This window comes from Streptomyces sp. NPDC059002, assembly GCF_042740435.1.
GTDB lineage: Bacteria > Actinomycetota > Actinomycetes > Streptomycetales > Streptomycetaceae > Streptomyces.
Map to the genome: position 1 here is coordinate 1 of NZ_JBHYJI010000058.1, position 57671 is coordinate 57671.

The 57671-nt window shown below is 71.0% G+C and carries 43 protein-coding genes (1 of these 43 running past the window's edge); 18 read left to right on the forward strand and 25 right to left on the reverse strand.

Annotated elements, in window-relative coordinates; genetic code table 11:
- Positions 1-54 precede the first annotated feature (54 nt).
- From ACFWZ2_RS34850 to hemG, 3 genes are all read right to left on the reverse strand, one after another.
- Positions 55-429, reverse strand: a complete 375-nt coding sequence (locus tag ACFWZ2_RS34850; RefSeq protein WP_384552647.1) for an RNHCP domain-containing protein — start codon at positions 427-429, stop codon at positions 55-57.
- Between the two features lie 167 nt (positions 430-596).
- The gene (hemQ, locus tag ACFWZ2_RS34855; protein ID WP_384552649.1) at positions 597-1316 is read right to left on the reverse strand and encodes a hydrogen peroxide-dependent heme synthase; all 720 of its coding nucleotides are present in this window, start codon (positions 1314-1316) and stop codon (positions 597-599) included.
- 4 nt (positions 1317-1320) lie between these two features.
- Positions 1321-2838 (reverse strand): protoporphyrinogen oxidase, encoded by a 1518-nt coding sequence (gene hemG, locus ACFWZ2_RS34860; RefSeq protein ID WP_384552651.1) that lies wholly within the window; start codon positions 2836-2838, stop codon positions 1321-1323.
- Positions 2839-2974: 136 nt separating this feature from the next.
- Between hemG and ACFWZ2_RS34865 the strand changes: the two genes are divergently transcribed.
- The 3 genes from ACFWZ2_RS34865 to ACFWZ2_RS34875 all read left to right on the forward strand — a co-directional run bounded on the left by ACFWZ2_RS34865 (position 2975) and on the right by ACFWZ2_RS34875 (position 6838).
- Positions 2975-3952, forward strand: a complete 978-nt coding sequence (locus ACFWZ2_RS34865; protein WP_384552653.1) for a DUF4349 domain-containing protein — start codon at positions 2975-2977, stop codon at positions 3950-3952.
- Between the two features lie 33 nt (positions 3953-3985).
- A complete protein-coding gene (locus ACFWZ2_RS34870) occupies positions 3986-5374 on the forward strand; it encodes an FAD-dependent oxidoreductase (protein WP_384552655.1) in 1389 nt (462 codons plus the stop codon).
- Positions 5375-5938: 564 nt separating this feature from the next.
- Positions 5939-6838, forward strand: a complete 900-nt coding sequence (locus tag ACFWZ2_RS34875; RefSeq protein WP_384552657.1) for an NAD-dependent epimerase/dehydratase family protein — start codon at positions 5939-5941, stop codon at positions 6836-6838.
- Positions 6839-6908: 70 nt separating this feature from the next.
- On the opposite strand, the gene hemE is transcribed toward ACFWZ2_RS34875, so the two are convergent.
- The gene (gene hemE / locus ACFWZ2_RS34880; RefSeq protein ID WP_384552659.1) at positions 6909-7982 is read right to left on the reverse strand and encodes a uroporphyrinogen decarboxylase; all 1074 of its coding nucleotides are present in this window, start codon (positions 7980-7982) and stop codon (positions 6909-6911) included.
- Between the two features lie 85 nt (positions 7983-8067).
- Here hemE and ACFWZ2_RS34885 point away from each other — a divergent pair, with 85 nt between their 5' ends.
- The 5 genes from ACFWZ2_RS34885 to ACFWZ2_RS34905 all read left to right on the forward strand — a co-directional run bounded on the left by ACFWZ2_RS34885 (position 8068) and on the right by ACFWZ2_RS34905 (position 14705).
- Positions 8068-8727 (forward strand): DUF3000 domain-containing protein, encoded by a 660-nt coding sequence (locus ACFWZ2_RS34885; RefSeq protein ID WP_384552661.1) that lies wholly within the window; start codon positions 8068-8070, stop codon positions 8725-8727.
- A gap of 275 nt (positions 8728-9002) precedes the next feature.
- A complete protein-coding gene (locus ACFWZ2_RS34890; protein ID WP_030687574.1) occupies positions 9003-9665 on the forward strand; it encodes a response regulator transcription factor in 663 nt (220 codons plus the stop codon).
- Positions 9666-9743: 78 nt separating this feature from the next.
- Positions 9744-11021: an HRDC domain-containing protein gene (locus ACFWZ2_RS34895; protein WP_384552664.1), complete on the forward strand. Its 1278-nt coding sequence runs from the start codon at positions 9744-9746 to the stop codon at positions 11019-11021.
- A 328-nt stretch (positions 11022-11349) separates the two neighbouring features.
- Positions 11350-12576 (forward strand): thiolase family protein, encoded by a 1227-nt coding sequence (locus tag ACFWZ2_RS34900; RefSeq protein ID WP_384552666.1) that lies wholly within the window; start codon positions 11350-11352, stop codon positions 12574-12576.
- Positions 12573-14705: a 3-hydroxyacyl-CoA dehydrogenase NAD-binding domain-containing protein gene (locus ACFWZ2_RS34905; RefSeq protein WP_384552668.1), complete on the forward strand. Its 2133-nt coding sequence runs from the start codon at positions 12573-12575 to the stop codon at positions 14703-14705. The genes ACFWZ2_RS34900 and ACFWZ2_RS34905 overlap by 4 nt, the downstream gene beginning before the upstream one ends.
- 61 nt (positions 14706-14766) lie before the next feature.
- On the opposite strand, the gene ACFWZ2_RS34910 is transcribed toward ACFWZ2_RS34905, so the two are convergent.
- On the reverse strand, positions 14767-15903 hold the full coding sequence (locus ACFWZ2_RS34910; RefSeq protein ID WP_384552670.1) for a hypothetical protein: 1137 nt from the start codon (positions 15901-15903) through the stop codon (positions 14767-14769).
- A gap of 114 nt (positions 15904-16017) precedes the next feature.
- Here ACFWZ2_RS34910 and ACFWZ2_RS34915 point away from each other — a divergent pair, with 114 nt between their 5' ends.
- Positions 16018-16428, forward strand: a complete 411-nt coding sequence (locus tag ACFWZ2_RS34915) for an NTP pyrophosphohydrolase (RefSeq protein ID WP_384552672.1) — start codon at positions 16018-16020, stop codon at positions 16426-16428.
- Here the strand turns inward: ACFWZ2_RS34915 and ACFWZ2_RS34920 are convergent.
- From ACFWZ2_RS34920 to ACFWZ2_RS34950, 7 genes are all read right to left on the reverse strand, one after another.
- Positions 16398-17894 (reverse strand): ArnT family glycosyltransferase, encoded by a 1497-nt coding sequence (locus ACFWZ2_RS34920; protein ID WP_384552674.1) that lies wholly within the window; start codon positions 17892-17894, stop codon positions 16398-16400. The genes ACFWZ2_RS34915 and ACFWZ2_RS34920 overlap by 31 nt on opposite strands.
- 84 nt (positions 17895-17978) lie before the next feature.
- Positions 17979-19547, reverse strand: a complete 1569-nt coding sequence (locus tag ACFWZ2_RS34925; protein WP_384552676.1) for an amino acid permease — start codon at positions 19545-19547, stop codon at positions 17979-17981.
- Positions 19548-19619: 72 nt separating this feature from the next.
- Entirely contained in the window at positions 19620-21551 is a 1932-nt protein-coding gene (gene dxs, locus ACFWZ2_RS34930) for a 1-deoxy-D-xylulose-5-phosphate synthase (RefSeq protein WP_384552678.1), read from the reverse strand.
- Positions 21552-21826: 275 nt separating this feature from the next.
- Complete coding sequence (locus ACFWZ2_RS34935; protein ID WP_384552680.1) at positions 21827-23131, reverse strand: sugar ABC transporter permease; 1305 nt, start codon at positions 23129-23131, stop codon at positions 21827-21829.
- Positions 23128-23928 (reverse strand): ATP-binding cassette domain-containing protein, encoded by an 801-nt coding sequence (locus tag ACFWZ2_RS34940; RefSeq protein ID WP_384552682.1) that lies wholly within the window; start codon positions 23926-23928, stop codon positions 23128-23130. Before ACFWZ2_RS34940 ends, ACFWZ2_RS34935 begins: the two co-directional genes overlap by 4 nt.
- A 229-nt stretch (positions 23929-24157) precedes the next feature.
- Complete coding sequence (locus ACFWZ2_RS34945; RefSeq protein ID WP_384552684.1) at positions 24158-25255, reverse strand: substrate-binding domain-containing protein; 1098 nt, start codon at positions 25253-25255, stop codon at positions 24158-24160.
- 122 nt (positions 25256-25377) lie between these two features.
- Positions 25378-26577 (reverse strand): ROK family protein, encoded by a 1200-nt coding sequence (locus ACFWZ2_RS34950; RefSeq protein WP_384552686.1) that lies wholly within the window; start codon positions 26575-26577, stop codon positions 25378-25380.
- A gap of 261 nt (positions 26578-26838) precedes the next feature.
- Between ACFWZ2_RS34950 and ACFWZ2_RS34955 the strand changes: the two genes are divergently transcribed.
- Entirely contained in the window at positions 26839-28443 is a 1605-nt protein-coding gene (locus tag ACFWZ2_RS34955; RefSeq protein WP_384552688.1) for a protein kinase, read from the forward strand.
- Positions 28444-28460: 17 nt separating this feature from the next.
- On the opposite strand, the gene ACFWZ2_RS34960 is transcribed toward ACFWZ2_RS34955, so the two are convergent.
- The 8 genes from ACFWZ2_RS34960 to ngcE all read right to left on the reverse strand — a co-directional run bounded on the left by ACFWZ2_RS34960 (position 28461) and on the right by ngcE (position 39092).
- Entirely contained in the window at positions 28461-31847 is a 3387-nt protein-coding gene (locus tag ACFWZ2_RS34960; protein WP_384552690.1) for a CHAT domain-containing protein, read from the reverse strand.
- Between the two features lie 46 nt (positions 31848-31893).
- Positions 31894-32382, reverse strand: a complete 489-nt coding sequence (locus ACFWZ2_RS34965; RefSeq protein WP_384552692.1) for a hypothetical protein — start codon at positions 32380-32382, stop codon at positions 31894-31896.
- 3 nt (positions 32383-32385) lie between these two features.
- A complete protein-coding gene (locus ACFWZ2_RS34970) occupies positions 32386-33267 on the reverse strand; it encodes a carbohydrate ABC transporter permease (protein WP_384552694.1) in 882 nt (293 codons plus the stop codon).
- On the reverse strand, positions 33267-34214 hold the full coding sequence (locus ACFWZ2_RS34975; protein WP_384552696.1) for a carbohydrate ABC transporter permease: 948 nt from the start codon (positions 34212-34214) through the stop codon (positions 33267-33269). The genes ACFWZ2_RS34970 and ACFWZ2_RS34975 overlap by 1 nt, the downstream gene beginning before the upstream one ends.
- 42 nt (positions 34215-34256) lie before the next feature.
- The gene (locus ACFWZ2_RS34980) at positions 34257-35519 is read right to left on the reverse strand and encodes an extracellular solute-binding protein (RefSeq protein ID WP_384552698.1); all 1263 of its coding nucleotides are present in this window, start codon (positions 35517-35519) and stop codon (positions 34257-34259) included.
- Between the two features lie 146 nt (positions 35520-35665).
- A complete protein-coding gene (locus ACFWZ2_RS34985; protein WP_384552700.1) occupies positions 35666-36538 on the reverse strand; it encodes a carbohydrate ABC transporter permease in 873 nt (290 codons plus the stop codon).
- Positions 36539-36558: 20 nt separating this feature from the next.
- The gene (locus ACFWZ2_RS34990; protein WP_384552735.1) at positions 36559-37473 is read right to left on the reverse strand and encodes a carbohydrate ABC transporter permease; all 915 of its coding nucleotides are present in this window, start codon (positions 37471-37473) and stop codon (positions 36559-36561) included.
- Between the two features lie 188 nt (positions 37474-37661).
- Entirely contained in the window at positions 37662-39092 is a 1431-nt protein-coding gene (gene ngcE / locus ACFWZ2_RS34995) for an N-acetylglucosamine/diacetylchitobiose ABC transporter substrate-binding protein (protein WP_384552702.1), read from the reverse strand.
- A 1734-nt stretch (positions 39093-40826) separates the two neighbouring features.
- On the opposite strand from ngcE, the gene ACFWZ2_RS35000 reads away from it, so the two are divergent.
- From ACFWZ2_RS35000 to ACFWZ2_RS35010, 3 genes are all read left to right on the forward strand, one after another.
- The gene (locus ACFWZ2_RS35000) at positions 40827-44759 is read left to right on the forward strand and encodes a GH92 family glycosyl hydrolase (protein ID WP_384552704.1); all 3933 of its coding nucleotides are present in this window, start codon (positions 40827-40829) and stop codon (positions 44757-44759) included.
- A gap of 220 nt (positions 44760-44979) precedes the next feature.
- The gene (locus tag ACFWZ2_RS35005) at positions 44980-47367 is read left to right on the forward strand and encodes a hypothetical protein (RefSeq protein ID WP_384552706.1); all 2388 of its coding nucleotides are present in this window, start codon (positions 44980-44982) and stop codon (positions 47365-47367) included.
- A gap of 231 nt (positions 47368-47598) precedes the next feature.
- Entirely contained in the window at positions 47599-48321 is a 723-nt protein-coding gene (locus ACFWZ2_RS35010; RefSeq protein ID WP_384552708.1) for a hypothetical protein, read from the forward strand.
- Between the two features lie 97 nt (positions 48322-48418).
- Here the strand turns inward: ACFWZ2_RS35010 and ACFWZ2_RS35015 are convergent, their stop codons facing one another.
- A complete protein-coding gene (locus ACFWZ2_RS35015) occupies positions 48419-48904 on the reverse strand; it encodes a two-component system response regulator (protein ID WP_384552710.1) in 486 nt (161 codons plus the stop codon).
- 308 nt (positions 48905-49212) lie between these two features.
- On the opposite strand from ACFWZ2_RS35015, the gene ACFWZ2_RS35020 reads away from it, so the two are divergent.
- Positions 49213-50121 (forward strand): GNAT family N-acetyltransferase, encoded by a 909-nt coding sequence (locus ACFWZ2_RS35020; RefSeq protein WP_384552712.1) that lies wholly within the window; start codon positions 49213-49215, stop codon positions 50119-50121.
- A gap of 313 nt (positions 50122-50434) precedes the next feature.
- On the forward strand, positions 50435-51016 hold the full coding sequence (locus ACFWZ2_RS35025; RefSeq protein WP_384552714.1) for a TMEM165/GDT1 family protein: 582 nt from the start codon (positions 50435-50437) through the stop codon (positions 51014-51016).
- Between the two features lie 8 nt (positions 51017-51024).
- On the opposite strand, the gene ACFWZ2_RS35030 is transcribed toward ACFWZ2_RS35025, so the two are convergent.
- The 3 genes from ACFWZ2_RS35030 to ACFWZ2_RS35040 are packed head-to-tail and all read right to left on the reverse strand — an operon-like array spanning position 51025 to position 54542.
- The gene (locus tag ACFWZ2_RS35030) at positions 51025-51759 is read right to left on the reverse strand and encodes a nucleotidyltransferase domain-containing protein (RefSeq protein ID WP_384552716.1); all 735 of its coding nucleotides are present in this window, start codon (positions 51757-51759) and stop codon (positions 51025-51027) included.
- 6 nt (positions 51760-51765) lie between these two features.
- Entirely contained in the window at positions 51766-53334 is a 1569-nt protein-coding gene (locus ACFWZ2_RS35035) for a PH domain-containing protein (RefSeq protein WP_384552718.1), read from the reverse strand.
- 44 nt (positions 53335-53378) lie between these two features.
- The gene (locus ACFWZ2_RS35040) at positions 53379-54542 is read right to left on the reverse strand and encodes a S1 family peptidase (protein WP_384552720.1); all 1164 of its coding nucleotides are present in this window, start codon (positions 54540-54542) and stop codon (positions 53379-53381) included.
- A gap of 350 nt (positions 54543-54892) precedes the next feature.
- Here ACFWZ2_RS35040 and ACFWZ2_RS35045 point away from each other — a divergent pair, with 350 nt between their 5' ends.
- A complete protein-coding gene (locus ACFWZ2_RS35045) occupies positions 54893-55312 on the forward strand; it encodes a cysteine/serine endopeptidase inhibitor (protein WP_384552722.1) in 420 nt (139 codons plus the stop codon).
- 66 nt (positions 55313-55378) lie between these two features.
- On the opposite strand, the gene ACFWZ2_RS35050 is transcribed toward ACFWZ2_RS35045, so the two are convergent.
- Positions 55379-56809, reverse strand: a complete 1431-nt coding sequence (locus tag ACFWZ2_RS35050; protein WP_384552725.1) for an MFS transporter — start codon at positions 56807-56809, stop codon at positions 55379-55381.
- 144 nt (positions 56810-56953) lie between these two features.
- Between ACFWZ2_RS35050 and ACFWZ2_RS35055 the strand changes: the two genes are divergently transcribed.
- Together ACFWZ2_RS35055 and ACFWZ2_RS35060 are read left to right on the forward strand one after the other, a co-directional pair.
- Positions 56954-57280: an ArsR/SmtB family transcription factor gene (locus tag ACFWZ2_RS35055; RefSeq protein WP_384552727.1), complete on the forward strand. Its 327-nt coding sequence runs from the start codon at positions 56954-56956 to the stop codon at positions 57278-57280.
- Positions 57281-57496: 216 nt separating this feature from the next.
- On the forward strand, positions 57497-57671 hold the start of the coding sequence (locus ACFWZ2_RS35060) for an MFS transporter (RefSeq protein ID WP_384552728.1). It continues 1160 nt past the right edge of the window; 175 of the gene's 1335 nt are visible here — the first part of the coding sequence; it begins with the start codon at positions 57497-57499; its stop codon lies beyond the right edge, outside the window.

Sequence of the window (57671 nt, forward strand, 5' to 3'; positions counted from 1 at the left end):
CCTTACGGGGGCTCGGGCGTTGCGGAGTGCCCCGTAGGGGCGCGGGGAACGATCTCACAACGCCCCGAGCCGCTCCAGCGGAAAGGGCGGCTGCGCCAGCGGGCGTACGGCAAGCCGCGTCAGCGGCAGCGCATTGTCGTCGCCCGCCGTGCGATTCGCGTGCAGAACGTCGCAGTGAACGCACCGGTGGACGATGACCCACTCGCCGTCTCCGCGCACGGAGATGGCAAGTGGTTCCATCCGGGCACCACAGTCCGCGGCCCGGTCCCCGGGGGTGTCGTCCAGATGGCGGCTCCACAGACAGTTCGGGCAGTGGTTGCGGTGCCCCGTGCCGGGCGCGGTCATCGAGACGTCGAGACCGCACTGGAGGCAGCGGAAGGACTGGGCGCGTGCTTCAGTGCGCGCCCTCCTGGAAGTGTTGCGGGACATGACGGCAGTGACTCCTGAGCGATGCGGAATGGGGTGACGTCGAGAGATTCCGCAGGGCCCTGGGCATACAACACCGGCTTTCTGTCCACGCACGAGAGGCCGGGCCCCAGTTGGCCCGGCCTCTCGATGAAACCCGCACCGCGTGGGCGCGGCAAGCGAATTACCGGCTACGCGAGACCCGCCACGAGGTCCGCGACGGACTTGCGGCGGCCGGTGTAGAACGGCACCTCTTCACGGACGTGCATACGGGCCTCGGAGGCGCGCAGGTGACGCATCAGGTCGACGATGCGGTACAGCTCGTCGGCCTCGAAGGCGAGCAGCCACTCGTAGTCGCCGAGGGAGAACGAGGCGACCGTGTTGGCGCGCACGTCGGGGTAGCCGCGGGCCATCTTGCCGTGGTCGGCGAGCATGCGGCGGCGGTCCTCGTCGGGCAGCAGGTACCAGTCGTAGGAGCGCACGAAGGGGTAGACCGAGACGTAGTTGCGGGGCGTCTCGTCGGCCAGGAAGGCCGGGATGTGCGACTTGTTGAACTCGGCGGGGCGGTGCAGCGCCATGTTCGACCAGACAGGCTCCAGCGCGCGGCCCAGCTTGGTGCGGCGGAAGAGGTTGTAGGCCTCCTGCAGCTCGTCGGCGGTCTCGGCGTGCCACCAGATCATGACGTCGGCGTCGGCGCGCAGGCCGGAGACGTCGTAGGTGCCGCGGATCGTGATGTCCTTGGCGGCGAGCTGGTCGAACAGCTCCTGGACCTCTTCGGCGTAGCCGCCGCGGTCCTCGGGGAGCACGTCACGCAGCTTGAAGACGGACCACAGCGTGTAGCGGATGACCTCGTTGAGGTCCTTGGCCTTCTTGCCGGCGTTGGGGGTCTTGGCGGGGGCGTCGTCACTCATGCGGCTATTCTCCTCCGCCGCCGTGCAGGCTCTGCACCGGGTTCCGGGTGAGCTCCTGCACGCCCGCCCGTCGCCCGCCACCACCCTTATCCGAAGCGCTACGCGCAGCCCCCTCCGATTCAAGGTCGCCGGCCAGCTGGTCGACGGCGGCGTTGGCGCTCGCGATGCAGGCGGGGATGCCCACTCCGTCGTACGCCGCTCCGCAGACGGCGAGGCCGGGCAGCCGGGCGACGTGGGCGCGGATGCGGGCCACGCGCGCGTGGTGGCCCACCGGGTACTGCGGGAGGCCGTCGGTCCAGCGGGTGACGCGGGCGGCGACGGGGGCGGCGGTCAGTCCCGTGGCCTCGCGCAGGTCGTGCCGGGACACGTCGACGAGTTCGCCGTCCTCGCGGGCGAGGTCGGCCACGTCTCCGTAGCGGCCCACCGAGGTGCGCAGGACGAGCAGGTCCGGGTTCTGCGCGTCGATCCAGCCCCACTTGCGGCTGGCGAAGGTGGACGCCTTGATGGTGTGCCCGTCGACGGGCGGCACAAGAAAACCGCTGCCTTCGGGGAGGTCGGTTTCGGCGCGCCGGTAGGCGAGGGTGATCAGCGCCATGGAGGCGTACTCGACGGTGCGCAGCTCGGCGGCGGCCGCGGGCGACTCGGCGTCGAGGAGCTCGGCGGCAGCGGGTGCGGGGAGGGCGAGGACGACGGCGTCCGCTTCGTAGAGGCCGCTTTCGGTGACCACGCGCCAGCCGTCGGGGGTCCGCCGCAACTCCGTGACCGGCGTGTTCGTCAGGATCTCGGCGCCACGCGCGCGTACCGCGTCGGCGACGGCGAGCGGCAGTTCGCCGATGCCGCCGTCGATGCCCATGAACACGGGCCCGGTCTGCTGGTTCTGTGCGGCGCGCGCCTGGATGTCGCGGACGCCCTCCGTGAGGGAGGCGTGCGTGCGGGCGGCCTCGAAGAGCTGCGGGACGGCGGAGCGCATCGAGATGCGGTACGCGTCCCCTGCGTACACCCCGCCGAGCAGCGGCTCCACGAGGCGGTCGACGACCTCGCGGCCCAGGCGCTCGGCGACGTACGCGCCGACCGCGACGTCGTCGCCGACCTCGGTGGGCGGCAGCTCGCGGTCCCGCTCGATGCGGCGCAGGCCCTCGTCGGAGAGGACTCCGGAGAGCGCGGACGCGTCACCGGGGACGCCCATGACGTGGCCCTTGGGCATCGGGCGCAGGGCGCCGCGGGTCCAGATCGACGCGGTCGCGGTGGCGGGCGGCTGCAGGCGGTCGGCGAGGCCGACCTCGCGGGCGAGCGCGACGGCCTCGGGTCGGCGGGCCAGCATGGACTCGGCGCCGAGGTCGACGCGGACGCCCTCGATCTCACCGGCGTGCAGCTTCCCGCCGAGCCGGTCGGAGGCTTCGAGGACGGTCACGCGCGTGCCGGGGTCGGCGGCGAGCAGGCGGTGCGCGGCGGCAAGTCCGGCGATCCCGCCCCCGATGACGACGGCATGGCCGCTACCCGTACGTGTGTCCGTTTCGCGCATGCCTCCACTCTCTCAGACCGGCGAGTCCCGACCGTGACCGCATCGGGACCGGTCGGCAACCACCGTCCCGCCGCCTTCCGGCGTCGAAGGAGCAGCCAACGGAGCAACTCTCACCACGTCCCTCGGGGGTACGCCGATGCACGCGTCCAGCAGGCCGGACCACCGCACGTCCCGGCACCGCACAGCCCGGCACCGCACGATCCAGGTCCTTTCCGCCGTCCTTCTCGCGGTCGCGCTCGCGCTCACGGGGTGCTCCGCGGACGACTCCGCCGACAGCGGCGGGGACAAGGCGGCCGGTTCGGCCGCGCGCGACGAGGCGGGCCCGGCCGACGGCAAGGGCGCCGCGGGCTCCGGCGGCGGACAGGCCGACAAGTCCCGTGCCAAGAAGCCGATCAGGCCGTCCGGCACGCACATCATCCGCACCGCGAAGCTCACCGTCCGGGTCAAGGACGTGCCCGCGGCACTGGACCGGGCCCGCACGGCCGCGGAGGACGCGGGCGGCATCGTCGGCGACGAGAGCACGTCGCGCGACGACGAGGGACGCGAACGCTCCCGTGTCGTCCTGCGCGTCCCCCAGGACGCGTACGAGGCCGTGCTCACCGCGCTCGAAGGCACCGGCAAGCTGATCGACCGCGACGCCAAGGCGCAGGACGTCACGGACCAGGTCGTCGACGTGGAGAGCCGCATCGCGTCGCAGCGGGCGAGCGTGGCGCGGGTGCGGGAGCTGATGGACAAGGCGACGAAGCTGAGCGATGTGGTCACCCTGGAAGGGGAGTTGAGCACCCGTCAGGCCGACCTTGAGGCGCTGCTCGCCCAGCAGGAGTCGCTGAAGAACCGTACGACCATGGCGACGATCACCCTGTCGCTCACCGAGAACGCGGCGACGGCGGACGCCGAGGACGACGACACGACGCTCGCGAACGCCCTCTCGGGAGGCTGGGACGCGTTCGTGACGACGCTGCGGTGGATCGGCGTCGCGCTGGCCGCGGTGCTGCCGTTCGCGGCGGTGGCCGCGCTGCTCCTCGCGCTGTGGCTGCGGCTCGTACGCAACCGGCTGCGGCGCCACCCGGCGGCGGACCCGGCCACGGCACCCGAGCCCGACGGCGCCCCGTGAGAGGTGCGCACCACCGCGCCGTAGCGTGTCCGTATGAGCAGCACACGAGAGCGACTTGTGGTCATCGGGGGCGACGCGGCCGGCATGTCCGCCGCGTCGCAGGCACGCAGGCTCAAGGGGCAGGACGAGCTGGAGGTCGTCGCGTTCGAGCGCGGCCACTTCACCTCGTACTCCGCCTGCGGCATCCCCTACTGGGTGGGCGGCGACGTCGAGGAGCGCGACGACCTCATCGCGCGCACCCCTGAGCAGCACCGGGAACGGGGCATCGACCTGCGGATGCGTACGGAGGTGACGCGGATCGACGCGGCGGGCAGGCGCGTCCTGGCGCGCGACCTGGAATCGGGCGAGGAGTCCTGGACGGCGTACGACAAGCTCGTCATCGCCACCGGCGCGCGGCCGATCCGCCCCGCGCTGCCCGGCATCGACGCTCCGGGTGTGCACGGCGTGCAGACCCTCGACGACGGGCAGGCGCTGCTCGACACCCTGGCCAGGACGCCGGGCCGCAGGGCCGTGGTCATCGGCGCGGGCTACATCGGCGTCGAGATGGCCGAGGCGATGATCAACCGCGGCTATGAGGTGACGGTCGTCAACCGCGGCAAGGAGCCCATGTCGACGCTCGACCCGGACATGGGCCGCCTGGTGCACGACGCGATGACCGGCATGGGCATCGCGATGGTGAACGACGCCGAGGTCACCAAGATCCTCACGGGCGACGACGGACGGGTCAGGGCGGTGGCCACGGAGGACGCCGAGTACCCGGCCGACGTGGTGGTGCTCGGCATCGGCGTACGTCCCGAGACCGCGCTCGCCCGCGAGGCGGGGCTGCCGCTCGGCGAGCACGGCGGGCTCCTCACCGACCTGGCGATGCGGGTGCGTGGAGACACGGCGGGCGGGGCCGTGTGGGCGGGCGGCGACTGCGTGGAGGTCCTCGACCTGGTGTCGGGGCGCGAGCGGCACATCGCGCTCGGCACCCACGCCAACAAGCACGGGCAGATCATCGGCTCGAACGTGGGCGGCGGTTACGCGACGTTCCCCGGTGTCGTCGGCACGGCCGTCAGCAAGGTGTGCGACCTGGAGATCGCCCGCACCGGCCTGCGCGAGAAGGACGCGCGGGCGGCCGGGCTCCAGTTCGTGGCGGTGACCATCGAGTCGACGAGCAGGGCCGGTTACTACCCGGGCGCGGCCCTGATGACCGTGAAGATGCTCGCCGAGCGGCGCACGGGACGGCTCCTCGGGGTCCAGATCGTCGGCCGCGAGGGCGCGGGCAAGCGCGTCGACGTGGCGGCGGTCGCGCTGACGGCGCGGATGACGGTGGAGCAGATGACGGCGCTCGACCTCGGCTACGCCCCGCCGTTCTCCCCGGTGTGGGACCCGGTCCTGGTGGCGGCGCGCAAGGCGGTGACGGCGGTCCGGGCGGGCTGATCACGAGGGCGGGGCGGGAAGACGCCCTGATTCATGCCCCGCCCGGCACCGCAGAACGCGCTTGCCGTGCAGGTCAGAACGCGCTTTCTGACGAAGGGCCGCGCTGCCACCGCCCGTTCCACTTGGCTGATTCGGGCGGTTCGGCGCGCCCCGGATTCCCGCGCCGCGGGAGCGCGCCCACGCGCGGCACAGATGTCCGTCGCCCGCCCCGCGAGCACCCCCGGGCACCCCCTCTGAGCGGCCACGGCGCCCCGGAAGCCGCAGTTCCGGGGCGCATCACGCTGCCCGCACCACCCCTCTCGCGCCGCTAAGGGATCGCGATCTTTTTTTCCGCCAGGTTTCACAGAATCGGCACAGACCCCACAAGTGGACCGCACTATGTGACGCGTCAGAGCGGCACGGACACACACGGCGACGTGTGACCGTGCCGTTGGGGAGGGGGCGGGCCGTGCGGGGTGGGAAGACACCCCCACGGCCCGACCGTGGAGGGGACCACGCACCGGATGAATCACACCATCGCCCTTGGCACCGCAGCCCTGCCCCGCAAGGGAGCGTGACGCGGCCGTGCGCATTCTCCTCCTGGGCTCCACCGGCTACCTGGGCGGGCACATCACCGAGCGGCTGCGCGCCCTGCCGGGCGTGCGACTGGTCAGGGCCGGGCGCGCCCCCGTGGACGATCTGCGGATCGACCTCGCCACCGTCGCCCCCGCCGCGCTGGCCGACCAGCTGGTGCGGGCCGCGCCCGACGCCGTGGTCAACTGCGCGGGCGCGGTCGGCGGCAACGCGCTGGCCCTCGCCGAGATCAACTCCCGCGGCCCGGCCGTCCTGTGCGAGGCGATGCGGTACGCGACGCCCACCGCGCGCCTGGTGCACATCGGCTCGGTCGCCGAGTACGGGCCGAGCGCCGTCGGCGAGCGCACGACCGAGGACACCCCGGCCCGCCCGCTCGCCCCGTACGGCGCCACCAAGCTGGCCGGCACCCTCACCGTCCTGGACGCGGGGCTCGACGCGGTGGTCCTGCGCGTCACCACCCCGGTGGGCCCCGGGGCGCCGCCCGCCGGTCTGCCCGGCCGCCTCACCGCCGAACTGAGCCGCGCGGTGAGCCACTCCCGGCATCCCACGGTGCGGGTCGGCGATCTCTCCGCGCACCGGGACTTCGTCGACGTACGCGATGTCGCGGAGTCCGTGGCCCGCGCGCTCACCGTGCCGGGTCCCGTGTCGCGGGTCCTGAACATCGGCAGCGGCCGCGCCGTCCCCGCGCGCGAACTGGCCCACGGCCTGGTCCGCGCCGCGCGCTTCACGGGGCGCCTCGCGGAGACGCTCGGCACGGTGGGCCGCGCGGCACCGGCGCCCTGGCAGTGCGCCGATGTGGGCGCCGCGGAGCGGGAGTTGGGCTGGACCCCGACGTACTCCCTCAAGGAGTCCCTGGACGCGCTCTGGGCCGCGGACGGCACGCCGCGCTGAAGAGCCGGGCGCCACCGCACCGAAAAGGGTCCCCGCCGCTCCCGGCAGGGACCCTTTTTCAGACAAACTTTCAGACGGCGGTGCGCGTGTGCACGTACTCGACGAGCCTGGTCAGCGCCTCGGGGTCGGTGGACGGCAGCACGCCGTGGCCGAGGTTGAAGATGTGTCCCTCCAGGCCGTTCGCGGCGGCGAGCACCTCGTCCGTCTTGGCCTCGACGGCCTCGCGCGTCGAGAAGAGCACGGCCGGGTCGAGGTTGCCCTGCAGCGCCTTGCCGGGCCCGACGCGGCGCGCGGCCTCGTCCATCGGCACCCGCCAGTCGACGCCGACGACGTCCGCGCCCGCCTCACCCATGAGCCCGAGCAGCTCGCCCGTGCCGACACCGAAGTGGATCCGGGGCACGCCGTACCCGGCGACCGCGTCGAAGACCTTCACCGACGCGGGCATCACCGCGCGCCGGTAGTCGGCGGGCGACAGCGCGCCCACCCACGAGTCGAAGAGCTGCACGGCGCTCGCGCCCGCCTCGATCTGCACCTTCAGGAAGGCGCCGGTGATCTCCGCGAGCCGGTCGAGCAGATCGGCCCAGAGCTGCGGGTCCCCGTACATCAGGGCCTTGGTGTGCTCGTGGTTGCGGCTCGGCCCGCCCTCGACGAGATAGCTCGCGAGGGTGAAGGGCGCACCGGCGAACCCGATGAGCGGCGTCGACCCGAGCTCGGCGGTCAGCATGCCAATCGCCTCGGTGACGTAGTGGACGTCATCGGGCGTGAGGTCCCGCAGCTGCGCGAGGTCGGCGCGCGAACGGATCGGGTTGGCGACGACGGGGCCGACGCCGGGCTTGATGTCGAGGTCGATCCCGATCGCCTTCAGCGGTACGACGATGTCGCTGAAGTAGATCGCGGCGTCGACGCCGTGACGGCGCACCGGCTGCATCGTGATCTCGGTGACGAGGTCGGGCCGCATGCAGGACTCCAGCATGGCGGTGCCCTCACGGACCTTGCGGTACTCGGGAAGTGAGCGCCCCGCCTGCCGCATGAACCAGACCGGCGTGTGCGGCACGGCCTCACGCCTGCACGCCTTCATGAAGGGGGAGTCGTACGTCGCTGCGTTCTGCCGGCCCGCGGGGCTCTGGCTCTGGTTGGCACTCACGCGGAAAGTCTCGCACGTTGACCGGGAACCCCCTGACGGGTGTCTCTCCCTGCGCGAAGGCGCCGTTCCCCTTAACCTTCCCCGCATGGCTGCGGCTCAGGGACAACGGTCGGACGGCGCTGGCGAGATGGAGAGTTCGGAGGGGAAGGTGGCGGATTCGGCTCCGTTGCCCTTCCGCGCGGCGGTCGACGCGCTGCGGGGGGCACGGCTGCGGCCGGAGATCGAGATCGATCCGACGCGGCCGCCGCAGCGGCTCGCGCCGCACGCGTACGCGTTGGAAGCGGCGGTCGTGGACGGCGACGAGGACCTCGCGGACGGGCGGCTCGTACTGCTCCACGATCCGGCGGGACACGACGCATGGCAGGGCACCTTCCGCCTCGTCACGCTCGTACGGGCGGAACTGGAACCGGAAATGGCGGCGGATCCGCTCCTTCCGGAGGTCTGCTGGTCCTGGCTGACCGGGGCGCTGCACGCGCGCGGACTCTCGGCGGGGGAGGCGAGCGGCACGGTGACGCGCGCCGGATCCCACTACTTCGGGGGGCTCGCGTCGCGCCCGCCCGCCTCCCAGATCGAGATTCGCGCCTCGTGGACCCCGCGGGAGGGTGCGGGCGGGGTGCCCGACACCGCGGCGCATCTCGCCGCCTGGTGCGATCTGCTCTGTCAGGTCGCGGGCCTGCCGCCCGCGGGCCCCGGCGACGGCTCCGTCGTCACGCTCCCCCAGCGCCGCGGACCGTCAACCACCTGACGCCCCCGACCCATGACGGATTTTCCCCACCCTTACGAGTGCCCCGCGGCCCCGTGCCGCGGGGTTCGCGCATGTCACCCGTAGGGCGGCGCGTTCGGTTTGATCTTCGGATGATCGAGTGCGTGTCCGAATTGCCCGGATTGAGACTCACCAAATCGTGATCATTCTCTAAAGGCGGGCGGGATTGGTGCCGAAGAGGTTTGTGACCTTGAAAAGCACGGTTCGTCCCGGCTTCATCCCCGAGCCGGTTCCGTCCCGCCACCCCAGGAGGCCTGGTGTCCGTTCTCCTCGAGCAGCCCGCAAGCCTGGTCGCCTACCGCCCGAACAAGCCGACCGCCATGGTCGTCGTGGCCGACCCCCGCGTCCGTTCCACCGTCACCCGCCACCTCTGGGCGCTCGGTGTACGCGATGTCATCGAGGCCTCGTCCATCGCGGAGGCTCGTCCCCGCATCGGCAACCCCCGTGACATCTGCGTCGCAGACGTCCACCTCCCCGACGGCTCCGGCCTGACGCTCCTCTCCGAAACCCGTGCCGCGGGCTGGCCCAACGGCCTCGCCCTCTCCGCCGCCGACGACATCGGCGCCGTGCGCAACGCCCTCGCGGGCGGCGTCAAGGGCTACGTCGTCACCGGCACCCGTACGAACGTCGGACTCCCCACCCGCCCCGGCGCCGCACCCATCGGCTCGGCCGCCGCCAGAATGCACCGCCGCCCTCCGGGCGCCCCCAGCCACCCCGGCGGCTACCGCGAGCTGTCCGGCCGTGAGGTCGAGGTGCTCCGCCTGGTCGCCGAGGGCCAGTCCAACAAGGCCATCGGCGTCTCGATGGGCCTGTCCGCCCTCACCGTGAAGAGCCACCTCGCCCGCATCGCGCGCAAGCTCGGCACGGGTGACCGAGCCGGGATGGTAGCGGTCGCGCTGCGTACCGGAATCATCCACTGACTGATTTACAACCCTCCAGCGCCGGTCGACGGAACGTTCCGTCGACGGGCGCTGTGCATACACAGATACCCTTGACAGGTGACCGACGCCCAAGAGACCGCAGCAGACAGCTCACTGCGAACCACCGGAGGCGCTCCTCCGGACGACGACGGCCTCGCTCCTGAAGGGCTGCCGATCCCACTGCTCGAGCCGCGTGACGGCATTCCCCCGGTGATCGCCGACGAGGAATCCCTCGCCACGGTGGTCGCCGCCTTCGCCGCGGGCACGGGCCCCGTCGCCGTCGACGCCGAGCGCGCGTCCGGCTACCGGTACGGCCAGCGTGCCTATCTCGTCCAGCTCCGCCGCGAGGGCGCGGGCACCGCGCTCATCGACCCCGTCGCCTGCCCCGACCTCTCGGGTCTCGGCGAGGCCATCGGCGACACCGAGTGGGTCCTGCACGCCGCCACCCAGGACCTGCCGTGCCTGCGCGAAATAGGCATGATTCCATCGCGGATCTTCGACACGGAGCTCGCGGGCCGGCTCGCCGGGTTCCCGCGGGTGGGGCTCGGCGCGATGGTCGAGAGCGTCCTCGGCTACGTACTGGAGAAGGGGCACTCCGCCGTCGACTGGTCGACACGGCCGCTGCCCGAGCCCTGGCTGCGGTACGCGGCGCTCGACGTCGAGCTGCTCGTCGATCTGCGCGACGCCCTGGAGAAGGAGCTCGACCGGCAGGGGAAGCTGGAGTGGGCCCGCGAGGAGTTCGACGCCATCTCCTCCGCGCCGCCCCCGCCGCCCCGCAAGGACCCCTGGCGCCGGACGTCCGGCATGCACAAGGTGCGGCGGCGCCGTCAGATGGCCGTGGTGCGCGAGCTGTGGACCGCACGCGACAAGGTCGCGCAGCGGCGTGACGTGTCCCCCGGCAAGGTGCTCAGCGACGGCGCGATCGTCGAGGCGGCGCTCTCGCTGCCGCCCAACGTGCACGCGCTCGCCGGTCTCACCGGCTTCGGGCACCGGATGGGGCGGCGTCAGCTCGAGCAGTGGCAGGCGGCGGTCGACCGCGCCAAGGCGCTGCCGGACTCGGAGCTTCCGCAGCCCGGGCAGACGGTGAGCGGGCCGCCGCCGCCCCGGTCCTGGGCGGACCGCGACCCGGCCGCCGCGGCGCGGCTCTCCGCGGCGCGGGCCGCGGTCTCGGCGCTCGCCGAGCAGCTGAACATGCCCCAGGAGAACCTGATCACTCCGGACACGGTCCGGCGGGTCTGCTGGGAGCCGCCGGCTCAGGTGGACGCGGAATCCGTGGCGGGTGCCTTGGCCGCGCACGGGGCTCGCCAGTGGCAGATCTCCCAGGTCACGCCCGTTCTGGTCACGGCCCTTTCCTGACCTCGGGCCGTCTCCGCCCTTCCCGCCGCTCCGCGGCGAACCTTTCCCACCCACCCACCCAACACTCCGCACCGAGCGGCGAAGGGGGTGGGTGGGTGGTCCCGCTGTGGGCAGGCGTGCCGCAGGGCGGCACGGGTGGGCACAGCCCCCCGGTGCGGAGTTCCGATACGGGGGGGCGCCCCCGTCGCAGGCACCCCCCGTCGCGGGCGACCCAAGTGTGACCTTCGCCTCCCGCGGACGGGCCTTGGCCGCATAGTTACCGGCAAGTAGGGTGGATGGAGGAAGCGCGCCGCAGGCGTGGCGCACCGCACCCTGGAGGAGAGCCATCGTGCCTCGTACCGTCAGGGACGTCGTCTTCGTGGACGGCGTCCGCACCCCGTTCGGCAAGGCGGGCCCGAAGGGCATCTACCACGAGACCCGTGCCGATGACCTCGTCGTGAAGGCCATCCGGGAGCTGCTTCGCCGCAACCCGGACCTCGACCCCGCCAAGATCGACGAGGTCGCCATCGCCGCGACCACGCAGATCGGCGACCAGGGTCTGACGCTCGGCCGCACCGCCGGGATCCTGGCCGGTCTTCCGCAGTCCGTGCCCGGGTACTCCATCGACCGCATGTGTGCCGGCGCCCTGACCGCCGTGACCTCGGTCGCGGGCAGCGTCGCCTTCGGTGCGTACGACATCGCCGTCGCCGGTGGCGTCGAGCACATGGGCCGCCACCCCATGGGTGAGGGCGTGGACCCCAACCCGCGCTTCGTGAGCGAGAAGCTCGTCGACGAGTCCGCCCTGTTCATGGGCATGACCGCCGAGAACCTGCACGACCGCTACCCGAGCATCACCAAGCAGCGCGCCGACGAGTACGCGGTGCGCTCGCAGGAGAAGGCCGCCAAGGCGTACGCCGACGGCAAGATCCAGGCCGACCTGGTGCCGATCTCGGTGCGCCGGACCAACGAGGAGGCGGGTGAGACCGGTTGGGGTCTCGCCACCGCCGACGAGCCGATGCGCCCGGGGACCACGCTGGAGAACCTCGCGGGCCTGAAGACGCCGTTCCGTACGCACGGGCGCGTCACCGCGGGCAACGCCGCCGGTCTCAACGACGGCGCCACCGCGTCCCTCATCGCCTCCGAGGAGTTCGCGCGGGAGAACGGCCTGCCCGTCAAGATGCGCCTCGTGTCGTACGCCTTCGCGGGTGTCGAGCCCGAGGTCATGGGCTACGGCCCGATCCCGGCCACCGAGAAGGCCCTCGCCAAGTCGGGTCTGTCGATCGACGACATCGGCCTCTTCGAGGTCAACGAGGCGTTCGCCGTGCAGGTGCTCGCCTTCCTTGAGCACTACGGCATCGCCGACGACGACGCGCGCGTCAACCAGTACGGCGGCGCCATCGCGTTCGGCCACCCGCTCGCCTCCTCCGGCGTACGCCTGATGACGCAGCTCGCGCGGCAGTTCGAGGAGCAGCCTGAGGTCCGCTACGGCCTCACGACCATGTGTGTCGGCTTCGGCATGGGCGCCACGGTCATCTGGGAGAACCCGAACCACAAGGACGCCGGAGGCGACAAGTGAGCACGACCACCGCTGAGCTTCTGAAGGGTGCGGCCGAGCTGTTCCCCGACGAGGTCGTGACGCAGGCGCACGTGCGCCACCTCGACCTGCCGCAGGGCGCCGGGCGCTTCGCGCTCATCACCCTCGACAACGGCTTCGACCACACCAAGCCGACCACCTTCGGCCCGGCCTCGCTGGCGAACCTCAACGCCGCGATCGACCAGGTAGAGAAGGAGGCGGCCGAGGGCGCGATCGTCGGCGCCGGCATCACCGGCAAGCCGTTCATCTTCGCCGTCGGCGCCGACCTCAAGGGTGTGGAGCTGCTCAAGCACCACGAGGACGCGCTGGCCATCGGCAAGGGCGGCCACGAGGTCTTCAAGCGGCTCTCCGGGCTCGCCGTGCCGACCTTCGCGTACTACAACGGTGCCGCGATGGGCGGCGGTGTCGAGGTCGGTCTGCACTGCACCTACCGCACCGTCTCCAAGGCGCTGCCCGCCTTCTCGCTGCCCGAGGTCTTCCTCGGCCTGGTCCCGGGCTGGGGCGGCTGCGCGCTGCTCCCGAACCTGATCGGCGCCGACCGGGCCGTCTCGGTCATCATCGAGAACTCGCTCAACCAGAACCGCCAGCTCAAGGGCAAGCAGGTCTTCGAACTCGGCATCGCCGACGCCCTGTTCGAGGGTGCCGACTTCCTGGAGCAGTCGCTGATCTGGACGGCCTCCGTGCTGACCGGCTCGACCCAGGTCGTCCGTCCGGAGATCGACCGGGGCGAGGGCTGGGACGCCGCCGTCGCGCGCGGCCGTGCCATCGCCGACTCCAAGGTGCACGGCGCCGCTCCGGCCGCCTACCGCGCCCTCGAGATCATCGCCGCGGCCAAGGACGGGGACCTCCAGCAGGGCTTCGACGCCGAGGACACCGCGCTCGCCGACCTGATCATGGGTGGCGAACTCCGGTCCGGCATCTACTCGTTCAACCTGGTCCAGAAGCGCGGCAAGCGCCCGGCCGGTGCCCCGGACAAGAACCTGGCGCGCCCGGTCACCAAGGTCGGCGTCGTCGGCGCCGGTCTGATGGCCTCGCAGCTCGCGCTGCTCTTCCTGCGCCGCCTCGAGGTGCCGGTCGTGCTGACCGACATCGACCAGGAGCGGGTCGACAAGGGTGTGGGCTACGTCCACGCCGAGATCGAGAAGCTGCTCGGCAAGGGCCGCATCAACCAGGACAAGGCGAACCGTCTGAAGGCGCTCGTCTCCGGTGTGCTCGACAAGGCCGAGGGCTTCGCCGACGCGGACTTCATCATCGAGGCCGTCTTCGAGGAGATCGGCGTCAAGCAGCAGGTGTTCGCCGAGGTCGAGGCCGTCGCCCCGGCGCACGCGATCCTCGCCACCAACACCTCCTCGCTGTCGGTGAGCGAGATGGCGTCGAAGCTGAAGCACCCCGAGCGGGTCGTCGGCTTCCACTTCTTCAACCCGGTCGCGATCCTGCCGCTCCTGGAGATCGTGCGCGGCGAGCAGACCGACGACGCCTCGCTGGCCACGGCCTTCGGTGTCGCCAAGAAGCTGAAGAAGACCGCGGTGCTCGTGAAGGACGCCCCGGCGTTCGTCGTGAACCGCATCCTGACCCGCTTCATGGGCGAGATCCAGAACGTCATCGACGAGGGCACCCCCGTCGAGGTCGCCGAGAAGGCCGTCGAGCCGCTCGGTCTGCCGATGTCGCCGCTGGTCCTCCTGGAACTGGTCGGCCCGGCCATCGGTCTGCACGTCTCGGAGACCCTGAACCGCGCCTTCCCGGAGCGCTTCACGGTGTCCCCGAACCTCGCCGCCGTCGTCAAGGCCGGCAAGCGCGGCTTCTACGTGTACGACTCCGGCAAGCCGGAGCTGGACCCGGAGGTCGCCGCGCTCCTCAAGCAGGGCGACTCCGTCCTGACCGAGGAGCAGGTGCGCGACCGCGTCCTGGACGCCGTGGCGCAGGAGATCGGGCTCATGCTCGACGAGGGCGTCGTCGCCGAGGCCCAGGACATCGACCTGTGCCTGATCACCGGCGCGGGCTGGCCCTTCCACCTGGGCGGCATCACGCCGTACCTGGACCGTGAGGGTGTCAGCGAGCGGGTGAACGGCAAGCGGTTCCTGGCGCAGGGCGTGGCGAGCGTCCCCGCGTAACGCACTCAGCAACAGCGGTGGGCCGTACGGGAGTTGTCCCGTACGGCCCACTGCTGTTCGCTCACACCCGGGTCCACGCCCCCAGCGCGAGGCCCGGTTCGGCCTGCTGGCGTGCGACCCGCAGCGTGCCGTCGACGCCGATCGCCGTCATGACCACGCGGCCATGCGCGTCGAGCGCCAACGCCGGGGCGCCCAGGCAGGGTTCACCGGTCTCCGCCCACCACAGGCCCGCCTCCTCGTCCTCGGTGGGGAACGCGGCGACGGCGGGGCGGCCCGAGCGGGAGCGGTGCGCGAGGACCGTGCAGTCGTGGCCGTCGATCGTGGCGCGCAGGGCGGCCGTGGGGCGGGGGTCCGGTTCGCCGCCGAGCGGGACCGCGGTGCCGCCGATCGCGGGGCGGTGGGCCAGGACGCCCTTGCCCGAGGCGTCGGCGGCGTAGTACGTGAGCCGGTCGTCGCCGGTCTCCAGGGCCGTGCCGGAGCCGGGCGCCGGGGTCGGCGGGATGTCGTCCGCGCGCTTGAAATCGCCGCCGCGCTCTTCCTGGGCCCAGTGCTCCGTGCCGTCGGCGGTGGGCGCGTAGACCTCGATGCGGCCCGTCGACGTGGTGACGGCGGCGATGCCGTCGAGGGCCTCGCTGCTCTTGAGGTCCTTCCAGCCCTCCCACTTGCCGCCCTTGCCCTCGCGGCGCATCCGGACGCTCTTCACCGCGTCCCGCACGAAGACGTGGACGGTGCCCGCGGTGTCCACCGCGACGGCCGGGTCACCGAGGTGCGGGGCGCGCTCGACGAGCTTGGTGTGCGGGTTGCCGACGGAGCGCCAGTCCATGAGGGGGCGCCCGGACTGGTACTGCACGGAGTGCATGACGTCGACGACGGGCTTGCCGTCACCGTCGCGCCGCTCGCGCCTGCCGATGAAGTGGACGTATCCGTCGGCGCCCTGGGCCAGCGTGAGGTACGTCAGGTCGGGCGCCTCGAAGTAGGCGGGGCCCGTCCAGTGGGGGCCGCCGGGGCGCTCCTCCGTCCAGCGCAGGAGTCCCCCTTCCGCGCGGGCGTAGGCGGAGAGCCTGCCGTCCTTGCCCCTGAGCAGCCAGCGGCCGGTGTCCGGCGGACCGGCGGCCGGGCGTGCGGGGGGCGCGGCAGGTTCCGCGACGGGGGGTCTGGAAGGCTTCCGCTCGGGCTTGCGGGCGGACCTCGACGGCATGACTCTGCGCCAACCTTTCCATGTTCACCGGCTCACAGCATTGGCCTTTTAGTCTACGTTTGCCGCAATCGGATCGGGCCGCGGGCACCGCCCCCCATGTGCCACGCTGGCGTCATGAACGCCCTGAGCACCCTTCTTGTCGTCGACGCGGCCAATGTCGTCGGCTCCGTGCCCGACGGCTGGTGGCGCGATCGCCGCGGGGCCGCCGAGCGGCTCAGGGACCGGCTCGTCGCGTACGCCGCGCAGGGGCTGCCAGGCCGTGCGGGGCCACTGGACGTCGTCCTGGTCGTCGAGGGCGCGGCGCGCGGCGTCGCGTCGGTGCCGGGGGTCCGGGTGGTCGCCGCGCCCGGCAGCGGCGACGACCGCATCGTGGAGCTGGCGCGGGAGGCCCGTGGCCGGCCCTGTCTGGTCGTCACGGCCGACCGCGAACTGCGGCGCAGGGTCGGCGAGTGGGGTGCCGAGTGCCTGGGGCCGCGCACCGTGCACGGCCCGGGTCAGGCCCCGGGGGCGCCCGGCCGGACGTAGAACACGGCGCCCTCCACCGTGAGCAGCGGCCGGTAGCCGTCCGCGAGGATCCGGTGCAGGGACGGCACCCGGTGCGGCGCGTAGGGCTTGCCGCGGGAGTCGTCGACGATGAGTGCGGGCGGGCGGTCCCGCAGCTCCTCGCGGAAGACCTGCCAGGCGCCCGCGACGCCGTACCGCTCGCCGACGCGGGGGCCGTTCCTGCCGCCGCTGTAGTTGGTGAGCAGCCCCGCCGTGAGGTAGCGGCTCGCGGGCGCGCGGTCGGCGAGCCAGTACGTCTCGGGGTGCATCCCCCACAGGAGCACCCGGTCGCCGGGATCCGTGCGTGCCTGCACCACACCGGCGAGGCGTGCGGCGTGCGCCAGTTCGGGCCGCGGCGCGAGCAGCCCCCACGCCAGGAACAGCGCGCACGCGCCCGCCGAGACGCCCACCGCCCGCACCGTGCGCTCCCCCGGCAGGATCTGCAGCGCGGCCGCCCCCAACAGGGCGAGGGGCGGCATGAGTTGGAGGTAGTAGTGGCCGAAGAAGTGGAAGCCGAGTAGGACGGCGGCCACCGCGGAGGCGAGCCAGAGCCAGAGGTCGGCCGAGCCGGTGCGGGCGATGCGCAGGACGCGTACGACGGGCGGGACGATGCCCGCGCAGGCCGCCGCGAGGATCGCCGCGTTGCCCAACCCGCGCCCCAGGACGTGGAGTTCGGAGCCCGTGAAGGAGGCGTACGCGCCCGAGCCCGTCACCGTCCAGAACAGGAAGCCCGCCGGGTTCGTCACGACGGCGGCGGCGATGACGGGGCCGCACAGGCCCGCCGCCAGGCGCAGTACGTCGCGCCGGGGCGCCCCGCCCTGCCACAGCAGCCAGGCGACCGGCAGGAGGACCGCTCCCCCGGTCTGCTTGGCGAGGAAGGCGCAGGCCACCGCCGCGCCCGCGGCGCCCCATCTGCGCCGGTCCGCGCACCACATGGCGGCGGCCGTGCAGGGCAGCATGAAGATCTCGAAGGTGGCCGCCTGCGCGTCCTCGGGGTTGAGGCCGATCGAGACGAGCAGGTACAGGACGCCCGCCGTGCGGCCCGCGCGGTCCCCCCAGCGGCGCCGGGCGAGGGAGACGAGCAGCACCGCGGTCAGGAGCTGGGCGGTGACCGCGAGGACCTTCAGCGGGAGCAGCGAGGCGTCGCCGCAGAGCGCGAAGGCGCCCTCGTACAGCCAGGGGACGAGCGGCGGCTTGCGGTCGACGACGGTCTCGTAGAGCGCGCCGCCGTCGGCCAGCATCCTTGCCTGGACGGCGAGATAGCCCTCGTCGGGGTTCCACAGGGGCCACCGGAAGGAGGGCAGGCGGGTCACGCACGCCAGTGCGGCGAGGAGGGGGAACAGCCGCGTCCAGTACGGGGCGCGGACGTCGGGGACGTACTCCTTGCGCGGGCCCGGCACCCGGAGGTCATGTACGGAGCGTAGTGATGCGGAGGGTGCGGCGAGCATACGGTGCACGCTATCCGGCCCCGCAGTCCCCATCGGAACGGGACATACGGGGCCGGGGAAGAAGCCTTGCCGAAAGGCAGATGACTACTGTGCGTCGTCGGCGTACTGGTCGCGCAGGTGCAGTCGGCTGTGCGAACGCCCGTACACGAAGTAGATGACCACGCCGAGGACCATCCAGACGCCGAACCGCAGCCAGGTCTCCGCGGGCAGGTTGAGCATCAGCCACAGCGACGCGAGGACCGAGAGGACCGGCACCAGCGGCACCAGCGGGGTGCGGAAGGCGCGCGGCAGGTCGGGGCGCTGCTTGCGGAGCAGGATGACGCCGAGGGCGACCACGACGAAGGCGAACAGCGTGCCGATGTTGACCAGTTCGGCGAGTTCGTCGATGGACGTGAAGCCCGCGACGACCGCGACGATCCCGCCGAGCAGGACCGTCGAGCGGTAGGGCGTGCCGAACGTGGGGTGGACCTTGGAGAAGGTCTGCGGAAGGAGTCCGTCGCGGCTCATCGCGAAGAAGACACGGGTCTGGCCGAGCAGCAGGATCATGCAGACGGAGGTGAGGCCGACGGCCGCGCCGAAGCTGATCAGGCCCGCCCAGAAGGGGTGTCCGACGGCCTTGAAGGCGTCCGCGAGCGGGGCGTCCGTGGAGAGGTCGGTGTACTTCTGCATGCCGGTGACGACGACGGAGACGGCGACGTACAGGATCGTGCAGATGAACAGCGAGCCGAGGATGCCGCGGGGCACGTCGCGCTGCGGGTTGTGGGTCTCCTCGGCGGCGGTCGCGACGATGTCGAAGCCGATGAACGCGAAGAAGACCACGGCCGCCGCGGTGAAGATGCCCATCACGCCGAAGTGGGAGGGCGTGAAGCCGAACATCAGCTGGACCAGCGGCGCGGTGATGCCGCCGCCGCCCTCGACGTCCTGGGACGGCGGGATGAACGGGTCGTAGTTGGCGCCGGTGATGAAGAAGGCGCCGACGACGATGACCAGGAGGACGACGGTCACCTTGACGGCGACGATGACGCTGGTGACGCGGGACGACAGCTTCATGCCCGCGACCAGGATGCCGGTCAGGGCGAGCACCAGCAGACAGGCGAGCAGGTCGAAGCCGAACGTCCCGTCGTGGGTGCCGCTCAGCGCCTGCGGCAGATGCATGCCCGCGGTGTCCAGGAGCGAGCGCAGATAGCCGGACCAGCCGACCGCCACCACCGCGCAGCCGAGCGCCAGCTCCAGGATCAGGTCCCAGCCGATGATCCAGGCAGGGAACTCCCCGAGAGAGGCGTACGAGAAGGTGTACGCGGACCCGGCCACCGGCACGGTCGAGGCGAACTCGGCGTAGCAGAGCGCCGCGAGGCCGCAGACGAGGCCGGCGACGACGAAGGCGAGCGCCACCGAGGGCCCCGCCGTCTCCTTGGCGATCTTTCCGGTCAGGACGAAGATGCCGGTGCCGATGATGACGCCGACGCCGAAGACCGTGAGGTCGAGGGCGGACAGCGACTTCTTGAGCGCGTGCTCCGGTTCCTCGGTGTCCTTGATGGACTGCTCGACGCTCTTCGTCCTGAAGAGGGTGCTGCTCACGGGCGTACCTCCCACGTTGTCGTCCCCGACATGATCGAGAGACCGAGTACCCCGTAAGCCCCGGCGCGGGCCCATTCACGCGAATGGGCCGGTCCCACCACCCGTACAGGGTGCTTGGGACCGGCCCGTCGGCGGTGCGCGTTGACGTCAGTCGCGGGCGGGCTCCACGGAGTCCACCGCGGCGGCCGTGGTCCGCTCGAAGCGCCCGTCGAGCTTGGCGACCAGACCCGTGACCTGACGGGCGATGTCCGGCGCCGTCAGACCGATCTCGGCCATGATCTCCTTGCGGGACGCGTGGTCCAGGAAGCGCGGCGGGATGCCGAAGTCGCGCAGCGGCACGTCGACGCCCGCGTCGCGCAAGGCCTGCGCGATCGCCGAACCGACGCCGCCCGCACGGGAGTTGTCCTCGACGGTGACGACGACGCGGTGCTGCTCGGCGAGCGGCGCCATGGCCTCGTCGACCGGCTTGACCCAGCGCGGGTCCACGACGGTCGTGGTGATGCCCTGCTTGTTCAGGAGATCGGCGATCTCCAGGCACATCGGGGCGAGCGCGCCCACGGAGACGAGGAGCACGTCCGGCTTGTTCGTGCCCGCCGTGCGCAGCACGTCCATGCCGCCGACCTTGCCGACGGCCTTGACCGCGGGGCCGACCGCGCCCTTGGAGTAGCGCACGACGGTCGGGGCGTCGTCCACCTCGACGGCCTCGCGCAGCTGCAGGCGGACCTGGTCGGCGTCGCGCGGCGCGGCGATCCTGACGGTCGGCACGCACTGCAGGATCGACATGTCCCACATGCCGTTGTGCGAGGCGCCGTCCGTGCCGGTGACGCCGGCCCGGTCGAGGACGAAGGTGACGCCGCACTTGTGCAGGGCCACGTCCATCAGGAGCTGGTCGAAGGCGCGGTTCAGGAACGTCGCGTAGACGGCGAAGACGGGGTGCAGTCCGCCGCTGGCCAGGCCCGCCGCCGAGACCGCCGCGTGCTGCTCGGCGATGCCCACGTCGTAGACCCGGTCGGGGAACGCCTTGGAGAACTTCTCCAGGCCGACCGGCTGAAGCATGGCGGCCGTGATGGCCACGATGTCCTCGCGCTCGTGGCCGAGCTTGACCATCTCCTCGCCGAAGACCGACGTCCAGTCCATGCCGCCCGCCGCGATGGGCAGGCCGGTGTCGGGGTGGATCGGGCCGATGCCGTGGAAGTGGTCGGCCTCGTCCTCCTCGGCGGGCTTGTAGCCGCGGCCCTTCTCGGTGAGGCAGTGCACGATGACCGGCCCGCCGAAGCGCTTGGCGCGCTGCAGGGCGGACTCCAGGGCCTCGACGTCGTGCCCGTCGATCGGTCCGACGTACTTCAGGCCGAGGTCCTCGAACATGCCCTGCGGGGCGATGAAGTCCTTGAGGCCCTTCTTGGCGCCGTGCAGGGTCTCGTAGAGCGGCTTGCCGACGACCGGCGTGCGCTCCAGGAGGTCCTTGCCGCGGGCCAGGAACCGCTCGTAGCCGTCGGTGGTGCGCAGCGTCGCCAGGTGGTTGGCGAGCCCGCCGATCGTGGGGGCGTAGGAGCGCTCGTTGTCGTTGACGACGATGACGAGCGGGCGGTCCTTGGCGGCGGCGATGTTGTTCAGCGCCTCCCAGGCCATGCCGCCGGTGAGCGCGCCGTCACCGATCACGGCGACGACGTGGTCGTCCTTGCCGCGCACCTCGTTGGCCTTGGCGAGGCCGTCGGCCCAGCCGAGGACCGTGGAGGCGTGGCTGTTCTCGATCACGTCGTGGTCGGACTCGGCGCGCGAGGGGTAGCCGGAGAGGCCGCCCTTGCTGCGCAGCTTGCCGAAGTCCTGGCGGCCGGTGAGCAGCTTGTGCACATAGCTCTGGTGGCCGGTGTCGAAGAGGACCTTGTCCTTGGGGGACTCGAAGACGCGGTGCAGGGCGATGGTGAGCTCGACCACGCCGAGATTGGGGCCGAGGTGGCCGCCGGTCTTGGAGACTGCGTCGACGAGGAAGCCGCGAATCTCTCCGGCCAGCTGGTTCAGCTCCTCGGGGCTGAGCCGGTCAAGATCGCGCGGTCCCGTGATGCGGGTCAGCAGCGGCACCCGTGCCTCCTTGCAGTAGAGCTGAGATGTGCTGTTCGAGCGTTGCCGGGTCTGTCGAGTCTAATGTTCCGCGACTGACGACCGCGTCCGGGAGGCGTATTCCCGGTCACACGAACGGACGCACCGGCAGGGAACGGATGTTCCCTGCCGGTGCGTCCTCGGGGGCGCCGAGTGGCGCCCCCGAAGGGGCGCGGGGCTGTGACATCTGCGGCTCCGCCGCGTGGGCGCGACCAGCCACGACGAACCCGAGCACACCCCCACGGCTCAGGGGACCGCTACGCGCGCCCCGCCGACTTCTGCGTACGCCGCGAAACAGAGTCGATGACGACCGCCGCCAGCAGCACCGCCCCCGTGATCATGTACTGAATCTCACTCGCCATGCCCAGCAGGTTCAGGCCCTGCTGGATCGACTGGATCACGAGCATGCCGAGCAGCGCGGACCACACCTTGCCCCGCCCGCCGAAGAGGCTCGTCCCGCCGATCACGGCCGCGGCGATGACCATCATCAGCGTGTTGCCGCCGCCGAGGCTCTTCGTCGCGCCGCCGGACTGGCTGGCGATGAAGAGCCCGCCGAAGGCGGCGAGCATGCCGGAGATCGCGAAGACGGTGATGCGGACCCGGTCGACGTTGATGCCCGCCCGGCGCGCGGCCTCCGCGTTGCCGCCGACCGCGAAGACCTGGCGGCCGAAGGTGGTGCGGCGGGCCACGAAGTCCGCGATCACCAGGACGGCGAGGAAGAGCACCAGGGCCAGCGGCAGACCGCGGGCGCCGACGGGCTCGTTCAGCTCGTACGCCGCGCCGCCCGCGAGGACGGCCACGACGACCGTGCGCAGGACGATCTCGCTGACCGGCCGCGACGGGAGCCCCGCGGACTTGCGGCGCCTGCTGTCGAGGAGCAGCGACCCGGCGTACGCGACGATCGCGACGGCGGCGAGACCGTACGCCGCGGCCTTGTCCGCGAAGAAGTGCCCGGTGAGGTCCTCGACGACGCTGCCCTCGGGCGTGTTGATGCTGCCCTCGCCGCCCATCAGCCAGATCTGCAGACCGCTCCAGCCGAGGAAGCCCGCGAGGGTGACCACGAAGGCGGGCACGCCGATCTTGGCGAAGAAGAAGCCGTGGACGGCGCCGATGACCAGGCCGGACGCGATGGCGATGAACACCGCGAGCCAGTCGTTCAGCTCGTGCGTGACGCTGAGGACGGCCCAGACCGCCGCGCCCATGCCCGCCACGGAGCCGACCGAGAGGTCGATCTCGCCGAGCAGCAGGACGAAGACGATGCCGACGGCCATGATGCCGAGGCCGGAGGTGAAGACCGCGATGTTCGCGAGGCTGCTCGCGTCCAGGAAGTGGTCGTTCTTCAGCTGGAAGATGACCGCGATGACGATCAGGCCGATGACGACGGGCAGCGAGCCGAGCTCGCCGCCGCGCATCTTGCGCTTGAACTCGGTCCAGTAGCCGGCCAGGCCCTCCTCGCGGATGAGCAGGCGCGGGTCGACGGCCGGGACGGGCGCCGCCGACTCGTCGACGGACCCGTTCGGGGCGCCGGTGGCGGGCTTGGGGGTCTTGGCGAGGTCGCTCACTTCGCGTCCTCCTTCGTCACCGTGGCCGTGCGCGCCTTGCGGCGGGTGACGGCGTTGTCCGTGGCGCCCGTGATGGCGGCGATGATCTCTTCGTTGGTGGTGTCGGCGACGGAGAAGACGCCGTTGTTGCGGCCGAGCCGCAGCACCGCGACCTTGTCCGCGACGGCCTTCACATCGGCCATGTTGTGGCTGATGAGGATCACGCCGTGACCGCGCTCGCGCAGTCGTTCCACCAGGTCGAGCACCTGCGCGGTCTGCTCGACGCCGAGGGCCGCGGTGGGCTCGTCGAGGATGACGACCTTGGGGTCGCCGACCAGCGCGCGGGCGATGGCGACGACCTGGCGCTGACCGCCGGAGAGCGCCGCGACCGGGATGCGGACGCTGGGGATGCGGATGGAGAGGGTGTCCAGGAGTTCCCTGGCGCGCTTCTCCATCCTGATCTCGTCGAGGACGGAGGCGCTCTTCAGCTCGCTGCCGAGGAAGAGGTTGGCGACGACGTCGAGGTTGTCGCAGAGGGCGAGGTCCTGGTAGACGGTGGCGACGCCGAGGTGCTGGGCGTCGTGCGGCCGTCCGATGCGGACGCTCCTGCCCTCCCACTCGATGGTGCCGTCGTCGATCGGGTGGACGCCCGAGATCGTCTTGACGAGGGTGGACTTGCCGGCGCCGTTGTCGCCGACCAGGGCGACCACCTCACCGGTGTGGATGTCGAGGTCTACGTCCGTGAGCGCCTGGACGGCGCCGAACCGCTTGGAGACCCCGCGCAACGCCAGCACGGGCGTAGCGGACACGTGAATCATCTCCTTCGCCGCCTGACCGGCGGGGATGGTGGTGCATCAAGGGCAGTGCTTCTGGAGCAGTGCTTCTGAAGCAGTGCTGCAAGGGCAGGCCCGGCGCCCGCCCCTCCGATTGCGGGGCGGTGTGTGAGGCGGACACCGGGCCGGTACTGGAGGCCGTCGTACGGGCCGTGGAGCGCTCTCACGCTCCGTGGAGCTCACTTCGTACGAACGGCTTTACCGCAAGCGGGAGTTACTTGATACCCGCGGCGTCGCACGCCTTCTTGTACTGGGCCGTGCAGATCTCGCTGACCTTGTAGACCTTGTCCTTGACGATCGTGTCGGCGACCTCGTCCTTGGTGATCGCCTGCGCGTCGTACAGCTTGGCGGGGATGTCCTTGAAGTCGCCGCTGAGCGAGTTCACCTTCTGGTCGGTGATGTCGTCGATGTTCTTGCCCTGGAGCAGGCGCACGGCGATCTCGGCGGTGGTCTGCGCCTCCGGCTTGATCTCCTTGTAGATCGTGTAGTCCTGGTCGCCGCTCAACAGGCGCTGCACGCCCGCGAGTTCGGCGTCCTGGCCGCCGACCGGGACCTTGATGCCGCGCTGCTTGAGCGCGGTGATCACGCCGCCCGCCATGCCGTCGTTGGCGGCGTAGACGCCCTGGATGCCGTCCTTGCCGAGCTTGTCGATCGCGGAGGACATCTTGCGGTTCGCCTCGTCGGGCGACCAGTCCGGGATGTCCTGCTCGTACGCGATCTTCTTGACCTTCTTGTCGAGCACCGAGTGGGCGCCCTTCTTGAAGAAGGGGGCGTTCGGGTCGGTCGGCGAGCCGTTGATCATGACGACATTGGCGTCCTTGGCGTCGGAACCGAGCGCCTTGACCATGGCCCCGCCCTGCAGGCGGCCGATCTTCTCGTTGTCGTACGACACGTAGGCGGCCAGCGGACCCTCGGCGAGGCGGTCGTACGCGACGACCTTGACGCCCTTGGCGTCGGCCTGCTTGACCCAGGACTTGGTGGACTTGTAGTCGACCGCGTCGAGAATGATCACCTTGACGCCCTGCGTGATCAGGGCCTCGAACTGCTTCTTCTGGGTCTCGATGTCCTGACCGGCGTTGTTGTACTTGACCTCGCAGTCCGAGCAGAGTTCCTTGATCTTCGCCTCCATGATGGGGCGGTCGAAGGTCTCGTAACGCGTGGTCTTGTTCTCGGGGAGCAGCAGACCGATGGTCTTGTTGTCGCCGCCGCCCTTGTCTTCGTCGCCGTCTCCGGCCTTGCCACAAGCGGTCATGGCGAGTGCCATCGACACCGCGGCCGTGCCTATGACGACGCGACGCGTCATTGCGTTCATGGTGGGGTGCCTCCCTGACGAGGCCGCGTCGTTGCGGCCGAGGTGGCTCGAAGTCAACTCGGCCGCCACACCAGCGTCAAGGAGTAAATCCTTAACGAGATGACAACGGTGCCATGCGTTATCTAAGTGAAGGCAGGTGCGCCCGCAGGCAGCGAACCGTCCAAAAGGGTTGAATCCCCCATCTCGCTGAGCGCGAGGGCCAGCGCGCCGAGCACCTCGGCCCGTCCGCCAAGTGCCCCGGGAAGTACGGACAGTTGGCGCGCCGCGCTCGGGATCGCATACCGCCCCACCGACTCCCTGATCGGCCCGAGGACCAGTTCACCGGCCTCCGCGAGGTCGCCGCCGAGCACGACCCGGGAGGGGTTGAGGAGGTTGCAGAGATTCGCGACGCCGCTGCCGATGTGCCGCCCGACGTCCGCGATCACCCGCCGGCAGCCCGGGTCGCCGTCGCGCGCGAGACCCACCACACGCTCCATGGTCAGGTCCGTGCCGTGGCTGGACTGGAGCAGCGGCAGGACATAACGGGCGGCGGCGAAGGTCTCCAGGCAGCCGCGGTTGCCGCAGCGGCAGACCGGACCCGACTCATCCAGCGTGATGTGCCCGATCTCCCCCGCGGTGCCGCCGGGCCCCCGGTAGATCCGCCCGCTGATCACCAGGCCCGCGCCGACACCGCTGGCGACCTTGATGTACGCGAGGTCCTTGACGCCCCGGCCGCTCCCCCAGACCAGCTCGCCGAGCGCGCCGAGGTTGGCGTCGTTGTCGACGTGCACCGGCACGCCGAGCCGCGCCCCGAGCTCCTCGGCGGGCTTGGTGCCGGTCCAGCCCGGCAGGATCGACGTCGAGCCCAGCGTCCCGGACTCCACGTCGATCGGCCCCGGCACGCCGAGCCCCACGCCCGCGATCTTCGTACGGTCCACGCCCGTGGCCGTGATCAGCCTGCTGACCAGCTGCTCGGCCCGGTCGAAGCCCTGCGCGGCGGACGCGTCCACGTCCAGCGGCTCGGCCTCCTCGGCGAGCACCTGGTGGGCGAGGTTGCCGACCGCCACGCGCAGATGCGTATGGCCGAAGTCGACGCCGATGACGATGCCCGCGTCACCGCTCAGCGAGACGCTGCGGGCCCGCCTGCCGCCCGCGGACGTGGGCGTGACCTCGACCGTGCCGCCGTCCTTCAGCTCCCGGACGATATTGGAGACCGTCGCTGCGGACAGGCCCGTCGTCCTCGCGATCTCCGCCTGCGTGAGCGATCCGGCGAGCCGTACCGCGCGTACGACCCGCTCGAGATTGGCCCGGTGCAGAGAGGACTGCGACCCCGGAGTCTCCATTGACTCTCACCCTTTGCCCTAATTCGGGCGACCCCGAAGCCACCCGTGACGCCGGCCTCGGAATCGGGTACCGGGCCATGTACAAGTTGTGAACTCCAAACTCCGCTGAAGGAGATGCCGCAGTCAAGTCCTTGACGGAGATCCGGCCTGGGCGAACTCCCCCTTCTCCTTGTCCGCGGTTCATGCCGTACGAGACCCTCGGACTCTTCCTTTGATGGTGCGTCCGATGCGTGGAACGGCTCGTCTGATCCGGGGGACACAGTGGAACGATTAACGGGCACCGACCCCGCAGAGGTAGGGCGGTACCGCACGATCGCGGAGCTCGGCCGGGGCGGGATGGGGCGGGTCCTGCTGAGCAGCGCACCCGACGGCAGCCTCGTCGCCCTGAAGCAGGTGCACGCGCAGTTCGTCGAGGACGACGGCTTCCGCGCCCGGTTCCGCCGCGAGGTGGCCGCGTCCCGGAAGGTCGCGGGTGCGCACACCTCGGCGGTGATCGACGCGGACGCGGACGCCGACGAGCCATGGCTGACGTCGGAGTTCGTGCCGGGCCCTTCGCTCCAGGAAGCGGTGACGGCCCTCGGCGCGCTGCCGGAGGAACCGGTGCTGCGCATGGCCGCGGGTCTTGCGTCCGCCCTGATCGACATCCACCGGGCCGGACTTGTCCACCGGGACCTGAAGCCGTCCAACGTACTGCTCGCCGACGACGGGCCCCGGGTCATCGACTTCGGCATCGCCCGGGCGGCCGACGGCGAGGACGGCACCGAGCTGACCCACGCGGGCCGGCTCGTCGGCTCGCCCGGCTTCATGTCGCCCGAACAGGCCCAGGGACAGCCCATCGGCCCGGCGAGCGACGTGTTCTCGCTGGGCACGCTCCTCGTCATGGCGTGCACGGGCGCGTGCCCGTTCATCGGGCCCTCCCTGCCGCAGACCCTGTACAACATCGTGCACACCGAGCCCGATCTCGACGCGCTGCCCGCGCGGATCCGCCCCCTCGTGGCCCGTTGTCTGGCCAAGGACCCGGGCGCGCGGCCGAGCCCGGCCCAACTCCTCGAAGACATCGGCCGGATGACACCCGCGGCACGCCCCTGGCCGACCGAGGTGCACGAGCTGATCGCGGCCCAGCAGGCCGAGATCGCCCGGCTCCAGGAGGAGTTGGAGCGGCGTACACGCGACGCGGACGACGAAGCGGCGGTCGTGATCGAGGGCCCGCCCGCCGGTCCTGAGCCCGGGTCACGGCCGCCCCGGTCCCGGTTCGCCGTGCTCGTGGGGACGGCCGTCGCGGTCGCCGCGCTGACCGCCGCGACCGTCATCGCCCTGGACCCGGGGCGCGAGAGCGACCCCCGTACCACCGGGAAACCGCCGCGGGCGACCGCGACCGTCGAGCGGACCCCCGAGCGCACGCCCGAGCAGCCGAGCCCCGAACCGACCACCGAGGAGCCGCCCGTCGAAGAGGCGACCACGCCCGACCCCGAGCCCACGGCCGAGAGCGAACCCTCCCGGCAGGCCCCGACGCGGGTCGAGACGCGGCCGAGCACACGGCCCGCGGCGATCGCCGACTGCCAGGGCAGGACCCTCAACCGGCCGGACTGGCTCCTGCTCGCCTGCGGCGACGGCAAGGCCGGGGTCCTGGACCTGGTGTGGTCGGGCTGGGGCACGGCCACCGCCCGCGCCACCGGGCGGGGCTGGCACGTCGTCTGCGAGCCCGACTGCGCGAACGGCAGGGAGGTCAAGTACCCCGTGACGGTGACGGTCAGCGGTCTGGCCGCCACGCGCTACACCCTCATGCGGGTCGACTCCCCGCAGACCCCGGACGACCCGGTCCGCTTCTACGCGCTCGACGAGAACGGGCCGACGCGGAGCAACTGACGGCACGGGACCGCTCCTCACACCCCCCAGGCCGTGAACGCACCCCAGTGGACGGGAGAGGAGAAGGGGCGCTCCTGCGTCGCCCTGGCGTGGGACCCGTACCGCTCGCCCAGGGCCGCAAGGTGCGGGTGCGTGTCCGTGTACCGGGTGAGTCCGTCCCAGGTGAGGCGGCGCAGCCACCTGCGTGAGCGGCGCAGCGCGGGTACCGGTCCGACGGCGTCGCCGAGGAGTTCGTAGAAGCGCGTCATCAGGAACGCGGTCGCCAGGTCGTCCACCTGCCACAGGCTGGTCACCGCGCAGGCGGCGCCCGCTTGGAGGAAGCCCGCCGGGAGTCCGAGGAACTCGTCGGGCGTCTCGATGATCCCGTAGTGGCCCGACTGGCAGGCGCTGGCCACCGTCAGCCTGCAGACCGGGAGTCGGTGCCGCACGAGGGTGTCCATGTCCAGGTGCCCGTCGGCGAGCGCGAGCGAGCCGCCCTGTCCTTCGGTCCCCGAGCTGCCGTGACAGCTCAGGTGCAGATACGTCGCGTCGGCGAGGTGGTCGAGCACCCAGCCCACGGTCGCCTCGGCCCCGACCGCGTGGCGCGCCGCACCCCGCGACGCGAACAGCGCGAGGATCTCGGCGAGTTCGCTGCGGCTGCCGGGCAGCGACCCGTCGGGATCGGTGACGGCCACCAGGCGCGGCACGGCTTGCGGCGGGCGCCCGGCCCTCGCGCGGGACGCGGCGTGCACCGCGGCGGACGGGGAGACGATCAGGGTGCCGATGTCGTCGACCACGTCGTCCGCGCCGGGGCCGAGCGGCACGGCGTGCAGGGGGACGAGGCCGAGCAGGCCGGTGGGGACGACGATCACCTGCTTCTCCGGGGCGCCGTTCTCTGGGGCGTCCTGCTCCGGATCACCCTCCTCCGGATCACCCTTCTCCGGACCGTCCGCGAGGAGCCCGGCGAGTGGGCGCATCAGTGGTGCGAGGACCTTGAGGCGCTCCAGGGTCGCGGGGAACTCGCGGCGGCGCCGCAGCCGGGAGGCCTGCTGTACGAGCCACAGCCCCGCGACCTTCTCCGTCACGTCGACGACCAGGAGGTGCAGCAGGCTGATGCTGCTCACCTCGGGGACGTGCACGGCCCGCACGGTGGGCTCCGTTCCGGTGACCGCGAGGACGTAGCTGCCCCAGGGCGAGTTCACGAGGTAGGCGAGGGGGACGCCGCCCGCGGCCTTGGCGATGTCGCGCAGTTCGGTGGTGCGCAGGAAGTCCTCGAAGCCGGGGACGGCCTGGATCTCCTGGACGACCGTGCGCAGGGCGCGTTCCGCTTCGGCCTGTTCGCGCGCTCCGGGGGCGAGTCCGCCGGGTGTCATCGCGGAGGGTTCGGTGACCGAGGCCGTGTGGCGGGCCCGGGCGAGGCGGTAGCGGCGGGCCAGGACCGGATCGACGCGTTCCAGTTCGGCGAGGTCGGCGGCGCCGCGCCCGGCCACCACCGAGAGTTCGCAGGCGAGGCCGCTTTCGATCGCCTCCACCGCGCGCTCGGGGCGGCCCGCCCTGGCGAGCAGGAAGGCGGTCCAGCGGGCGAGCCTGTCCACTTGGACGAGCACGCCGCGGCGGCTCGCGACGGTGACCTGGGCGTCGTAGAGCGCGCTCACCGCGGTCAGCATGCCGGACGCGACGTCGGCCGCCTCGTCCCAACGTTCCGCTTCCGCAAAGGAGTTGACGAGTTCGCGCGCGATGTTCAGGTGCAGGGAGGGGGCGAGCGTGGGCGGTGCGGCGGCCAGGGCCACGCGGCGCAGCCGGATGCTCTCGTCGCCGCCCGGTCCTTCGAGCCGGTCGATCGCCCGGGCGAGGAGCCAGGTGATGCGTCCGGTGTTGAGGAGGCCGGGGCGCGTCAGCGACAGGTCGAGTGCCGCACCGGCGGCCTGCCGTGCGCCCTGGGCGTCGGCGGGGTCGCGGGACAGCAGCAGGTCGGCGAGGTTGCACTGGGCCTGCGACCACAGCGTGGGTTCGTCGTCGGGGCGCAGGTGGTGGAGTGCGTCCCGGTAGCACTGCTCCGCCTGGCGGGCGTCATCGGGTGCGGCGCGGCGGGCCAGCAGGAGGCCCAGATTGACCATGGAGTAGGCCCAGTTGACGGTGGAGCGCTCCGGTGAGCGCTCTTCGAGACCGGCCCTGATGCGGTCGATGCCGCGGGTGAGGTCCGTGCTGTCGCCGCCGGGCCGCTCCGACAGGAGCAGTCCGTAGTTGGTCTGGATCCGCGCCCAGAATTCCGGGTGTTCACGGCGGTCGAGCCGGCTCGCGCGGGCCAGGAGGCCGCGGGCCCGCTCCCAGACCTCCAGGCGGTCGCCGTCGTCGCGCGCGTAGTGGGCGCTCGCGAGGTTGTTGGCGACCCGCACCCACTCCAGACTGCCTTCGGGCAGCCGGTCCAGCGCGTGTTCGAGGAGGTGGAAGGCCTCGGAGAGATCGGCGTCGAGCCCGGCGTGCACGGCGCCCATCAGGCGTTCGCCGAGCAGGGCGGCGAGTTCGGTCTCCGCGCCCTCCTCGCCGAGGTCGGCGGCGAGCGCCAGCGCCTCGCGGGCCGGTGGGATGCCGTCGGGGCCTTCGGTGGCGAAGGCCGTGTCGTACAGCTCGTACAGCCGGGCGCGCAGGTCGCCGCCGAACCGGCTCAGGGACGCGAAGTAGCGGTCCAGCGCCTCGCTCTGGGGCGTGTGGCCGTCGCACAACTCCTCCAGGAGCCGCTGACGGCGGTCGAGCACCGAGGCGAGCGGGGTACCGGCGGCCGCGCGCAGTTCTTCCCGGCCCGCGTCGCGCACCTTGGTGCCCATGGTCAACTCCGGTTCGGTACGCAGGAGTTCGGCCATCCGGTCCGGCGGGCTCGCCAGCACGGCGTACAGGAGCCGGTTCACCCGGGCCTCCTCGCGGCCCTCCGCGAGGTACTGGAGGAAGGTTCCGTAGTTGTCGACCGTGGGCTGCCCCTGCGGCGTCAACTCGGCGCAGGCCGCGGCGGGATCGGCCAGATCGCGGGCGAGGTCGCGGGTCAGGACGACGGGCAGGAGCCTGCGGGGCAGCGGGATCAGCGGCGCGTCGAAGGCCGCGCCTTCGGCGGCGTCGCCCGGGAAGGCACCGGCCCGTTCGGCCTCGCCGAGCAGGGTGGTCACGGACGGCGAGGGGTCGCCCCTGAGTTCGGCGAGGGAGAGCGCGAGCAGCAGCGGGGCGACCGCGCCCGGCCGCAGGACGAGCAGCGGCGCGTCGATGTACGCCCGCGCCCCGCAGCCGGGGCAGTCCAGCCAGGACAGGCCCTTTCCCGGCTCCGCCAGGACGTCGGCCCGCTCACGGGCGTCGACGACGCGCCACACCGCGGACGTACTGTCGCGGCCGCACTCCGCGCAGCGCCACGCGTAGGACGCCCTTGCCGAGACCGCCATCCCGCCTCCGTACCGACCGCCGGTGTGCCGGCGCCGCCCGCCTCCGCTACTTGCCTCCGCCGAGCCGCGAGAGCAGGGCCGTGAAGACCCGGCCGAGCGCGGCGTCCTTCATGGCCCGCTTATGGATGGTCAGGCTCCACTTCCCGCGGGTGTCCCGCTTCACGACCACCTCGGTCTGCAGGAGCACGACGACGAGCACGGGGACCGCGAGCGACACGGGGTCGAGGCGCTCCATCGGCGACCGCGCGTACGCGACGGCCTCACCGACGGTACGCGCCATGTCCTCGCCGAGGGAGACCGCGTACTCCAGGGTGACGCGGGCCAACTCCCCCTCTGATACGGCTGGTTGGCCGGATCCCAGATACTCCGCCGCATCCCCGGCGTCGAGCGTCTCGCCCAACTCCGCGCCGTCCCAGCCCTGTCGGTGCGCCTCGGCGAGGAGTCCGCGCTCCTCGACGACGGCGGCGAGGGCCCGGACGGCGGCCTCGTCGGACAGCGCCCGCACATCCCCTGCCAACTGCTCCCGCATCGCCATGCGTTACTTCACCGACCCCGCCGTAAGTCCCGAGACGACATGCCGCTCGATGAAGGCGAACAGCACGATGACCGGAACGATAGCGACCACCGACGCGGCGAACAGGTAGTTCCACTGCACGGTGTAGTTGCCGATGAAGTTGTTGATGCCGACCGTCAGAGGCTGCTTGTCCGGTTCGGTGGTCAGGGTCAGGCCCATCACGAACTCGTTCCAGGACGTGATGAAGGTGAAGATCACGGCCGTGACCACGCCCGGCAGGGCGAGCGGCAGGGTCACCTTGATCATGGCGCCGAAGCGGCTCGTGCCGTCCACCATGGCGGCCTCCTCCAGCTCCGGCGGGATGGAGCTGATGTAGGCCGTCAGGATCCACACCGCGAAGGCGAGGTTGAACGCCGCGTTGGTGAGGATCAGGGTCCAGACGGAGTTGAGCATGTCCAGCTGGTGGAACTCCCGGTAGAGACCGACCAGGAGGGCCGTGGGCTGGAACATCTGGGTGACCAGGACGAGCAGCAGGAAGAGCTTGCGGCCGCGGTAGCGCATGCGTGCCGTGTAGTACGCGGCGGGCAGCGAGACGAGCAGGACCAGCAGGGTCGCACCGCCCGCGACGAGCAGCGTCACCTGCAGATTCTGGCCGAGATCCGACTCCTTCCATACGTCGATGAAGTTGGCCCACTCCAGGTTCTCGGGCAGATACGTCCGGTCGCGCAACTCCTCCTTGGGGCGCAGCGCGGTGACGATCATCTCCAGGTACGGCGCAAGGAAGATCGCCGCGAGGAGCCAGGCGAAGGCCGTGATGACCAGGGTGCGGGGCCGGAAGGTGCGCCTCGGCCGCTTCGGCCCGCCGTCCTTCCGGGGCGCGGGGCGGGTCGCCGTCGCGGTGGCCATCAGTCCTCCTCGTTCCACCGGCTGACCTTCAGGAAGATCAGCACGAGCACCACGACCATCAGGAAGTTGACGACCGACATGGCCGCGGACTCACCGATGTCGGTCTCCTTCAGCTTGTACATGAACACCATCGACGTGGAGGTGTCGTAGCCCGGACCGCCCTGGGTCATGGCCCAGATGATCGGGAAGGAGTTGAAGACATTGATGAGGTTGATGACCACGCCGACGAGGAACGCGGGCCGCAGCATCGGGAGCGTGATGTGGCGGTACGTCTGCCAGTGCCCCGCCCCGTCGATCCTGGACGCCTCGTAGACGTCCTGCGGGATGGTCTGGAGCCCCGCGAGCAGCGTGTACGTGGTGAAGGGCAGGGAGACGAAGACGGCGACGGCCATCATCCACGGCCAGGCGGTCTCCGGCTTGCCCAGCCAGTCCTTGGAGTTGTCGATCAGACCGAGGTCCAGCATCAGGGTGTTGAGCACGCCCGCGGTCTGGTTGAGCATCCACTTGAAGCCGATGGCGGTCATCAGGACGGATGCCGCCCAGGGGGCGATGAGCGCCCAGCGGGCGATGCGGCGGCCGGGGAACTTCTGGTTGAACAGCTGGGCGAGGGCCAGGGAGAGCAGCATCGTCACGCTGACGACGACGACCGTCCACACCACCGTCCAGATGAGGACGGACCCGAAGTCGCTCTCCTCGAAGAGCTTCTTGAACTTGTCGGTCCCGGCGCTGCCGCGCACCTTGCCGGCGATGGAGATGTTGAGGAACGAGGTGCGGATCAGCTCGACGACGGGCCAGACGACCACGGCGAGGATCAGCAGGATGACGGGCGCGATCCAGGGCAGCGGGCCAAGCCTCGCGATGCCGCCGCGGCGGCTCACCGGCCTGGGTGCGCGCCCGCCCCGTCCCCGGCCGGAATCGGCCGGGGACGGAGGGGCCTTCAGTGACACAAGGTCTCCTTGCGAACTGGGTGAACGAGGGGGATTCCGGGACTACTTGGCCTCAGCCGCCGCCGACTCCGCCTTCTTCTGGAGGTCGCCGAGGACCTGCTTCGGGTCGTCGACGACGGCCTTGCCGCCGGTCTTCTTGATCTCGGCGGAGACGAGGTCCCACGAGGTGTCGCCCAGCGGGTAGAACCTGGCCTTCGGCAGCACCTCGAAGAACGGCTCCAGGTCCTTGTGCTTGCCGCTGCTCTGCATGGCCTTGAGGGAGTCCTGGGTGACCGGCATGAGGTTGTACATCTCGTCGAAGGCCAGCATCTTCTTGGAGTACGTGAAGTCCAGGAACTTCTTCACGCCCTCCTTCTCCGCGCCGCCGTCCTTGAACGCCATCATCCAGTCGGCCACGCCGAGGGTGCTCGCCAGCGGGCCCGTCTTGCCGGGGATGGGGGCGACGCCGTAGTCGACCTTGCCCTCCTTGGCCATCTGGATCAGGCTCGGGTGGCCGTTGAGCATGCCGACCTTGCCGGCCGCGAAGTCCGCGAAGGCCGTCTTGCGGTCGGTGGAGGCCGGGTTGGAGTACGTGAGGCCCGGCTTGACCAGGTTGGTCTTGAGCCAGTCGAAGGTCTCGACGTTCTTCGCGCTGTCGATGGTGTACTTGCCGTCGGCGTCGGTGTAGCCGCCGCCGTTGCCGAGCTCCCACATCATCGACTCGCCCTGGGTCTCCTCGGGGCCGAGCGGCAGGGCGTAGGGGGTCTCCGCGGCCTTCTTGTCCTTGATCTTCTTTGCGGCGGCGGCAAGTTCGTCCCACGTCTTGGGCGGGTTCTTGATGCCGGCCTTCTTGAAGACGGCCTTGTTGTAGAACATCACGCGGCTGGAGGAGACCCACGGGATGCCGTACTGGGTGCCGTCGACCTCACCGGCCTTGGCGAAGGTGGGGATGAGGTTCTCGCGGGTCTTGGCGGACATCACCTCGTCCGCCTTGTAGAGCAGATCGTCCGCGACCTTGTCGGCGTAGCCGCCGGTCTGCAGCAGGTCGGGCTCGTTGCCCGCCTGGATCATGTTCTTCACGGACTTGTCGATCTCGTTCCAGTTGATGACCTGGACGTCGACCTTGTAGCCCTTGTTCTCCTTCTCGAACTCCTTCTTCACGTCCGCCCAGTAGACCTTGGAGGCATTGGACGCCTTGTCGCCGTAGTCGGCGGCGACAAGCTTGATCGTCTTGCTGTCGCCGCTGTCGCTGTCGCCGCTGCAGGCGCTGAGTCCCATGGCCATGGCGAGCGTTGCCGCACCGGTGGCGATTATTCGATTCCTCATTGCTGACCAACCCTTTGACATCGGTGTCGACTTGAACGCGGGCAGACGCCCCCCGCGGCGGCGTGGCGCCGAGACTACTCGGCCTGATTTTTTGCAACAGGCCTAGACCACTTTCGTGGCCAAGCTGAAATACCCTGCTCCCGGCGTCATTTGAGGGCCCCCGCGGTCAGACCGGCCTGAACCTGCCGCTGGAAGACGGCGTAGACGACGAGCACCGGAAGCATCGCGATCGTCAGGCCCGCAAAGAGCGCTCCCCAGTCACCCCGGTACCCCTGGGACACGGCGAGCGAGGCAAGCCCCTGCGGCAGCACGTAGTTCTTCTCCTCCTCGTTGTTGAGCAGCAGCGGAAGCAGGTACTGGTTCCACTGGCCGAGGAAGTTGAAGATCCCGATGCTGACCAGGCCCGGCTTGGCCATCGGCAGCATGATCTGGAAGAAGGTCCGGGTGTGCGAGGCCCCGTCGACCATCGCCGCCTCCTGGACGCCGGTGGGCAGCGTACGGAAGAAGGAGGTCAGGAAGAACGTCGTGAAGGGCAGCGAGTACGCGATGTAGGCGATCATCAGACCCGGCCTGGTGTCCAGGAGCCCGAAGTTCTCCATGACCGCGAAGAGCGGCACCAGGGCGAGGATGACCGGGAACATCATGCCGCCCGCGAAGAGCATGAAGATCAGGCGGTTGCCCGGGAAGGTGAAGCGGGCGATGACGTACGCCGCCATCGAGCCCAGCAGCATGGTTCCCGTCAGCGAACCCGCCAGGATGATCAGCGAGTTGACCGTGTAGCGGCCGATGTTGGCCTCGGTCCAGGCATGGCTGAAATTCTCCCAGTGCAGCGCGGCGGGCCAGCCCATCGGATCGCTGAGGATCTCGCCCGAGGACCGCAGCGACGTCACCGCGACCCAGATGAGGGGCCCCGCGGCGAGCACCACCCACAGGATGAGGAAGGCGTGCGAGAAGACGTTGAGCGTGACGCCCTCGGAACCGGAGGCGCCGACGCGGGGCTCGTTCTCACGTGTGGTCATGATGCGTGGCTCCCGCGCTCTCAGTATTCGATCCGGTCGCGGTTCCCGACCCGCATGATGATCAGGGAGAACACCACGCTCAGGACGAGAAGGACGACGCCGATGGAGGTGGCGTAGCCGAACTGCCCCTCGCGGAACCGCTCGTAGAGGAAGACCGGGGTCACCTTCAGTACGTGCTTGGGCATCATGACGAGGACGATCGCGAACGAGTCGAGCGCCTGGATGCCCATATAGATCCAGCCGGTGCGCACGGTGTCCCAGATCAGCGGGAGCGTGACGTTGAAGAAGGTCCGCGCCCGGCCCGCGCCGTCCAGGAGCGCCGCCTCGTGGATGTCCTTGGGGATGGCGCCCATCGCCGCGGAGAACAGCACGACGTAGAAGCCGACGAAGCTCCAGCAGAGCACGGTGAGCGTGGCGATCAGGGCGAGGCTGTACTCGCCGCCGAGCCAGGCGGGGCCGTCGACGCCGACCTTGCCGAGCGCGCCGTTGAGCAGACCGCTGTTGGTGTTGAAGACCCGCCCCCAGACCACCGCGATGATGGCGACGGACAGGACCTGCGGGAAGAAGTACACGACCTTGTAGACCGAGGAGCCCGCGACGCCCGCGATGGCCCGGCCCCTGCGGTGCCTGCCGCCCGCGGTGATCATGTAGGCGAAGAACATGCCGAGGACGAGGGTCACCAGCGGGGCGAGGACGAGCAGCGAGAGACTGGTCTTGGTCGACTCCCAGAACCGGTCGTCGTGCCACATCTTCCGGTAGTTGTCGAACCCGACGAAGTTCGCCACCGGCCCGCCGGACCAGTCGGTGAACGAGTAGTAGATCGCCTGGACGAAGGGCGAGATGACGAAGACCGCGTAGAACAGCAGGGGAACCGCGAGGAAGCCGACGATGAAGCGGTACTTGTCGAGCGTGCGGTACCTCCTGTCGTACCGCACGCGTTCCGGGGTGAACCGGGGCGGCAGCAGCACCGCCACGAGGAACAACAGCCTGCCGGGCGGCGCCTGTTCGCGCCGCTCGGGTCCCGGACCCGACTTCGAGGGCAAGGGCCCTTCCGCCCGTGTCTGTGTGCTCACGCCGCTCCGATTCACACCGCTCGTGCCTGGCCGCGCAACCCGGCGGCCCGTCAGACCTTCTTGACCTTGCTGATGTCGGGGTCCTTGGCGACACGCTGGGACGCCTTGTCCATGGCGTCCATGACCTGCTTGACCGTCATGTCGCCGAGCATGAACTTGCCCATGGCCTTGTCCCAGTCGTCCTCGAAGAGCTCCTCGTACCACTCCTTGAAGAACGGGATGACGATGTTGTCCCCGGCGGCCGTGATGGCCTTCTGCGCGCTGTCGACGCCCGGCGGCAGGTCCATTCCGTCGATCGCGCCCTTGACGGCGGGGATCGCGGAGACCTCCTTGAAGAAGTTCCGCGCGGCCTTCTTGCTGTACATCATCCGCAGCCACTCCAGGCCGCCCTGCACGTTCTTGGCCTTGGCGGGGATCAGGAAGGGCTCGCCGGGCGGGGCGTAGAGCGTGCCGAAGGGCAGCTTGTCGCTCTTGGAGAGGGACGGCGTCGCGCCCACCGTCATCCCGAAGCCGTCGGGGGTGGTGTCCTTGGCCTCGTTCTCCACCCAGGAGCCGTCGGGCACGAAGACGCACTTGCCCTTGGTCCAGGCGGTCTGCATCTCGGTGTGGGCCTGCGGGCCGTCGAAGCCGGTGAGCACGTACTTCTTGGCGATGAGCTCCTCGAACGCCTCCAGGACGGACTTGACCGCGTCGTGCCGCCAGGCGCCGGGCTCCAAGTAGTCCATCGCCTCGATGACTTCGCGGCCGCCGACCTGCGCGAACATCGCGTACATGCTGAAGAGCATGTAGCGCGGGTGACCGCCGGGGTAGCTCCAGCCGTGGATGCCCTTGGCCTTCGCCTTGCGGCAGACGGCGAGCATCTCGTCCCAGGTCTTGGGGTACTCCATGCCCAGCTCGTCGTTCAGGAGCCGCTTGGAGTACCAGTTCCCGTACGCCGTCATCGTGATGTTGAGCTGGTAGCACCCCTTGGTGCCGAAGGCGCCCATGTCGGCCATGCCCGCCACGAGCGTGTCCCTGACCTTGACGCCCGGGTCGTCCCAGGAGGGCGCGTCGAGCACCTCGGTGAGGTCGGCGACCTGCTCGTTCTTGACCAGCTTGCCGATGTTCATGTCGTCCGCACCGGAGTTGTTGATCACGTCCGCGGTCGGCCTGCCGCGGATGATCTTCGGCTGGAGCTGGGTGGCGATGCTCTCCGTGGCCTTCTGCTCCGGCTTGGCCTTGGGGTACTTCGCGGCGTACATGTCGGTGACGAACTGGGCGTACTTGTCCTCGTACCCGCCGTTGAAGATGTAGACGGTGAGCCCGGCGTCCTCCTTCACGCCCAGCGGGTTCTTCTTGCTCTTCTCGCCCTTCTCGGCCTTGTTGTCCGAACCCCCGCCGCTGGCGCAGGAACTGAGCGCACCGACAGCCGGCACCGCGAGCAGCCCGGCGGCCGCCGCCCTCTTCATGACGTCACGACGGTTTACGCTGGTGGATCCCATGCTCAAGCCCTCGCTTTCTCCAGGACTCAGGCGGTGAACCGGACCCTCCCCGGCACCGCGATGGTGTGAAGCTGGGGTCGTGCGGTGACGCGGTCAAGACCCGGGTTCGACTGGCGGAAAAGGCAGTTGACGCACGGCACTCCGCCGTCTCGGTCCCCGGCCCACCGCCCCGGGCGGACGCCGACAGGTATAGTCCACTCGCCGTCGGCTGGGCAAGATCGAATACAGGTTTGGGCTGCAGGCTTTTCCGAGTTGAGACCAAGCGCATCGCGGGCGCCGGGCCCCACGCGACGCGCCCACCGCTCCACCGGCCCACGCCCCACGTCCCCGTGGGCTGGGCCCGCCCCCGGCGCGAATCCCCCTCCCCGGATCCCCTGGGCCTCGGCCCCGCCCCCCACCCCTCAACGACGCGAACCGCCCCACCACGGAGCCACCCACCCGGACTCACGCCTCCGTCAACGCCCCCCTGCACCGTGGACTGTGCCCACCCGTGCCGCCCAGCGGCACGATTGCCCACAGTGGTGGGGGCCGCCGCCTTCTCGGCGGGGCGGTTCGGGGCGGGGCGCGCCTCGGCAGCGGGGCGGTATGCGGCGGCGGGCGCCTCCACGACGGGGCAGTTCGCGACGGCGGTTCGCAGCGGGGTGCGCCACGGGCAGCGCGATCTGAAGCGGGGAGGTGCGCAGCAGGGTGCGCCACGAGCAACGCGGCCTAGGGCGGGGCGGATCACAGCGGCGGGCGCCTCCAACAGCGGGGCAGTTCGCGGCGGGGCCTGCCACGAGCGGTCCGTCCGGTTCACAGCGGTGTGGCCCACGGAGGAGCGATTCACAGCGGGGCGCGCCACGAGCAATGCGGCCGGAGCGGGGCGGCGCGCAGCGGTACGGCCCACGGCGGGGTGCGCCACGAGCAACGCGGCCCGAAGCAGAGCGGTTTGCGGCGGGGGGATTCTCGGCAGCGCAGCCCTCAGCAGCACCCCCGCCCGCACGGCGCGATACGGCAGCACGCCCCCAGCGGTACGCCCACCGGCACACGGCCGCGAACGCACCCAAGGGGACGCAGCGGCGCGGCACAGCAGAAGCGCCCGCCGGGCCGCAGCCGCGACAAGACGGGAGGGGACACGGCAGCGCGGCACAGCGGAAGCAACCACCAGCCCGCAGCCGCAAACGAGACCAGAGGGGACGCGGAGGCGCGGCACAGCGGAAGCGACCGCCGGGCCGCAGCCGCGAACGAGACCGGAGGGGACGTGGCAGCCCGGCACAGCGAAAGCACCCACCAGGCCGCAGCCGCGAACGAGACCAGAGGGAACGCGGCAGCGCAGCAAAGCGGAAGCACCCACCGGCCCGCAGCCGCGAACGAGACCGGAGGGGACGTGGCGGTATGTCCGCCCGGAGCACGTGCGGCCACGTGCCGAGGCACATGACGGTGGCGGTGCACCGGGATAGCGAGGACGGACATACCGCCGCGGCCCCGCCCCACGCCAGACGGAGCGAACCCACGAGGACGGAAACGCCGCCACGCCAGCCCCGCCCCACGACGCACAAGGCGTACACGGCGCGCACGGGCCACGCGACTCGCACGGCGTGCCCGGCCACGCGACTCGCACGGCGTACCCCGCACACACCCCCACCCCGCCCCACCCCGTCAACAGCCTTGACACCACTCGCCACTTGACTCCCTACTAGACCTTGCGCAGTGATCGTGACAACGTTGTCCAGACGTCAAGGGAGGGGCTCGAGGATGCCGTATTCGGCACGCAGACCTCGGTACAGACACCTTCATCCGGCCGGCCCACGACCCCGTACGGCCACAGCCGTCGGAGGCCTCGCGCTCGTGCTCGTCGTGGCGGCACAGGGGGCCGCCGTCGCCGAGCCGGAGCAACCGCCCCGCGCGGACCGGGAGTTCGCCTCGTCCTTCGAGGCGGACGACACCCAGCCGGACTGGCTGAACACCGTCGAAACGGGCCCGGACGGCAAGAAGAAGGCCTCGGGCGTGAACGGAGAGTTCAGCTCCGGCCTGCCCGGCAGCGTGAACGACCACATCACCGAGGTCCGCGCGAGCGGCGAGAACACCGGCTCCGGCGAGGTCGCCGCGAACCTCGTCGACGCCGAACCGACCAGCAAGTGGCTGACGTTCGCGAAGGACGGCTGGGTCGAGTTCGACCTGGACGAGCCCGCCAAGGCGGTGACCTACGCGCTGACCTCGGCGAACGACCACGCCGAACGCGACCCCAAGGACTGGACCCTGAAGGGCTCCACGGACGGCAAGGACTGGAAGGTCCTCGACGAACGCAAGGGCGAGTCGTTCGACGGCCGCCACAAGACCAAGAAGTACGACTTCGACAACGCAACCGCGACCACGACCGCAACCGCAACCGCAACCGCAACCGCCTACGCCCACTACCGCATCGACATCACCGCGAACAACGGCGCCCCCGACGCCCTCCAACTCGCCGACGTCCAGCTCTCGGTGGGCGGCACGGACCACCCCGCCCCCGAGGACATGCTGAGCCTCGTGGACCGCGGCCCCAGCGGCTCCCCCACCGCCAAGTCCCGCGCAGGCTTCACCGGAAAGCACGCGCTGCGCTACGCGGGCACCCACAAGGCGGACGCCCGCGGCTACTCGTACAACAAGGTCGTCGACGTCGACGTCGAGGTCGGCCGGGACACCGAACTCGGCTACCGCGTCTTCCCGTCGATGGCGGAGGGCGACCGCGACTACGCCGCGACGAACGTCGCCGTGGACCTCGCCTTCACCGACGGAACGTATCTGAGCGACCTCAAGGCCGTGGACCAGCACGGCTTCCCGCTGAGCCCGCAGGGCCAGGGCGCGTCCAAGGCGCTCTACGTGAACCAGTGGAACAACGTGGACGCCCGCATCGGCCAGGTGGCCGCGGGCAAGACGGTCGACAGGATCCTGCTGGCGTACGACTCCCCCAAGGGCCCGGCGAAGTTCCGCGGCTGGCTGGACGACGTGTCGCTGAAGGAGAAGGCCCCGGCGAAGCCGAAGGCGCACCCTTCGGACTACGCGGACACGACCCGCGGCACCAACTCCAGCGGCGGCTTCTCGCGCGGCAACACCTTCCCGGCCACCGCGGTCCCGCACGGCTTCAACTTCTGGACGCCGGTGACCAACGCGGGCTCGCTGAGCTGGCTGTACGACTACGCGCGCGGCAACAACGACGACAATCTGCCGACGATCCAGGCGTTCAGCGCGAGCCATGAGCCGAGCCCGTGGATGGGCGACCGGCAGACGTTCCAGATGATGCCGTCGGTCGACAAGGACACCCCGAGCGCGTCGCGCACCAAGCGGGCGCTGCCCTTCCGGCACGAGAAGGAGACGGCGCGCCCGCACTACTACGGCGTGACGTTCGAGAACGGCCTGCGGACGGAGATGGCGCCGACGGACCACGCCGCGATGATGAAGTTCACCTTCCCCGGCGACGACGCGAGCGTGATCTTCGACAACGTCTCGGAGAAGGGCGGCCTCACGCTCGACGAGGCCAAGGGCACGGTGAGCGGCTTCTCCGACGTCAAGTCGGGCCTGTCGACGGGCGCGACGCGCCTGTTCGTGTACGGCGTCTTCGACGACACCGTGACGGCGGGCGGCAAGCTGGAGGGCGGCGGTGGCGGCGACGTCACCGGCTATCTGCGCTTCGAGGCGGGCAAGGACCGCACGGTGAACCTGCGCATAGCCACGTCCCTGATCAGCCTGGACCAGGCGAAGGACAACCTCGCGCAGGAGATCCCGTCCGGCACTTCCTTCGACCGCGTGAAGGACCGCGCGCAGCGGCAGTGGGACGGCCTCCTCGGCAAGGTGGAGGTGGAGGGCGCGAGCGAGGGCCAGCGCACGAGCCTCTACTCCTCCCTCTACCGCCTGTACCTGTACCCCAACTCGGGCTTCGAGAAGGTCCGTTCGGCGGGCGGCAGGGCCGCGTACAAGTACGCGTCCCCCTTCTCCCCGCAGCCGGGCCCGGACACCCCGACCCACACAGGGGCGAAGATCGTCGAGGGCAAGCCGTACGTCAACAACGGCTTCTGGGACACGTATCGCACGACCTGGCCGGCCTACTCCCTGCTCACTCCGAAGAAGGCGGGCGAGCTGGTCGACGGATTCGTGCAGCAGTACAAGGACGGCGGCTGGACCTCGCGCTGGTCCTCGCCGGGCTACGCGGACCTGATGACGGGCACCTCGTCGGACGTGGCGTTCACCGACGCGTACGTCAAGGGCGTGAAGTTCGACGCGGAGGCGGCGTACGACGCGGCGTTGAAGAACGCGACGGTGGTGCCGCCGAGTGCGGGCGTCGGCCGCAAGGGAATGGAGACGTCCCCGTTCCTCGGCTATACGAGCAGCGAGACGCACGAGGGCCTGTCGTGGGCGCTTGAGGGCTACCTCAACGACTACGGCATCTCCCGCATGGGCGACGCCCTTTACAAGAAGACGGGCAAGAAGCGCTACAAGGAGGAGTCGGAGTACTTCCTCAACCGCGCCCGGGATTACGTCCATCTCTTCGACGACAAGGCGGCAGGCGCGGGCACGGACCCGGGCTTCTTCCAGGGCAAGGACGCCAAGGGCAACTGGCGCGTCCCCTCCGAGAAGTTCGACCCGCGCGTGTGGGGCTACGACTACACGGAGACCAACGCCTGGGGCTATGCCTTCACCGCCCCGCAGGACTCGCGCGGCCTCGCCAACCTGTACGGCGGCCGCAAGGGCCTCGGCGACAAGCTCGACACGTACTTCGCGACCCCCGAGACGGGCTCCGCCGAGTTCGCGGGTTCGTACGGGGGCGTCATCCACGAGATGACGGAGGCCCGCGACGTACGCATGGGCATGTACGGGCACTCCAACCAGGTCGCCCACCACGCGGCGTACATGTACGACGCGGCCGGGCAGCCGTGGAAGACGCAGGAGAAGGTCCGTGAGGTCCTCTCCCGCCTCTACACCGGCAGCGAGATCGGCCAGGGCTACCACGGCGACGAGGACAACGGCGAGCAGTCCGCCTGGTACCTCTTCTCCTCGCTCGGCTTCTATCCGCTGGTGATGGGCAGCGGCGAGTACGCGATCGGCTCGCCCCAATTCACCAAGATGACCGTCCACTTGGACAACGGCCGCGATCTCGTCGTGAAGGCGCCCAGGAACAGCGCGAAGAACGTGTACGTGCAGGGGCTCAGGGTCAACGGCAAGAAGTGGACGTCGACCGCGCTCCCGCACCGGCTGATCGCGGGCGGCGGTGTCCTGGAGTTCGACATGGGCCCGAAGCCCTCCGCGTGGGGTTCGGGCAAGAACGCCCAGCCGACGTCGGTCACGCAGGACGACAAGGTGCCGTCGCCGAAGAAGGACGCCCTGAAGGGTGAGGGCGCGTTCTTCGACAACTCCTCGGCGTCGGACGCCACTTCGGACTCGGCCGTGGAGCTGCCGGTCGCCAAGGAGACGAAGGCGGTGCAGTACACGCTGACGTCGTCCGGCGACAGGGCGAAGGCGCCGCGCGGCTGGGTCGTCGAAGGGTCGCAGGACGGCCGGACGTGGCAGCAGGTGGACAAGCGGTCCGGCGAGTCCTTCGCGTGGGACAAGCAGACGCGGGTCTTCACGGTCGACGATCCGGGGACGTACCGGCACTACCGGTTCGTGCCGGAGGGGTCGGCGACGCTCGCGGAGATCGAACTCCTGAGCTGAGGCGCCCCGGCCGAAGAGCCGAAGGGCCGGAGAACCGGAAGCCCCGGAACCGGAGGAACGGCGCGCCGCGGGGGCGGGAGCGGCAGGTCCGCTTCCGCCCCCGCGGCATGCGTCCGCCCACCGTTGGCCGGAACACCCCTGGTCCCGCCCTCCCCACGGATGGACACTCACCTCCCGACGCACGATTTGACATGATCGCGCCATTGAGGGGAGATCGTCCGTGCTCCGAAGATCAGCCGGCTCCTTGACGGGACGGCGAAGAAGACCAGGCCCCCGCTCCAAGGCCCTCGCCGTCATCGGCGCCCTCGCCATCGGCACCCCGCTCACCGTCCTCGGCCCCGCCTCCGCCGCGGGCCCGGCGCCCGAGAAGCCACCCAAGGGCAGCTGTACGGTGCCCGAGGACTGGTCGAGCTGTGTCCGCGTGACCACCCACCTCGACCGGGCCCCCTCCGTGGGCGGACAGGCCCGCCTCGACCTCACCGTCGACACGCGGATCGACCTCTCCAAGGCCCGGGTGCGCGCCGACCTGCCCGCGGCCGTCGACTGGGCCTCCGCGCCCGCCGGATGGCAGTTCAAGGACCTCGGCCCGCTGCTGCCCGAGGACGGCGGCGCGGTGCACCGCGCCGAGCGCACCGTCGACCTCGCGGCCGGCAAGACACTGCGCTTCTCGCTCCCGGTCAAGGGCGTCAAGGCCGCGGCCACCTCCGTGCGCGCCCGTGTCGACGGCCCCTCGGGCACACCCGCCGACCGCGACGAGCACATGGACCTCCTCACGGTCGGCGCCACGCCCGCCGCCTCCTACCTGGGCTTCGACCAGCGCCGCAATTCCAACGCGCTGCGACAGCTCCCCGACGACGTCAAGCTCACCCCCGCCAAGCCCGAGCGCCCGTTCGAATCGGCCGCGGGCCGGACGAAGCTGCCCAAACCGCACAGCGACGACGCCGCCTCCACCGAACCGTCCGCACGGGCCCTCTCCTGCGTCACCGGCACGGTCGGCTACACGGAGCCCGGCGGCACGCACCCCTCGCCGAACATCCAGGTCGAGGCCTGGGACGACGACTCCTTCGGCGCCGACGACCTGCTCGACTCCGCGCTGACCGACGGCAGCGGCGGCTTCCGGATGTGCTTCGACAACGACGACACCTCCGGCGGACAGGACGTCTACGTCAAGGTCCGCACCGAGAGCGGTCTGTGGCGGGTCGTCCAGGACCACTGGTACGGCCGCGGCGTCTACGAGTTCCGTTCCGGCCAGCACGACGACATCCCCGACGGCCGCACCGTGGACTTCGGCCGCATCGCCCCCGGCGACGAGACGATGAACCGCGTCTTCCACGCCTACGACCTGGCGAACCAGGCCAAGAACTGGACGCCCGGCGAGTGCTGGGACGCCCGCGACACCGGCGACTGCCGCCGGATGGAGATCGTCTACCCCGATGACGACGACGGCGACAACAGCCGCTACGAGTGGGGCGACAAGAGCGTCTGGCTGGAGAGCAAGGCCCCCGACGACCGCACCGACACCGTGCACGAGTACGGCCACGCCGTGATGGCCGACGCCTACGAGGACAACAGGCCCGCCACCGACAACTGCAAGACGCACGCCATGGACACCCGCAGTTCGAAGGGGTGCGCCTGGGTCGAGGGCTTCGCCAACTTCTACCCGATGGCGATCTTCAACCAGGACGAGTACCGGGGCTGGCACGTCGAGGACACCAGCACCTACAACAGCGGCGACGACACCGAGGGCCGGGTCACCGGATCGCTCTGGGACCTCATGGACCCGCCCGGCGAGCGCTACTGGGACTACCACCAGGAGTCCGCGAAGGGCGCCATCTGGGACACCCTGCTCGACCGCAGGTCCACCACCTTCGAGGAGTTCTGGACCCAGCGCGGCCAGGAGGGCCACGACGTGGGCTCGGGCCCGGGCGGCGCGCTCTACCAGAACGGCATCGACTACGGCTTCCGCAACCAGCTCGCCGACGGCGCGGCCAAGACGCTGCCCACGCCCGACCCGCCGCACAACTACCGCTACGACACCACCTTCCGCTTCTGGTCGGTCGTGGCACTGCGGCCCCCGACGGGCGTCGACTACGACCTCGACCTGTACGACGACCAGGCGCTCACCCAGCGGCTCGACGTCAGCCTGGCCACCGGGGACACCGTCGACTTCATCGCCGTCGACTCCAACGCACGGCCTCCCGGCGACTACTACCCCGTGGTCAGGCGGCCGCTGGGCGGCACGGGCACCGGCGAGTACCGCATCGAACTCGCCGACAGCGGCAAGCTGCTCACCGGCTCCGACACGAAGACGATGAACGGCGCCGACGACGTGGCCTCGATCTGGGACACCTGCCCGGCGAGCGGCACCGAGGTCACCATCACCGCGAAGCCGTCCGACGCCAGCCAGGACGCGGAGCTGTTCCTGATGGACTCCGACCCGGCCGACGCCAAGACCGCAGTCCGCGGCCGCTACGCCGCATCCGCGTCGGCGACCGGCAACGGCCCCGGCCAGGCGGAATCCTTCAAGTTCACGGCACAGGGCGGCTGTTACGGAGTCGTCCTCATCAACAAGGCGGGCTCCGGCACGTACACCGTGACCGAGTCCTGACCCGATCCGAGCCATCTCGGCGGGAGCGAACGGAGGGCGGGAGCGGCGAGTCCGCTCCCGCCCTCCGGGGTCCCATGAGGGCAGATCGATCGAGAAGGTACGTTATGGAACCTGTTGGCTGATCCGAGAAGTCAGTCCGGGGAAAAGCGGTGCGGGGGAACAGTGGGAAAGACTCGGCGATCCGGAACGCGTGCGGGGGCGCTCGCGACGGGGGCGCTGCTCCTGACGACGGTGGCATGCTCCGGAGGCGGCAGCGGCAGCGGGCCCGCGCACGAGTCGCCGAAGGCGCACAAGTCCTCGACACCGCACGAGTCGCCGAAGGCGCGGCAGGCACAACGGCCCCAGCAGGACGACCCCAACCTGCTGCGCGGGTTCCGCCACTGGCTGCGGACGAACGACACCCGGCACGACGACGCCCTGGCCGGTCACACCCTGCACATCGGCCTCGACTACCGTGCCGGCGACCGCGCGGGCGCCGTCAAGGTCCTCACCGACTACGGCCCCTGGAGCGAGGCCGAAGGCCAGGTCGGACCGCTGGCGAAGGCGTTCACGCAGTGGTGGGACGAGGATCCGGCGGCCGCGAGCGCGCGTTTCCTCGGCCAGGGCGGAAAGACCGCGAAGCAGACCACGCTGTACGACGGCCCCAAGCCGTCGAACCTCCTTGAGGACTTCCGCTCCTGGACCGCCGAGAACGCCCCGAACGGCGAACGCCTCGCCCCGCACCTCACCGCACTCGGCATCGGATACGGCTTCGGCCACGGCACGCAGGGCACCGGCGCCATCACCCTCTCCACCGACTACCTCACGTACAAGGACCACAACACCCAGCAGAACCTCGACGCCCTCGGCGATGCGTTCGCCGACTGGTGGGACGGCGACAAGGGCGCGGAATCCGTCACCGTGACCAGCGACGACCAGGGCAGCCACGCCGGACGCCGCCTGACCGCTCCCTGAGCGCCGCCGCATCACACTCCGCCAGGTGTCACCGGCGTCCCGGTTCGCGGTGCTCCCATGTCAGCAGGGTGTAGCGGCGCCCTTTGCCTTCGACCTCCTAGACGCCGGAGTCCAGACCCGGTGCGCGTCGCGAGGATGCCGTGCGCTGCGCCGGTACCCGGGCTCGGAGGTCGTGCACTTCCTGTCGCAGCGCCTGTAACTCGTTGTAGGTGGCGTAGAGATAGCGCACCTTGGTACGCAGGGTCAGTGGGTCGATGGGCTTCATGACGACGTCGGCCACGCCGAGCTGGAATGCGGTGTGGGACAGGTCACGCGTCAGTCCGAAGCCGGTCAGCAGGATGATGGGGATGGACTGCGTCTGTTCCAGGCGCCGGGTGTAGCGCACCACGTCCATCCCGTCGACACCAGGCATGCGCAGGTCGAGGAGCATGAGCCCGACGTCGCCGCGCAGGACCTCCTTGAGAGCTTGTTCGCCGTCGGTCGCGCGGACCAGTTCGTAGTTGAGCGGGTCCAGCGCGCTCTCCAAGGCGAACAGGGTGTCCTCGTGGTCGTCGACGACGAGGAGCTTCGAGTTCTCTGGCATGGCGCCGTCCTCCTGCACGTAACAACCGTATTCCCATGCGGAGTTGAGAAAACCGTTCTGCTTCAAGAAGCTGGCGCGTTGTTTACCCGTGAGAGCGCCCCTGCCCCGGGGCGGTCAGAGCGCAAGGAAATCCGTGGACGGGCCCGCGGCAGATCACCTAGTGTGTGGCTCCACGCCCCGAGACGGATGGAAGGAGGCGAGTGCCGTGCAGTTCACACCTTTCCAGCGCTCCCTCTTTTCGCTGTCCCGGCGTGGTTCTTGAGTTCTGACCGGGAGCGCTCCAAGCAGCCTGTATCCCGGAGGAATCCATGACCGATCCGGTCATCCGCGCGCTCTCCGCGAGCGACGCCCATCTCTTCGACGCACTCCCCGACCCCCTGGGCGCCCGTGAAGGACATCGGCGCACCCGGTTCCGCCCCGACTGGAAGCGCGTCGCCCTGCGCGACGGCGAGGTCGTCGCACGCGGCGCGTGGTGGGGCGGCCCCGACGACGCGGAGCCCGTCAACATCAACTGGTTCGACGTGGCCGAGGGCGAGGAGGAGGCCGGGGCCGAACTCCTGCGCTCCGCTCCCTGGCAGGTCGAACTCGAGATCAGCCTGCCCGGCGGCTGGCGGGAGCAAGCCGACCTGCGCGCCGCCGCGGAGGCGCGCTTCGCCGCCGCACGAGCCGCGGGGTACGAACTCCTGGTGGAACGCTTCCTGTACCGCTGGACCCCGGAGCGGGGTCTGCCCGAGCGGCCCGGACGCCTGCGCTTCAGCGCCGAACCGGACGACACCGTGTTCTTCGAGGCGTTGCGCCGGATCCACTCCGTCACCCTGGACGCCCACGCGCTCAAGGCCATCAAGGAGGGCGGCCTGGACCAGGCCGCCCAGGAGGAAATCGACTTCTTCCACTGGTGCCCCTCCCCACGGGAGTGGTGGCAGGTCGCGCACACGCCTGAGGGCGACCTGGCCGGCATCCACATCCCGGCCCGCAACCACTCCAGCCCGGTCATCGGCTTCATCGGAGTCGTCCCGGAACAGCGCGGTCGCGGTTACGCCTACGACCTCCTCGCGGAGTCCACCCACTTCCTCGTCGAGCAGGGCGCGGAATCCATCAGCGGAGCGACGGACCAGGGCAACTTCCCCATGGCCGCGAACTTCGCCAAGGCGGGCTTCCCCGTCATCCGTGAACGCATCAATTTCCACCCGGCGGGCCCGGCGGGCCCGGCGGCCTAGCGAGGAGCAGCACGCGCTGAGGGGTCCGGGCAGCGGGCAGGCCCGGACCCCTCGTCGGCGGCATGCCTGTTAGGCTGAATGGCAGCGAAGGGGAGTAGTCCCGAGAACCGCTGGTCGACACACTGGACGCCCCAGGGCGCCCCGGCCACCGGGCTTCCGCACAGGGTGCGGGGCGGACGAGACCTTCGGCCAAGGCATGATCCGGCCCGCATTGACGTGCGGGCCGCTCCGTCGTGCCGGGCCGAGTGGTTCTCCCGTCGCCTTCTGGGTGCCGTACGAGCCGAGGGCCCGGCCCCAGCAGAAAGCAAAGGGAATGACTCTCGACCCCCTGGCGATCCTCACCGCCTTCGGGCTGATCTTCCTCGCGGAACTCCCCGACAAGACCATGTTCGCCTCGCTGGCCATGGGCACCCGCATGCGGCCGCTGTACGTGTGGTTCGGCACGTCCACCGCGTTCATCGTGCACGTCGCCATCGCCGTCGGCGCGGGCAGTCTGATCGGTCTGCTCCCCGACATGGCCGTCAAGCTGGTCTCCGCGGCGCTGTTCGCGTTCGGCGCGTTCGTGCTGCTGCGCGGCGGGGACGATGACGACGAGGAGGGCGCCGCCAAGACCGTCACCGGGTTCTGGCCCGTCTACACCACGGCGTTCATGGCGGTGTTCATCAGCGAGTGGGGCGACCTCACCCAGATCACCACGGCCAACCTCGCCGCCGCCAACGGCTGGCTCCCCACCGCCATCGGCTCCGCCCTCGCCCTGATGTCGGTCTCCGCCCTCGCCCTCCTCGTGGGCCGCTTCATCGCCCAGCGCGTCCCCCTCAAGACCGTCCAGCGCTTCGGCGCCGTGTGCATGGCGGGCCTGGCGATCTGGACGTTGATCGAGGCCTTCACGGGCTGACCGGCCGCTCAGGCGCGCCAGCGCTGCGCGTATCCGTCGCGCAGGGGTCCCCCGAGCAGGTCGAGCACCTGCCCCGCTGCCGCCGCCAGCGGGGCGGGGTCCGCCCGCTCGGCCACGGCCCTGTGCCCCGCGAGCAGGGCCTCGCCCCGGTCCCGGTCCGCGCCGAGGAGTCTGCGCGGCAGCCACTTCCCGATGCCCGTCCAGCAGCCGTGGTGCGCGATGAGCAGATGGGCCGCCTCGCGCAGCGTGAAGTCGGCGAGGGAGAGCTGTTCGTACCGGTCGGACGGCGGTGTGTCCACCAGGTCGTCCAGGAAGCAGGTGAGGACGTAGCGGCCGCGCTCCCACTCCGTCGCGGTGAGCGGCGGCGGGCCCTCGGCAAGCGCCGCCCTGGCCTGCTCGCGGGTGGCGGCGAGCAGGCCGTGCGGGTCGTCGGTCAGCGGCAGGCCCTGGTCGTAGAGGAAGAGGAGGGTGCCGCGGCGCAGGCCCCTGTCCCGTTCGAAGTGCCCCTGCGTTTCCGCCACGGTGTGCACGAAGAGTTCGGCGACGCGGCCCCGGTGGCGTACGACCTCGCGGCGGCTCGTGTCGTCGTCCGGCAGCAGGACCGCGATGTCCAGGTCACTGGTCGGGGTGGCCCTGCCCTGTGCGGCCGAGCCGCCGAGCATGGCCCCGAGCGCGTGCGGGAAGCGGTCCTCGACCAGGCTCGCCGCCTCGTCGGCGGGTGTGCGTCGCTCGTTCTCCGTCATGGCCGGTCATGGTGCCACCCCCTCCGGCCGCGCGGCGCGGCCGGACCTCTCCAGCTCCTCCACCAGGACCGCGAGGTTCGCGGGGCTCGCCGCGAGGCGCACGTGGGTGCCCTCGTCCAGGAGGTCCGCGACGTTCCAGGTCGACGGGACGTCCTCCGTCGGCAGGGGGCGGCGGATGCCCTGGACGGTGAGGCGCTGCGTGGGGATGTCCTTGGCGGCGAAGCGGCCGGGGCCGCCGTGCGGCAGGACGGCCATCGGGGGCTTGCCGACGACGATGTGGGTGCCGAGGTGGTGCGGGTTGTAGGGGGTGTCGTCGAGGAAGCGGGCGGGCAGGAAGACGTCCTCGTCCCGGGGCAGCGCGCGGGGCGCGGGCGCGCCGCGCGGTCCTGTGCGGCGCCACGCCATGATCACCAGGGCGAGCGTGCCCAGTCCGCACACGGCGCCGACCGGCACCGCGACGGCCGCATCGGGCCGCAGCCCGGCCAGCGGCACCGCCCACAGCGCGGTGAGGCCGATGGGGAGCAGGAAGGTCATGCCGGTGGGTTCCGCCCGGTCGCCGGGGGCGACGGGCTGTCCGCGGCGGCGCCGGCCGGCCAGCGCGAGGAGGGCGAAGGCGCTGCCGCCGAGGAGGGCGAGGGTGACGACCGCGGCCTGGCTCCCGGGCCGTGGCACGTCCTCCTCCGCGGTGTGCTCCTTGCTCGCGACCGTCATCAGCCGCCCGCGCCACCAGGTGAGCGCGACGCGGTCGCCGGGTTCGAAGGCCTTGGCGGTCTCCACCCGGACGTTCAGGCGCCCCGTCGGCCGGTTCCCGGTGAAGGACAGCCAGTCGTCCTCGCCGCGCTTGTTGTACTTGTACGCGGTGCGCTCGATCACCCCGTGCAGCGTCGTCCTGCAGTCCCGGCGCGGATCGGCGGGCCCCTGCGTGGCGGGGCACGGCACGGACGCCCGCCACTCCCGCGCCTGCCGCTCCTCCGGGGCGATGCCCATCACCGCGACGTATCCGGCGCCCGCGGTCGCCATCACGCACAGGAACAGCGGCAGCAGCCTGGCCTTCACCAGTCGGGCGCGGGGCGCCTCGGCGGGCGCGGCGCCGAAGAGCGGGAACTCCGGGGCGGGCGGCAGGTCCGTGTGGCGCCGGTGCAGGGCGCGCAGCCGGGCCAGCTCGTCGTCGAAGATCTCGTCGAAGGGCGCGGTGCCGTACGGCAGCGGCAGCCGCACGAGGCGTCCGCCGTGCCGGAGCTCGGCGGCGACGTGGCGGGTGCGGCCGCCGCGGCCGTGGTCCTTCTCCACGACGCCGAGGCGCGCGATCTCGTCCCACTCGATGCGGCGCCACCGCCACAGCGAGCGGAACCGCAGTCCGGCGGCGTCGGCGTCGAGACGGCGGCGGAGCCACACGGGACAGAACGCCGTCGTGCAGGCGAGGCACACGGCGAGGACCGCCCAGAACTCCACCGCCGGGACGCCGCAGGCCGCGAGGGCGGCGCTGACGGCCGTGGCAAGGACGCAGAGCACGGCCAGTACGCGTACGTTCCTTCGCCACCGCGGTCGCAGGGACAGCTCGCTCTTCTCGGACATTCGGCCGATCCTGCCAGGTCGCCGTCCCCGCGGTCACGGCGGGATCAGGCGGTGTGCAGGGTCAGCCCGTACCGCTGGAGGATCTCGTTCACCGGCTGGAACCACGTCTCGCCGCCGCTGCCGCAGTTGCCCCAGCCGCCGGACGTCACGCCCTGGGCCTGGTCGCCGCTGATGAACGAGCCGCCCGAGTCGCCGCCCTCGGCGCAGACGCTGGTCTTGGTCAGCTGGTGCACGACGGTGCCGTCGGAGTAGTTGACGGTCTCGTTCTTGGCGAGGAGCTGTCCGCAGTGCCACTTCGTCGTGGAGCCGGAGCGGCAGATCGACGAGCCGACGGGTGCCTCCGCCGAGCCGCGCACCAGCTGGTCGGGGATGGTGCCCCAGCCGAGGACGACCGGCACGGTCCACCAGCCGTTGCCGACGGACACCCACGCGTAGTCGTTGTCGGGGAACGAGGAGCCCTGGAACGTGCCGATGTCGGAGCCGTCCCAGCCGCGCACCCCGGCGCCCGCCCGGCCGCAGTGCCCGGCCGTGACGAAGCCGCCGTGCACGGAGAAGCCGATGGAGCAGCGGACGTTGCCGGTGTAGTAGGGGTCGCCGCCGACGGTCCCCGCGGCGAAGGTGCTCGGCGCGTCGGGCACGGTGCCCACCTGGACGGGCGCGGTGGCGCGCGCCTTGCGCAGAAAGGCGCTGACATCGTTGTCGGCACGCTGGCCCTCGACGACGTCGACGACGACGCGGTTCGCCTTGGCGTCGACTCGCCAACTGGCCACGCCCGAGGGCGCCTTGAGCTTGTCGACCCGGGCCTTGGCCGCGTCGAGCCGCGCCGCGCTGTGCCGGACGAGCCGTACGTCGGCACCGGCCGCCCGCACGTCCGCCGCGGCCCGCCGCTCGGTCACGCCGACGGTGAGCCGTCCGCGACCGGCGTCGAACCAGGATCCTCCGTACGCCGCGCCTGCCGCCTGCCGTGCCGCACGCTCGGTCGTGACGGCCTGCCGCTCGTCGGCGAGCCGCTCGCGCGCGGCGGCGGGGGTCAGGCCGAGGTCGCGTTCCATCGCGTCGAGGAGGGCGGTGGACGCGGGGGCCGGGGACGGGGCCGGGGGCGGGGAGTCGGGGGCGGCGGTCGCGGTGGAGGCGAGGCCGGTGGCGGTGCAGGTGGCCGCGAGGAGGAGGGCGGACAGGCCGACGCGGGTGCTGGTCTTGCGTCTCACAGGGGGACCTCTCGTCGTTCCGACGGGTGGGTGGTGGAGCGGGGTCGCGTTTCTGAGAGCGCTCTCGATCGATGGTGCGGGAGGGCGTGAAGAGACCGTGAGACCAAGTCCGGACGCTCGGCGGCATATCTCGGCCGTTCCTGCGCGTCCGCCCGAAATGGTCACTTCGTACGGCAGTTGAGGCATGCGCACCCCCTGTGACCTCCGGCGACCCGGAACACAAGATCCCCACAACGCCCCGTGACCTTCAGGCCAGTTGCCCCCCGCACCGCTCCGCCGCCGGTTGCGGGCGCCGACGGGTGACAGCGACGCTCGGCCGGTCGAGAACGCTCTCAAGGGGAGGAGACCTCATGCGCAAGGGAATACGCCTGAGACACGGAGCCGTCATCGCCGCGACCGCGGTGGTCGGCATCGCACTCGGCACCGGGACCGCGCAGGCCGTGCCGATCGGGCAGCCGATGACCGGCAAGATGACGTACTACAACGACAAGGGGTACGGGGCCTGCGGCACGCCCATCGACGCCTCGGCCCAGGACCTGGTGGCCGTGCCCGCGTCCTGGTGGACCACCCCGAACCCGAACAACGACCCGCTCTGCCAGGGCATTTCGGTCGAGGTCAGCTACCACGGCAAGACCATCAGGGTGCCGGTCAAGGACAAGTGTCCGTCGTGCGCCGCCAACCACATCGACCTCAGCCAGACCGCCTTCCAGAAGCTGGCGCCGCTGGACGTGGGCGTGGTCGACGGCATCACCTGGAAGTTCGTCAACTGACCGACGCGTACTGACCAGGAAAGAGGCGCCCCGCTGCGACCGGGGCGCCCTCATCCCCGACGCCCCTTACGCCGCCGGTGACTTGACCCCACGACGGCCGCCCAGGAGCACGAGGACGACCGCTCCGAGGACCAGGCAGGCCCCGGCGAGCCCCCACAGCATCAGGTGGAACGCGTCGTCGTACGACCGCGACGCGGTGAGCGTGGTCAGCACCGAGCCGTACAGCGCCACCGCGACCGCCTCGCTGCCGAGCCGCAGCGTATTGAGGAAGCCCGCGGCCATGCCCGCCTTCGCGGGGTCGACGAGCGCCAGGGCCTGCCCGTCGACGAGCCCGGCGGCCAGCGCCATGCCCGCCCCGGTGACGACCATCGGCAGGGCGACCACGGCCACGGAGACATCGGGCCCGAAGACCGTCAGGGCCGCGTCGCCGACGACCAGCGCGGCCAGACTGACGTAGATGATGGTGAGCGCGGAGACGCCACGGGCCACCAACTTGGCGGCGAGCAGCGGAAAGACGAGCATCGGCGCGGTGAGCAGCACCATGAGCAGGCCCGCGGCGCCCGTGCCGCGCCCGGTGACCTCCGTCAGATAGCTCGGCAGATACGTGAGCATCGTGACGAAGCCGAAGGACCCGGCGACCGGCACCAGGCAGAGCGCGATGAAGCGGCGGTCGCGCAGCAGGCTCAGATCGAGCAGGGGGTGGGCGCGGCGCTTCTCGACGGAGCCGAAGAGCGCCAGCGCGGCGACCGCCCCGGCGAACAGGCCGAGCACGCCCGGGCTCCCCCAGCCCCACTGGGAGCCCTGCACGATGGCCGTGGTGAGCAGCACCATGGCGAGCACGAAGACCGCGCTGCCGGGGACGTCGACCGTCGCGCCCGTACGCGGGGTGGCGGGCACCGCCCGCGCGACGACCGGCACGGCGAGCAGCACGACGGCGAGCGCCACCGCGTGCAGCGCGAACACCCAGCGCCAGCTGACCGCCTGGAGCAGCGCCCCCGAGAGCGAGGGGCCGATCGCGACGCCGACGCCCGCGACGGTGCCGAAGAGCGCGAACGCCTTGGCGCGCGCGGGGCCTTCGTACACCGTGGACAGGATCGCCGCGCCGCAGGAGAAGATCGCCGCGCCGCCGATGCCCGCGAGGGCGCGGGCCACGTCGAGGAGCAGTACGTCGGAGGCGAGCGCGCTGCCGACCGAGGCGACGGCGTAGACGGCGGCACCGGCCGCGAACGCCTTGACCCGGCCGATGATGTCGGCGACCGAGCCCCAGACGAGGGTGAAGCAGGCGAAGGCGACGTTGAAGGCGTTCACGACCCACTGGAGCGGCGCGGCCCCCGCGTGCGTGTCGGCACCGATCGCGGGGAGGGCGACGGCGGTCCCCGAGATGGACATCGGGACGACGAAGACGGCGAGCAGGATGGCCGCGAGCGGGAGGAGCGGCGGCTTCTTCGGTGCGGCCTGGTGGCGCGCGGGTTCGGACAGCGTCGACGGCGCGGGCATGACGAAGGGACCCCCGGGAGGCGAGAAAGGTTCGGTTTCGATCGAACCTGACCTTGGCATGCGCCCGAGGTACGATGCAAGTCGAACCTGCCCGGATGAGAAGCGTGCGGACCGCGCGAACCGCGCGAACTGGAGGAACGAGCCGTGCCGGACGAAGAAGGCCACCCGACGCCCGCCGAGATGGACCTGCGCACGGTCCTGCACGCCCTCGCCGACCCCCTGCGCTTCGGGGTCATCGCCCGATTCCTGCGCGAGCCGGAGGACGCCGAACGCACCTGCGCCTACTTCCAGTTGCCGGTGTCCAAGTCGACGACGTCGCACCACTTCAAGGTGATGCGCGAATCAGGCCTGCTGCGCATGGTCGACAACGGCAACAGCCGGTCGGTCGTCCTGCGCAGGAAGGAACTGGACACACGCTTCCCAGGGCTGCTGGACCTGGTGGTCGCGGAGCGGGACGCACACACCGACTAGCCAGGCGAACCAAGCCCCCACCGCAACACCGAGCGGACCGCACACGCCGGAAAACCGGCTGCGCCCCGAACCACCCCTCAGGTACGGTCCCCTCCATGTCCGGGACCAAGTAACTCCAGGTGCCCCACCCGCCCCGCGGGTCCGTGGCACGGAAGCGCCCTGTCTTCCTCAGCCCCGCCGTCGACCGGCCAGGGGCCGATCTGGAGTGCCCACTTCATGAACACCCATGTGCGCGACCGCCGCACGCTCACTCTCGCACTGCTCTCCCTGCTGCAGTTCCTCATCGCCATCGACGTCACCGTCGTGAATGTCGCTGTGCCGTCCATCGGGGCGCACTTCGGCACCGGGACCGGCACCCTGTCCTGGGTCGTCACCGGCTACACCCTCATCG

Bases quoted from the DNA above. Each gene is read 5' to 3' on its own strand.
- ACFWZ2_RS34865 (WP_384552653.1), top strand. From the start codon at position 2,975: ATGCACGCGTCCAGCAGGCCGGACCACCGCACGTCCCGGCACCGCACA.
- ACFWZ2_RS34870 (WP_384552655.1), top strand. From the start codon at position 3,986: ATGAGCAGCACACGAGAGCGACTTGTGGTCATCGGGGGCGACGCGGCC.
- ACFWZ2_RS34940 (WP_384552682.1), bottom strand. From the start codon at position 23,928: ATGATTCACGTGTCCGCTACGCCCGTGCTGGCGTTGCGCGGGGTCTCC.
- hemG (WP_384552651.1), bottom strand. From the start codon at position 2,838: ATGCGCGAAACGGACACACGTACGGGTAGCGGCCATGCCGTCGTCATC.
- ACFWZ2_RS35035 (WP_384552718.1), bottom strand. From the start codon at position 53,334: ATGTCCGAGAAGAGCGAGCTGTCCCTGCGACCGCGGTGGCGAAGGAAC.
- ACFWZ2_RS35045 (WP_384552722.1), top strand. From the start codon at position 54,893: ATGCGCAAGGGAATACGCCTGAGACACGGAGCCGTCATCGCCGCGACC.
- ACFWZ2_RS35020 (WP_384552712.1), top strand. From the start codon at position 49,213: ATGACCGATCCGGTCATCCGCGCGCTCTCCGCGAGCGACGCCCATCTC.
- ACFWZ2_RS35030 (WP_384552716.1), bottom strand. From the start codon at position 51,759: ATGACGGAGAACGAGCGACGCACACCCGCCGACGAGGCGGCGAGCCTG.
- ACFWZ2_RS35000 (WP_384552704.1), top strand. From the start codon at position 40,827: ATGCCGTATTCGGCACGCAGACCTCGGTACAGACACCTTCATCCGGCC.
- ACFWZ2_RS35025 (WP_384552714.1), top strand. From the start codon at position 50,435: ATGACTCTCGACCCCCTGGCGATCCTCACCGCCTTCGGGCTGATCTTC.
- ACFWZ2_RS34915 (WP_384552672.1), top strand. From the start codon at position 16,018: ATGAACGCCCTGAGCACCCTTCTTGTCGTCGACGCGGCCAATGTCGTC.
- ACFWZ2_RS35050 (WP_384552725.1), bottom strand. From the start codon at position 56,809: ATGCCCGCGCCGTCGACGCTGTCCGAACCCGCGCGCCACCAGGCCGCA.
- ACFWZ2_RS34965 (WP_384552692.1), bottom strand. From the start codon at position 32,382: ATGGCGATGCGGGAGCAGTTGGCAGGGGATGTGCGGGCGCTGTCCGAC.
- ACFWZ2_RS34850 (WP_384552647.1), bottom strand. From the start codon at position 429: ATGTCCCGCAACACTTCCAGGAGGGCGCGCACTGAAGCACGCGCCCAG.
- ACFWZ2_RS34985 (WP_384552700.1), bottom strand. From the start codon at position 36,538: ATGACCACACGTGAGAACGAGCCCCGCGTCGGCGCCTCCGGTTCCGAG.
- ngcE (WP_384552702.1), bottom strand. From the start codon at position 39,092: ATGGGATCCACCAGCGTAAACCGTCGTGACGTCATGAAGAGGGCGGCG.
- ACFWZ2_RS34885 (WP_384552661.1), top strand. From the start codon at position 8,068: ATGGCTGCGGCTCAGGGACAACGGTCGGACGGCGCTGGCGAGATGGAG.
- ACFWZ2_RS34920 (WP_384552674.1), bottom strand. From the start codon at position 17,894: ATGCTCGCCGCACCCTCCGCATCACTACGCTCCGTACATGACCTCCGG.
- ACFWZ2_RS34910 (WP_384552670.1), bottom strand. From the start codon at position 15,903: ATGCCGTCGAGGTCCGCCCGCAAGCCCGAGCGGAAGCCTTCCAGACCC.
- ACFWZ2_RS34950 (WP_384552686.1), bottom strand. From the start codon at position 26,577: ATGGAGACTCCGGGGTCGCAGTCCTCTCTGCACCGGGCCAATCTCGAG.
- ACFWZ2_RS35015 (WP_384552710.1), bottom strand. From the start codon at position 48,904: ATGCCAGAGAACTCGAAGCTCCTCGTCGTCGACGACCACGAGGACACC.
- ACFWZ2_RS34970 (WP_384552694.1), bottom strand. From the start codon at position 33,267: ATGGCCACCGCGACGGCGACCCGCCCCGCGCCCCGGAAGGACGGCGGG.
- hemQ (WP_384552649.1), bottom strand. From the start codon at position 1,316: ATGAGTGACGACGCCCCCGCCAAGACCCCCAACGCCGGCAAGAAGGCC.
- ACFWZ2_RS34945 (WP_384552684.1), bottom strand. From the start codon at position 25,255: ATGAACGCAATGACGCGTCGCGTCGTCATAGGCACGGCCGCGGTGTCG.
- ACFWZ2_RS34980 (WP_384552698.1), bottom strand. From the start codon at position 35,519: ATGAGGAATCGAATAATCGCCACCGGTGCGGCAACGCTCGCCATGGCC.
- ACFWZ2_RS34925 (WP_384552676.1), bottom strand. From the start codon at position 19,547: ATGGGCCCGCGCCGGGGCTTACGGGGTACTCGGTCTCTCGATCATGTC.
- ACFWZ2_RS34960 (WP_384552690.1), bottom strand. From the start codon at position 31,847: ATGGCGGTCTCGGCAAGGGCGTCCTACGCGTGGCGCTGCGCGGAGTGC.